Source organism: Pontivivens marinum (assembly GCF_900231835.1).
GTDB lineage: Bacteria > Pseudomonadota > Alphaproteobacteria > Rhodobacterales > Rhodobacteraceae > Pontivivens > Pontivivens marinum.
This window is the reverse complement of the sequence record NZ_OCTN01000002.1, coordinates 283,748-340,343: the sequence shown is the minus strand read 5'-3', so window position 1 is coordinate 340,343 and position 56,596 is coordinate 283,748. Positions and strand designations below refer to the sequence as shown.

Sequence of the window (56,596 nt, the reverse complement as noted above, 5' to 3'; positions counted from 1 at the left end):
CGCCTTACGGTGCAGACCACGGGTTTTGACAACCTTTTCCAGCGCACGACGGATCTGGTTGATCCGCTCATCCAAAGCCCGCCGATCTGCCTCGATCTGCGTTTCACCGGGGCCACCAACGAAGCCCAATCCGCCACGTTGCCGCTCCAGGTGTGTCCACGATCGCACCAGCCGCGTACGCTGATAACCCAGCGCAGCCAGATCGACCTGCAACACGCCCTCACGGGTTTGCGCGCGATCGGCAAATATCTCCAGGATCAGACCGGTTCGATCCAACAGCTTGCATTTAAGCGCTTTTTCAAGGTTCCGCTGCTGAACAGGAGTAACCGGCCCGTCGATGACGACGAGCTCGATTTTCTCATCCTCGATCCATTGGGCCAGTTCAGCCGTCTTACCCGAACCGAACAGATAGCCGGCGCGCGGCTTGGGTACAGGGACAACTTTCCCCTCGATCACTTCTAGGCCGGACAGCGCATTGGCCAGCGAAATAGCTTCGGCGAGCGCGTTTTCTGGCGCACGTCTTTGATGCCCCTTGCGGAGATCAGGATGTAGTACAGCGGTGCGTGTCATTAAAATCAGTCTGTTTCAGGTTCGTATAGATTAACCGGTTGTGACGGCATAATCGTCGAAATCGCGTGCTTATACACAAGTTGGCTCTGCCCATCACGGCGCAGTAATACGCAGAAGTTGTCGAACCAAGTGATGACGCCCTGCAATTTCACACCGTTTACGAGAAATATTGTTACGGGAATTTTCGCCTTACGTACGTTATTTAGAAAGGCATCCTGCAGGTTTTGCTTATCATTCGCCATGGTCACACACTCCAAGTTGGCCGAGGCGATTCATCCCCGGCAATACGTTTTTTGTTTCGCTCGATTGATATTGGTCGGTACTGAGCATTATTTCCAGTACCCGTCGCAAAGAATTATCGACAGATGCTCATCTGCGCCAAAATTCAGGGTTTAGCAATGCAATCAATGCAAGAGTTTCCAGCCGCCCCACAACCATCGCAGCGGTCAGCGTCATGTGAACAACGGGGCTGAAATCGGCGTAGCGGCGTGGGGCCTCATGCAGGACCAGATAACCGGGTCCGGTATTGGTCAGCGCTGCGGTGCCAGCCCGCAACGCTTCCTCAAATGGTAGTCCGAATGCGGTTAGGACCAGCAGGACCAATGCCAGCGCCAGGAGGAACAGCATCAGGAAAATCCACGCGATAAACGCACCCTGTGTCCGAATGCGCCGTGCAGCTTGACCATCACCACCGATGGAATGCGGCATGGTCAGCCGCCGCAATTCACGTGTACCGTGCTTGTAGAGCGCATATATCCGCAGCAACTTTACCCCGCCGGCGGTCGTTGCGACACCACCACCCAACATAGCCAAACCCATTAGTAACAATCCCGGCGTCGCCAGCCCGGACCATCCCTGCGCATCATCCCATGACGCACTCTCCAAGCCGAATGTGGTCAGGAACGAGAGGACAGTGAACACCGCGCCCCACAGGGCATGTAACGCGAGTACAAAGCCGCCCTGCCCGCCATCCAGCTCCAACGCGCCTAGCCAGTGCCGCAGGAACAGCGCGCCGGGCAGCCCGATGCACAGTGCAGCCAGCATTCGCAGTTCGGGATCACCGCCAACCTCACGCATATTACGACGACGTTGCGGGTCGTAGATCAGCGCGGTTGCTCCGATCACCAGAAACACGGCGATAATCACCTCGGACGCAACGCCGCCGCCCGCAGCCGCCAAATCGCGCACAGGCAAAATGCCGGAGGTCGAAACCGTCGCCATCGCTGTCATAATCGCGACGAGTCCAGATTGCCCAGTTCCAGCCAGCAGCAGGGCCAGAACGGCGGTCAGTCCAAAATAGATGGGGAAGATCATTCCAGCAAACCGGACGAGGCGGTCCGATGCCTCGGCAATAGCAATCTGCGCACCTCCACTACGTCCACCCAACACAACAGAACGAATTTCAAAGCCGCCAATGTTCAGTGGAGACATGATCGCTATTGCGGCGAGCAGGATCAAAAAACCACCGCTCCACGCGACTAATGCCCGATATAGATGCACCGTGATTGGAAAATTAGTGGGCAAATCGAACACAGTAGCGCCCGTTGTTGTCAGTGCGGAGACCATCTCGAAATAGCCAACGACTGGCGTCAGGGTCGGAACAACGGCAATCAGTGGCATAGATAGCCAGATCGGTAGCAGGATATAAGTGCCCATCAAGGTCAGCAGATGCGATCGCGCCGTGACCCGTGGTGTCCGGTTAATCAGCGTCAGCGTGAACATCACAACCATCACCATGGTCGTGATAAATCCGTAGAAAAATGGCCGTGCGACGTCGTGATTTCCCTGCGCATAGGCATACAGGCTGGGCACCAGCATGATCACACCAGCGGCAATCAGGAAGAACACGAATAGAGGAATGCGCCGCCACAGCACCATCAGAAGAAATCGACTGCGACGCGGAATAACCGTTCGACCTGCGGGACCTGCTCGGCCATGGCGAAGATCGTGACGCTGTCGCCCTCAGCAATGACGGTGTCGGCGCGGGGGATGACCAGTTTATGGCCCTTTTGGATTGCCCCGATAATCGCGCCCTCAGGCAAGTGTGTATCGCGGACGCGCTTGCCCGCAATGGCCGAGGTGCCCAAAACCTGTGCTTCGATCACCTCCGCCTCCGCATCGCCAACGGAATAAACGGCGCGGATACGGCCATGACGCACATGGCGCAGGATCGAGCTGACCGTGGTGCCGCGCGGGTTGATATAGGCGTCAATGCCCAGCGGTCGCATCAGCGGTGCCAGCGATGGATCGTTGATCAGGCAAACCGTCAGCTTCGCACCCAGCGATTTTGCTCGCGCGCAGGATAGCAGGTTCGTTTTGTCATCATCTGTCACGGCAAGGAAACTATCGACGGAGTTGATGCCGGCTTCCTCAAGGATGTCCTTATTCAAGCCGTCACCGTTCAGAACAATGGTACGCTCCAGACTATCCGCGGCCACCTCGGCGCGAGCGCGATCCCGCTCGATCAGCTTGAGGCGGTTACGCTTGCCTTGCCCCTCCAGCACCTTCGCCACGGCCAGGCCGACATTGCCCGCGCCAAGGATCAGGGAGCGGTTGCCGGCGGAGGCCTGCTTGCCGAAAATCTCAAGCGTGCGGTCCAGATCCTCCTTGGCCGCGAACAGATAAATCTGATCACCGGCAAACAATTGATCGTCGCTATCGGCAACACGCAATTGCCGGTTTTCGGACCGGATCGCCACAACATAGGCCCGTAGCGTCGAGAAAAGTTCGGTCAATTGTCGCAACGGCGTGTTCAGAACAGGGCAATCCGCGCTGAGCGTCAGGCCTACCAATTGTGCGCTGTCGTCCAGAAATCCGTGAATCTCGAACGCAGCAGGTGCGGATAGGCGGCGCAAAGCGGCCTCCGCAACTTCCTTCTCAGGTGAGATGATCACGTCGATCGGCATGTGATCCTGCTGGTAAATATCGGACCAGATCGGATCGAGATAGCTTTGCGCCCGCACGCGCGCAATCTTGCGCGGTACGGTGAAAACGGAGTGTGCGACCTGACAGGCGATCATGTTCACCTCGTCGGAAAATGTCGCCGCGATGATCATATCCGCATCGCGTGCGCCGGCACGTTGCAGAACATCGGGATGCGACGCAAAACCAGAAACGCCGCCAACGTCGAGCGAATCCGTGATGCGTCGCACCAGCGATGGATTGTTATCCACTACAGTAACGTCGTTGTTTTCCGAGGCCAGATGGCGGGCAATTTGCCAACCGACTTGACCTGCGCCACAGACGATGACCTTCATATCGCGGATCCTTGCATCGGGTGAGCCGTTCTATCCTTGATAGGCCAGACCATGTTTCCCGCCGCAAGTGGGGGCGCGATGATCCGTGCCGCAGTGCAGCAACAGCGCAACAGATCAAGGATGCTATTCGTCATCCTCAACCTCATCAATCGAGGCCATGCGTGTGCCGCCGCGCGACATCGTAACAATGTTCAGTGACTTCAGCTTACGGTGCAGGGCGGACCGCTCCATCCCGACAAAGCTGGCCGTACGAGAGATATTGCCCGAGAAACGGTTGATCTGCGCGATCAGGTATTCACGCTCAAACACCTCACGTGCCTCGCGCAGGGGCAATCCGGCCAGGGCTGCGCTTAGCGCATCGCGGCCATCCGTTTCCGCACCGTCCTTGTCCTGCGGCAATTCGCAGGCCTGAATTTCACCGCTATCAGGGCCGAGGATCAGGATACGTTCGATCAGGTTGCGCAACTGGCGGACATGACCCGGCCACGGCAGGGTTTGTAGGACGGCGGCGGCATCCTCGGACAAGGTGCGAACGGGCAGCCCCTGCTCACCATTTAGCTGAGTAACGAAATGCTCAACCAATGTCGGGATATCCTCGCGGCGGCTGTCCAGACCGGGCACATCCAGCGGGACAACATTCAGGCGGTGGAACAAATCCTGCCGGAAACGACCCTGCTCAATCTCAAGCGTCAGGTTCTTATTGGTCGCTGAAATCACCCGCACATCGACGCGTACCGTTTCAGAGCCGTTGATCCGCGTGAACGCCTGATCGACAAGCACGCGCAGGATTTTTGACTGGGTGCCCAGCGGCATATCGGCCACTTCGTCAAAGAACAGGGTGCCGCCATGGGCTTGCTCGAACAGGCCGGGGACATGGGCCCTGGCCTCGTGCTGCACGCCGAACAGAACTTCCTCCATCCGGTCGGGGGCGATGGAGGCCGAGGAAACCGTGACGAATGGACGGTCGGCGCGTTCGGATTGACGGTGCAGGTAATGCGCCGCCACATCCTTGCCCGAACCCGGAGGGCCGGATAGCAGGACGCGACCATTCGAGCGGGCAACCCGATCCAACTGCTGGCGCAGGGTGCGTATCGCCGCACCGCCACCGATTAGGTCAGAGACCTGAACGCTTTTGCCCCGCAGGCTGGTATTCTCTCTCCGCAGGCGCGATGCCTCCAGCGCGCGGTTCACCGTCATCAGCAGCTTATCGATGTTGAAGGGCTTTTCGATGAAATCATAGGCGCCCTGCTTGACCGCTGCGACCGCGATTTCAACGTTGCCGTGGCCAGAGATGATGATGACCGGCACATCAGGGTTATCACGTTTGACGGTTTTGAGGATTTCAATCCCGTCCATCCGGCTGTCCTTTAGCCAGATATCAAGGATCATCAACGCTGGTGCGCTGGTGTTCATATGCGCCATGGCGCTGTCCGCATCATGGGCGGTTCGGGTACTGTGCCCCTCATCCTGTAAAATATCGGCGATCAGCTCGCGGATATCCGCCTCATCGTCCACGATCAGGATGTCAGACTTTGCGCTCTCAGGCATGTTCACTCTCATTGGCTGGTCTTGGCGATGATGGGGCTGTGCCCTCATCGTGCAGTGGCAGAACCATAACGGCGCGGGCACCCTGATTGGGCTCCGGCGCGGTTTCGCCTGCACGGTGCAGGGTCAACATTCCGCCATGTTCCTCGATGATCTTTTTCACGATCGGCAGGCCTAGACCGGTTCCTTTATCTCTGTGGGTCACATAGGGCTCAAACAAGCGGTCGGTTTTACCCTCGGGCAAACCGTTGCCGTTATCCTCAATCGTTAGGGTGGCTGTCCGCTCCAACTTGTCAAGGGTGACGCGAAGGATACCAATACCATCAAATTCGGTACTTTCCTTACGGGTATCAATGGCTTCGACAGCGTTCTTAAGCAGGTTATTCAGCGCCTGATCTATCAGGGTTTCATCCGCGAACACAATTACGGGCGTTTCCGGGGCATTAACCTCGATCTGCACAGCGGATGCTCCGTTTTCACGCAGCAATACGGCATCGCGCACCAGCTTGCCAAAATCACAATTTGCACGACGTGGTTCTGGCATGCGCGCGAACTGGCTAAACTCATCAACAATGCGGCGCAGATCACCAGTTTGGCGTACAATGACATCAGAATATTGCGACAGACCGTCAGCGTCCTCTGGTGCCAATAGCTTGGCGTATTTCCGTTTCATCCGCTCCGCTGCCAGTTGGATTGGCGTCAGGGGGTTCTTGATCTCATGCGCGATGCGGCGGGCGACGTCACCCCATGCGGCCATGCGTTGCGCGCTGACAAGATCGGTGATCGCGTCAAATGTCACGACATAGCCGTGATGTTCGTCGTCCAGCCGGTGACGGGCGATACGAATCAGAAGCTCCTCCTCACGCTTGGGCGTTTGCAGGTGCAGTTGGGTCTGAACGCTCTCACGCCGTTCCCGCAATAACCGCTCATAGGGCGCGGAGAATTCGGGAACCAGATCGGCCAGCAAGCTGCCCTTGACCCCTTCAACCGGTAGGCTGAGGATTTCGCGGGCGGCGGCGTTCAGCACCTCGACCCGTCCAATCGGGTCTAGACCGATTACGCCCGCGCTGACGCCGGACAGGACGGTTTCGAACAGGCGGCGAGCCTGCTCGCTTTCCTCACCGGCCTCCAGCAGTGCATCGCGCTGGCGTTTCACCTGTGCGGTCATACGGTTAAAGGCACGGCCCAGCATGGCAATCTCATCATCGCCAGGTTCCTCGCGCACGCGCATGTCAAAGTTACCGGACCCAACCTGTGCCGCCGCACCGGCCAGCCGCGCAACGGGGCGTGACAGGCGATCCGCGAACCAAAAGGCCATCCAGATCGCGGCGAGGATCACGATCAGCGCAAAGCCCAGATAGATCAGTGCAAATTCAAACAGCAATTCACCGCGATCCGCCTCGAGCTGCCGATACAGCATCACGGTGGATTGGGTTTCGTCCAGCAGCTCCAGAATCTGACCGTCAACATTGCGCGTTACATAGACATAGCGGTCGGCAAAGGTCGGCAGGTGCACCAGAGCGCGAAACTCGGAATATTCCCAATCCTCGATAATGACTGGATCGCCGGTCGTGCGCGCCCGATCGATCAGCGCGGGGGATGGCGGCTCGTACCCGAACAGATAGGACAGATTGCCCCGCGCCTGTAACGTGCCACTGCCGTCAATGACATAGGCTTCACTGAGCTCTCGCTGCATTTGCGCCTGCCCTGCGGCCAGCAACTCACGCAACTCAGATGGTGTAATCAGCGGGTATAGCGCCTTGTTCCGGTTCAGATAATCGGCCAGCAGCTCGGCATCGGCGGCCAGGTTTCCGCGATGCTCCGTCTCATAGGCTTGCGCGGCGGCGAAGCTATTGCCAACAACCCGCTGCACACGCTCGGAGAACCAGCCCTCTAGCCCGAAATTCACCGTAATCGCGGCAAAAATCGCGACGAGGATGGTCGGGCCAAGCGCAACAATAGAGAACACAGTGGTCAGGCGGGAATGCAATTGCGAACCGGCCGATTTGGCCCTGCGCGCCGCGATCATCCCTGCGATCCGTTGTGCAACCAGCCCGACAACGACAATCACGTAGACCAGATCCAGCATCAGGACGGTGCGCAACAGGTCCGAAGTGCTGGACCCGATCCCGTCAAATGCCGCCCATGTCGCAAAGGCCAGAATGGGGCCGAGAATTACGATCACAGCCGTCATGCCGCCCCGCCACGCACGGCTCTGCGATATCGCATACAGGCGAGCGAATTTCTTGATCCAGAAACGGCGGTTAACTGTGAACAAAGCGTCGGTGCCTGATGGCTCCCTGTTGCAAAACTACACCAATTTCTTTCCGCGTGTGACCGGAATGTCAAGCTCTCGGATTTTTTTGCGCAATGTATTGCGGTTAATGCCCAGCAATTCAGCCGTGCGCACCTGATTTCCGCGGGTGGCGGATAGGGCCAGCGCGATCAGAGGCATCTCAACCTCTCGCAGGATACGATCATACAGGCCTGGGGGCGGCAGATCATCGCCGTGGAGGGCGAAGTAGCGCTCCAGATGGGTCTCGATCGCCTGCCCGATCCGCTCTGATTCACCAGCGGATGGTGTCATGGCGGAGCTGGGCCGCGCGGCCAGTTCCTCATGCACCGCACCCTCGGAGATCACCTCATCAGGGCATAGCACTGCCAGCCTGCGCATGAGGTTTTCCAACTCACGCACGTTGCCGGTCCAGTTTTGCTGCTTCAACGCCTCCAGCGCGGTAGAGGAAATCGACTTGCGCGGCAGGCCCTCACTCTCCGCCCGCTTCAGGAAGGCTCGGGCAAGATCGGGGATGTCCTCCAACCGCTCACGCAATGGCGGCAGGCGCACAGGCACGACGTTCAGGCGGTAGAAAAGATCCTCGCGGAAACGTCCCTCATTTATCAGCGCGCGCAGGTCCTGATGGGTGGCGGCAATGATGCGGACATTGGCGGGGATAACCTCACGACCGCCAATGCGGGTGAACTCCCCCTCCTGCAACACGCGCAGCAGGCGGGTTTGGGCGTCAGCCGGCATGTCCCCGATTTCATCAAGGAACAACGTACCGCCGGCGGCGGCCTCGAACCGGCCCTTGTGACGGTCGGCAGCGCCGGTAAACGCGCCCTTTTCATGGCCGAACAGTTCGCTCTCGATCAGCTCACGCGGGATTGCGGCCATGTTCAGCGCAACAAATGGGCCGTTTTTGCGAGCACCAAAATTGTGCAGCGCGCGCGCGACCAGCTCCTTGCCCGTGCCGCTCTCACCATTAATCATCACGCTGAGATTGGTATTCATCAGGCGCGCCATGATGCGATACACTTCCTGCATCGCGGGGCTGCGGCCAATCAGGGGTAGGTTTTCATGGGCCGGATCGCCAATTGCGGGGCGTTCCTCGGACCGGTCGCGTTGGCCTAGTCCCTTGCGAACCTGCTCCAACACTTCCTTTAGATCGAATGGCTTGGGCAGGTATTCATAGGCGCCGGCCTCCGCCGCGCGAATGGCGGTCATGACGGTGTTTTGCGCGCTCATCACAATGACAGGCAGGTCGGGGCGTTTGCGGCGAATGGCTGGCAGCAGGTCCAAACCGTCGCCGTCGGGCATCATCACATCGGTGACGACAACATCGCCCTCGCCCTCCTCGATCCAGCGCCACAACGTGTTGACGGAACCGGTGGCGCGCACGCGGCATCCTGCACGGGTCAACGCTTGGCTAAGGACTGTTCGGATTGCGCGGTCATCATCCGCAAGCAGGATTGTACCATCCATTAGCGGGGCTCCTTCCATACCGGCAGCAGCAGACGAAATGCTGTCCAGCCGGGTTCACTCTCACACTCAACAACACCGCCATGCTGGTCCACAATCTTGGACACCAGCGCGAGGCCGAGGCCGGAGCCCGCTGCCTTAGTGCTTACAAACGGTTCAAATAGATCGGTTTTAATATCTGGCGGAACGCCGCTGCCATTATCGATCACGCTGATTTCCAGCGGCAAGCTTTCGCGCCCACCACCGGGCAGCGACAGCATGACACCGGCGCGATAGGCTGTGCGCAGGGTAATCATGCCACCAATCTTGGGCACGGCCTCTGCTGCATTTTTGATCAGGTTCAACGCGACCTGCATCAATTGATCCGCATCACCGGGCGTTGGGGGCAGCGAGGGATCGTAATCCTCAACAAAGCGGACCTTGGCAGCGAAACCGGATTGCGCAGATAGCTTTGCGCGGTTCAGCACGTCATGCACATTTACCGGATCGCGGGATACGGGGCGTAGATCACCGAATTGTTCGACACGGCCCAACAGCTTACCGATCCGCTCCGCTTCCTCACGGATCAGACTGGTCAGCTCCTGATCGTCATCGGACAGGTTCATGGCCAGCAATTGCGCCGCGCCGGAAATGCCGGCCAGCGGGTTCTTGATCTCATGTGCCAACATTGCCGCCATACCTGTCACGGACCGCGCGGCGGAGCGTGAGGATAGCGAGCGGTCCATCTTCTCCGCAATACTGCGAGGTTGCAGTTGTAGCAGCACCAGACTGCCATCAATCGGGGCAACCTGAATATTCGCGAGGCGTGGTTTATGGTCAGCCCACGATAGCTCGATATCATGCTGTGAGTAGGACACGCCGTAAGCTCGCACCTGCCCCAGCATCGAGATAACCAGCGCGCCCTCACCGGTAAAGCTGGTCAGGTCACGGCCCACCATCTGACGCTCGGACAGGCCCAGATAAACCTCGGCGGAGGCATTGGCCCGCGCGATCTTATCCTGCGCATCGATCATCAGGGATGGATAGGGCTGCGCATTCCACGCAGCTTCAAACGGACAATTCTCGGTCATGCGGCAACTCGTTCGGAGGAAGACAGCGCGTCACGGATCAGGTCATGTACCTGTGCCGGATCACGGGCGGTCAGCACGGCGCGGCGCATCTCGCGGGGGGTATCGATATCGTCCATGTACCAACCCAAATGTTTGCGCGCGCATTTCAGTCCCATTTCGGGACCGTAAAAATCCAGCATCTCGGCATGATGCGCGATGATCATGTCGGCGCGATTCTGCCCCTGTGGTATTTCCGGTGGGGGCAACCCGTTAAGTCCGGCATGGATCACAGCCAACTGCCATGGGCGCCCCTGTGCGCCACGCCCGACCATCACGCCGGCAGCGCCGGATTGGTCTAGCGCCTGACGCGCGGCATCGGTGTCTACAATGTCGCCATTGGCGATGACGGGCACGGTTACGGCATCAACCACCTGCGCGATTGCACGCCAATCTGCCTGTCCCTTATAGAACTGACAGCGGGTGCGACCGTGGATGGTGATCATCTGCACGCCGACATCCTGTGCCGCCCGCGCAATTGTTGCAGCGTTATGACTGTCATCATCCCAGCCCAGTCGCATCTTTAGCGTTACGGGAACATTAACGGCCTGCACCACAGCCTCGATCAAGGTGAGCGCATGATCGGGTGTTCGCATCAAGGCAGAGCCGGAATAGCCGTTCGTCACCTTCTTGGCCGGACAGCCCATGTTGATATCAACGATCTGCGCGCCGCGATCCACGACCATACGCGCGCCCTCGGCCATCCAATAGGCTTCACGACCGGCAAGTTGTACGGATGCGATACCCAGATCACCATGGACCTCAGCCTTGGAATGCGCCGAGGGTCGGGCCTGCACCATCTCCTGCGAGGCGACCATTTCGGACACAACAAGACCCGCGCCAAAACTGCGCACCAGCCGCCGGTAAGGCAGGTCAGTGATCCCCGCAAGCGGTGCGAGCAGTACACTGCTGTTGAGTACGTGCGGGCCAATCCGAAGCGTCATTGCAAATTCCTTAGGCAAGCTTAGCCGATAGCGCAAAAATCAGGCAGGATCAATCTGCGGATGCGCCTTCGGGCCGACTTGCCGTGACTTGTTTTTTGCCACATGTTCGCGCCGAACCCAACAGGAGGCCCCATGACAACCGCCGCACTGATCGTCGCAGCCGGACGCGGAACACGAATGGGCGGTGAATTGCCAAAGCAATACGCCACCTTAGCCGGTGCGCCGATCCTGACCCACACCATCCGTGCCATGCTGCCCCATGTGGATATGCTGCACGTTGTTATCCATCCGGATGATGTCACGTTATATCAGGCCGCGACGGTCGATTTTGACCTGCCGCCGCCTGTTTTCGGTGGCGAAACCCGTGCCGTCAGCGTGCGTGCGGGCCTGATGGCCTTGGCTGACGCCGCGCCGGATCACGTTCTGATTCACGACGCTGCGCGCCCCTTTGTCGATGCCGATATCATCGCCGGTGTCCGTGCCGCATTACAGGACGCACAGGGTGCTTGCCCCTGTTTGAGTGTTGTGGACGCCCTATGGGTCGGCGCTGATACGCTGGATCAGGCGCGTCCCCGTGACGGGTTGCTGCGCGCCCAAACGCCGCAGGGCTTTGCTTTTGACGCGATCCTTGCTGCGCATAGCGATAACACTGCGGACCTGCCTGATGATGTGGCAGTTGCCCGCGCCGTTGGCTTGGACGTTGTTGCCACCACTGGAAGCGAGCGTAATTTCAAAATCACAACACCCGCCGATATGGTGCGTGCTGAGAGGGAGTTTCAGATGGACCCACGTAATGGCACAGGCTTTGATGTCCACCGATTGGTGCAGGGCGATCACGTAACGCTGTGCGGGATCGAGATCCCCTTTGATAAGGCACTGTCGGGCCATTCTGACGCGGATGTCGCGATGCACGCAATTACCGATGCAATCTTTGGTGCCTTGGCCGAGGGGGATATCGGCCAGTGGTTCCCGCCGACCGATCCGCAGTGGAAGGGCGCGGCCAGCCATATTTTTCTTGAAAAGGCGGTTGAACGTGTCTCCGCACGCGGGGGGCGCATGACCCACCTGGACTGCACAATCATTTGCGAAATGCCCAAGATCGGGCCACACGCACAGGCCATGCGCGCACGGATTGCGGAAATTTGCGGCCTCGATATTGATCGGGTCAGTGTTAAGGCCACCACGTCCGAGCGTTTAGGCTTTCCGGGCCGTGGTGAGGGGATCGCCGCGATGGCATCTGCCACGGTGATGTTGCCATGATCGCGCGTATGATTGCATCGGTCGGCGGCGTTGGTTTTCTGCCAAAGGCTCCGGGCACATGGGGCAGCCTGATCGCCCTACCCGCATTCTGGCTGTTACACGGGATAGGAGAATTCCCGCTGGTTCTGGCCGCCACAGTGGTAGTGTTTTTCCTGGGCTGGTGGGCCACCGCGCAGGTTACTCGTGCCCAAGTCGACCATGATCCCGGTTGGATCGTCGTGGATGAGGTGGTGGGTCAGTGGTTGGCCCTGTTCTCCATGTCATTCGGCCTGTGGTGGATGGGATTTGACAGCTGGGGATTCCCGTGGCCCGGATATGTATTCGGCTTCGCGCTGTTCCGGCTGTTCGATATTCGCAAGCCGTGGCTGGTGGGCTGGGCCGACCGGCGTGGTGATGCGCTGGGCGTGATGTTGGATGATGTCATTGCAGGCGTGATGGCGGGGCTTTGCGTCGCAGCTTTGGGCGCCTTGGCGCATATGGTGTTTGTATGAGCAATCTAGCTATCGAAGTTATCGACGCGGCCAAGGCACGCGGATGGATGATCGCCACGGCGGAAAGCTGCACTGGCGGAATGGTGTCTGCGGCACTGACCGATATTGCCGGTTCATCGGCCGTGGTGGATCGCGGGTTCGTCACATATTCAAACGCCGCCAAGGTTAAAATGCTGGATGTCAGTCTCACCAGTCTGCACCTGCATGGTGCGGTATCAGAAACTGTTGCGCGGGAAATGGCGATTGGTGCATTGGCGGTATCTGATGCTGATGTGACCGTTGCCATTACTGGTGTCGCGGGGCCTGGTGGCTCGGATGAGAAACCAGAGGGGCTTGTGCATTTCGCAGTCGCCGCTGGTGATTATGTCCTGTCCAACCATTGTGAATTCGGCGCGATCGGGCGGGATAATGTGCGCAAGGCCAGCGTTGAGCACGCACTCAAAATGCTTTTGACTGCCATTCAGGACACATAGGAGGCTGACCATGCTGCATCTCTACACTGCCAAGGGCACCTGCGGCCGCGCCACGCTGATCGCATTGGAGGAAGCCGGAGCTGATTTTGACCTGACGATTGTGAGATTCGCTGAGGAGCAACAGAAAACCGAAGCCTTTCTGGCAATGAACCCTCATGGCCGCGTTCCTGTGTTGGTGACGGATCAGGGTGTGCTGACGGAAAGCCCTGCTCTGTTGGCCTATGTTGCGGAACTGTACCCTGATGCGGGCCTGATGCCGACCGATCCGTTTGGTCGTGCGCAGGTGAACAGCATCATGGCCTATCTCTGCGCCACGGTTCACCCCGCCCACGCCCATATCCGCCGCGGCTCGCGCTGGGCCGATGACCCCGCTGCCATTGCCGAACTGACGCGCAAGGGACCAGAGGTGGTTGAGGCAACCATCCGCACCATCGAAGATAAACTGACCGGCGACTGGTTGGTTGGCGACAGAATGACCATCGCGGATATCTACCTGTTCACTGTTGCAAACTGGATGGAGGGCGACGGGATCGACATCGACACCCTGCCCCGTATTCGTGACCACCGCGCACGGATTGCGGCACGGCCAGCGACGCAGCGCGCCTTGGCCAAGGAAATGCCTCAGTAACGCGCGCACCAAAATCAGTACTGTAAAACGAAAAAGGCCGGAGCAAACACTCCGGCCTTTCTATAATTCGGTGATCCGGATGGGATCAGCCAACCAGCTCAAGGCCGGAGAAGAAGTAAGCGATTTCAACCGCAGCCGTCTCAGGAGCGTCGGAACCATGTGCCGAGTTCTCACCGATGGACAGTGCGAACTCCTTGCGGATCGTACCCTCAGCAGCTTCGGCCGGGTTGGTTGCGCCCATAACTTCGCGGTTCTTCAGAACGGCGTCTTCGCCTTCCAGAACCTGAACAACGATAGGTGCGGAGGACATGAATTCACACAGTTCGTCGTAGAATGGACGCTCGGCGTGTACGCCGTAGAAAACACCAGCCTGTGCTTTGGTCAGGTGGATACGCTTTTGTGCGACGATGCGCAGGCCAGCAGCCTCCAGCTTTGCGTTGATCGCGCCGGTCAGATTCCGGTTTGTTGCGTCTGGTTTGATGATCGAGAAAGTGCGTTGTACGGCCATGGGAGCCTCCTAGGCGTTAAAGATTGCGCCGCCACTAACATGCCATTTCGCCAGAAGAAAGAGGTTGCGTGGGCCCCACACCCCGCTTTATCGCCCGCGCGTCCGGGCAACACCGCAGCGGCATTATGTGCAATGCAACGTAAAGACCATCGGACGCATTGACATAAGGGGGGCACTGGTCCATCGCTCCGCTTATGCTGACGATTAAAGATATAACCTTCACGCTGGAAGGCCGCCGTCTGTTCGACGGGGCTACAGCAACGATTCCCGCTGGTCACAAGGTGGGCGTCGTCGGGCGCAATGGCACAGGCAAGACGACGCTGTTCCGGTTGATCCGGGGCGAGTGGGCGCTGGATGGTGGGGAAATCGAAATCCCCCGACAGGCGCGCATCGGCGGTGTTGCGCAGGAGGCACCGGCCTCTGACGCCACCTTGCTGGAAACCGTGCTTGCCGCGGATACCGAGCGTGCCGCGCTGTTGCTGGAGGCCGAGACAGCCAAGGATGCCACCCGCATCGCTGACATCCACACGCGGCTGGCCGATATCGAATCCCATTCCGCCGAGGCACGCGCCGCGTCCATCCTGACGGGTCTGGGTTTTGACGCAGAGGCACAGCAACGCCCGTGCAAGGATTTCTCGGGCGGTTGGCGCATGCGCGTCGCACTGGCCGCCGTTCTGTTCAGCCAGCCCGATGTGCTACTGCTGGATGAGCCGACAAACTACCTCGATCTGGAGGGAACCGTTTGGCTTGAGACATTCCTAGCCCGTTATCCGCACACAGCACTGGTTATCTCGCACGATCGCGGCCTGCTGAACCGGTCGGTTGGCGGCATCCTGCATTTGGATTCGCAAAACCTGACTTTCTATCAGGGCAATTACGATCAGTTCGACCGGATGCGCCGCGCCAATCTGGAACAGCAGATGTCCGCGAAGAAAAAGCAGGACGCGCAACGTGCCCACCTGCAAAGCTTCGTTGACCGGTTCAAGGCAAAAGCCTCCAAGGCGAAGCAGGCACAATCCCGCGTGAAAATGCTTGAGAAGATGCAGCCCATCGCCGGTGTGGTGGAAAGCAACGTCGCCGCGTTCTCCTTCCCCGCGCCCGAGGAGCTATCGCCCCCCATCGTCAACATGCGCGACGCCAGCGTTGGTTATGGTGGCCCGCTGATCTTGCGTAAGCTGGACCTGCGGATCGATCAGGACGACCGCATCGCGCTGCTCGGCTCGAACGGTCAGGGCAAGTCCACCTTGTCCAAGCTGATCGCGGGTCGTCTGGAAACCACTGACGGCAATGTGGTTACGTCGAACAAGCTGCGCATCGGCTATTTTGCCCAGCACCAGTTGGACGAATTGTTCCCCGATGAAACCCCGTTAGAGCATATCCGCACTCTGCGCCCCGCCGAAGGTGCCGCAAAACAGCGCGCGCGCCTGGCAGCCGGCGGTATCGGAGCGGACATCGCGGATGTTGAGGTAAAGCGTCTGTCCGGTGGGCAAAAGGCCCGTCTGGCCATGTTGCTATGTACTATCGACGCACCGCATCTGCTGATCCTCGATGAGCCGACAAACCACCTCGATATCGAAAGCCGTGAGGCGCTGGTCATGGCGCTGACCGAATATGAGGGCGCGGTGATCCTCGTCAGCCACGATCCGCATTTGGTTGAGGCTGTGGCTGATCGCTTGTGGCTGGTCAAGGACGGCGCAGTTGTTCCGTTCGAGGGCGACATGGATGAGTATCGCCGCATGTTGCTAAGCGAGCGCGGCGGCAAACCGGCCAAGGACAAGGTTGAGAAAGCCGAGAAACCCAAGGCCAAATCAACGCCGCGCAGCGCCACTGCGCCACTGCGAGCGGAATTGGTCAAGGCCGAGGGCCGCATCGCCAAGCTTGAGGAAATGCGCGACAAGATCGACGAGGGTCTCGCCGATCCTCGCATCTATGAGCGCGGCGATACTGAGCGCCAAAACATGCTTCGCAAGAAACGCGCTGAGGTGATGAAGGGTCTGGAACGGGCCGAGGCGATCTGGCTCGACATCTCCACCAAGCTGGAGAAGGCCGGATGATCGAAATCGCAATCACCGCCTTTGTCACATTATTTGTGATCATCGATCCAATCGGCCTGACGCCGATTTTCGTTGCGCTGACGCCGGATATGAACCGTGCACAGCGCAGCCGGATCGCTGTACGAGCTGTGGTGATTGCATTCTTCATCCTCTGCGCCTTCGCCTTTTTTGGTGAGGCATTGCTAGGCGCTATCGGTATCAGCATGCCGGCATTCCGTATCTCGGGCGGTGTTTTGCTGTTCCTGATCGCGGTGGAAATGCTGTTTGAAAAACGGAACCCGCGCCGCTCCACACAGGCGGATGATCCAGAGCCGGAACACGACCCCTCCGTCTTCCCCCTCGCCCTGCCCCTGTTGGCCGGTCCGGGTGCGATGGCCACCATGGTTCTGCTGATGGGCCAGCTAGAGGATGACCTGACAGCGCAAATCGCCGTTGTTGGCGTGATGGGCGCTGTGCTGTTGATTACGCTGGGGCTGTTCCAAATCTCGGGCCTGATGGAACGGTTGATGGGGCGCACCGGTGTGAACGTGGTTACGCGCATTCTGGGCGTGCTGCTTGCCGCGCTGTCGGTTCAATTCATTCTGGACGGCCTGCGCGCTAGCGGCTTGGGCGGAGCCTAAGGGGTGAGCTCGGATAGTGCGTTCCAACTGCTATATCTAGGTATTTTACTGCTGGCGATCGGCGGGTCTGTGCTGACCCTATATCGTGGGCAATTTCGCCGAATGGTCGTGCAATTCCTGATCTGGGTGGCAATCTGTGCCGCGCTGGTCATCGGATATGACAACAAGCACTTGTTCGAGGGCATTCTTTATGAAGGCCCGCAAAGCACTGATAACGCCGGAAATGTCACCCTGTTGCGCAATGAAAGCGGCTATTTCGAGGTGCGCGCACTGGTCAATGAAACGCCTGTGACCTTTATCGTCGATACCGGTGCCAGCCTGATCGTGTTGAGCCGTGCGGACGCGACCCGCGTGGGCTTTGATCTGGATGGGTTGAACTTTACCGGCATCGCCAGCACCGCGAATGGTGAGGTGCGGTTCGCCAATGTCCTGCTCGACAGTTTCACAATTGGTAAGGCCGTGGATACCCGCGTACCGGCCAGCGTGAATGATGGCGATCTGGATACATCGCTGCTGGGCTTGGCCTATCTGAACCGGTTCAGCCGCATTGTGATCGACGATGACCGGATGATACTGGAGCGGTGATTAACCGCTGCGGGCCTTTTCAACCCAGCGGCCATCATCCTCGGACCAGAAAACGGCTGTATGGGATGTTTGCGTGACCAAGCGCCAATCCGCCCGCGCATCCTGCGTTGCCGCATCATCATTACCGTCAAAGATCAGCGCAACGCGGTCAAAGCTGTCCAGCTCCGCCACCTTCAGACGGGCACCATCGACCAATAGCAATGTCTTGGCTCCGTTCGGAATGTCCGTCGCTGTTGTCAGTAAAATAGGCTGGATCGCCTCGTGATCGTCGCCCGCCTGCCCATGGGGCAGAAAGGCGTCGTCACGATAGGTCCACAGATGGGCGTCGAGCGCATTCAGGCGGGCGTCGGCGGTGCCGCGTATTGCGACCCGCCCACCCCGACCAACAGTGCGCTCGGCGAAAGTGGTGACGGTCGCCTCTAGCGTGGCGCCGTCCAACCTGTAGAACAGGATATCCACTTACTTAACTGGTGCCGCGGCTGCGGGCTTTGGCTCATATTCATTGCGCACCAACCGGTCCAGCGACCGCACACCCCAACCTGTTGCACCGGCTGGTGCAAATGTCGTGCTGGTCTTGGTCGAGGCCGTACCCGCAATATCGAGGTGAATCCACGGCACGTCGTCCTTAACAAACCGCTTGAGGAACTGCGCCGCTGTGATCGAGCCGCCATCACGCCCACCGCCAACATTGCGAATATCCGCAACGCGCGATTTCAGCTTTTTGTCATAGGCCGCGCCCATTGGCATCTGCCATGCGCCCTCATCCTCATCCCGTGCAGCCTTGAGGAAGCGGCTTGCAAACTCATCATCATTCGTGAAAACACCAGCGTTTTCATGGCCCAATGCGATGATGATGGCGCCGGTTAACGTGGCAAGGTCGATCATCGCGGATGGCTTGAACCGCTCCTGCGCGTACCACAGCACGTCGGCCAGAACCAAACGGCCCTCGGCGTCGGTGTTGATAACCTCAACCGTGTCACCCTTCATGGATTTCACAACGTCACCGGGGCGCTGCGCGCGGGCGGAGGGCATGTTCTCAACCAAGCCGACAATGCCCACGACGTTCGCCTTAGCGCCACGCAGGGCCAAGGCACGCATGGTGCCCGCGACGGTGCCGGCACCGCCCATATCCATGGTCATATCCTCCATGCCGCCCGCAGGCTTCAGGCTGATACCACCGGTGTCAAAGGTCACGCCCTTACCGATCAGCGCCAGAGGCTGCTCATCACCGCCCCCGCGCCAATTCATCACAACCACCTTGGATGGCATATCGGACCCCATGCCAACGGCCAGCAAGGTGCGCATGCCGAGCTTTTCCAGCTCTTCCTCCTCAAGGATCTCAACCTCCATACCCAGCTCACCCATGGCAGCCAGACGGGCGGCGAAATCATCGGTGGTCAGCACATTTGCAGGCTCGTTCACCAGATCGCGGGTGAAAAAGACGCCCTCAACGACGGCGGCCATGTCCTTTGCCTCGGCCGAGATTTCCTCCGGCTTGGTCACGACAAAGGAGACGACGATCGGCTCCGGCTGATCTGCGGTTTTATGCGGGGTGAAGGAATATGCGCTGAGTGCGAGGCCGTAGCTGATCTCGGCCGATTTGGAATGTGAAGCCAACAGGACGTGCAATTCGCCCAAGCCACGTTGCGCATTCAGTGCAGCACCGGCCTGACGGGCCAGTGTGGGTGTGCTGCGGCGGTCAAATTTCAGCACAATCACAGCCTCAGCCGCCATACCCGATGGCATTTGCAGGCTGATTGCCGCACCAACCGCCATTTTTTCCCAGCGCTCGCTCTCAGCCAACCGAACCAAGGCGCCGCGTGTCAGGCGATTGACGCGACGTGCCAGCTTATCCATCTGCCCGTCCGGTCCCAGGATCACGGCAACCCGCCCCTGCAACGTTGCGATTGCTTCGATGTCAGGCTCGGTAAAGCGAATGTTGAGCGGCGCAGTCATGGCAATTCCTTCGTTAAATCCAATGTACCAGCCGTAGCAGGACGGTCCGGCAAAGGGCAAGGTCGTGACCCCAATCCGTGGTAATGGCATGGCACCTATGCTTGACCCGCACGGCTTGCTTGCCTAGTCAGACGGAACGCAGACGTAAACGGCCGGATGGGATCACATCGCAGATGCGCCAGATCGACAGATATGTTCTGGGCCAACTGCTCGGACCGATGGGTTTTTTCGCCCTGATCTTTACCGGTGTGATCTGGCTAACGCAAAGCCTGCGCATTGTGGATACGGTCGTTAATAACAATCAATCCGCCACGGTTTTTCTGGAGCTGTCCGCCCTGCTGCTGCCCGGCGTGATGATGCTGGTTGTGCCGATTGCCGCCCTATCCGCGACGCTGTTTACCATCAACCGGCTATATAGCGAATCCGAGCTGACAGTACTGATGGCCGCAGGGCAAAGTCGGGTTTCACTGCTGCGGCCTGCGGTTTTCCTGGGCGTGATTGCGGCGGTTCTAACAACTGTGCTGACGATCTATCTGGCGCCACGCGCCGCGACCGAGCTAAGCGATCGCACAACGGAGCTGCGGGCAGAGTTTGCTAATTCGCTGCTGCGCGAGGGGCGCTTTAACCACCCAATCCCCGGCGTGACCGTCTATCTGCGCCAAGCAAATGCGGAGGGTGAGATGCTGGGTATCTTCATCCACGATGCCCGCAGCGGTTCCCAATCCGTGACCTATACGGCAACGCAGGCGCAATTGGTTAAATCGGACGGTCGCCTGCAAATGGTGATGTTTGATGGCGCTGCCCAACAATTCGAAGATGCCGGTAACGCGCTGAGCATTCTGGATTTTGACCGCCTCGCCTATGATCTGGGCCCGCTGGTGGCCGAGGATGTGACCCGTACCCGCAAACCCGCTGAATACGGAATTGGTGAGCTGCTGAACCCGCCGGATGCGCTGTGGAACGGTGATGTGGATGTGCGCAACCGCTTGGTGGCCGAGGGGCATGATAAGCTGTCCTCGCCGCTATACGCCTTGGCCTTTCCGATGCTGGCGCTTGCTGCCATCGTTGGCGGCAGCTTCCGGCGCGGTGGTGTGGGTATACGTGTTGCTGTGGCTGTAGGCATCGCGGTTCTGGTGCGGTCAATCGGGATCGCGACCCAATCTGCGGTGCAGGATAATATCACGCTGTGGCCCGCGCTATATGTCGTGCCCATTCTGGTAATGCTGGGCTCCTATGTTTATCTGGCGCGGCGCAATAGGCCGCAACGCAACAGGCAGGTGGCAGGATGATCGGCGCACTGAACCTCTATATCCTGCGCAGGCATCTGGCAGGGCTGATAATGGCGCTCGGTGCGGCGTTGATCCTCGTGCTTGTCGGGGATTTGGTGGAGCTATCGGGTGAGCGTCTGGCCGTTGGTGCAGACCCTGCCCCGATCCTGACCATGGCGATGCTGCATGCGCCCTCTATTCTATCGGAAACGCTGCCCTTTATCGTGCTGCTGGGTTCGTTGGCTGCATTCCTGCGCTTGGCCCGCTCATCGGAGCTGGTGGTGATCCGCGCTGCGGGACTGTCGGTTTGGCGTATCCTGAGGATGCCGGTTCTATGCGCTATCGTGCTGGGCGCGCTAACCTTTTCCGTCTGGAACCCTATCGCGGCGACTTCTCTTGCACGGTATGAGGTTCTGGACAGTCGCCATTTTGATGGGCGTGAAAGCCTGCTTTCCCTGTCGGCTGAGGGGCTGTGGCTGCGCCAATCCAGTCCTGAGGGGCAGACGGTTATCAACGCCACCCGCGCCTCGGCTAATGGTGAGGAGCTGATCGGCGTCTCGATCTTTGAGTTCGACGTTGATGGTGTGCTGGATCGGCGGATGTCTGCGCGCAGTGCGACCCTGTCCCCCGGTGCATGGCAGGTTCAACGCGCCCGCATCTGGGATATCGACGGTGAGGGCGCCTTTGCCATGGTCCGTGGCCGTGATGTTGATGCGATTGAGGTGCCGACGGACCTGACCTCCAGCCGTATTCTGGAAAGCTTCGCCGACCCGCAAGCGTTGAGCTTTTGGGACCTTAGCGATTTCATCGATACCCTTGATGCATCAGGATTTTCATCGGTACGCCACCGGCTGTACATGCAGACCGAACTGGCGCGACCGCTGATGTTTGCCGCGATGGTACTGATTGCCGCCGGATTCTCAATGCGCCATGTGCGCTTTGGCTCGGTTGGTGTGCGGGTTTTGCTGTGCGTCATCGTCGGATTTGGCATTTTCTTCCTGTCAGACTTTACCCAAGCCCTTGGCGCGGCCGGTACTATTCCGGTATTCGTTGCTGCATGGGTGCCGCCTGTTGCTGCACTGTTGCTCGCGACGAGCCTTCTGCTACACCTTGAGGATGGATAGACTGCCCCGACTCTTTTGTACCCTCGCGGTCGCTATGGCGATCGCCGTGCCGTCCTTTGCGCAGCAGAACGATCGAGTCGCATTGGTGGCAGATCGCATTAGCGTGGACGCGGAAACTGGAGCCCTGATTGCGGAGGGGAACGTTACGATTATTCGTGGCGAAACCACTCTGCAAACCGACCGCCTGATCTATAACGAGACTGACGGAACGGTCAGTGTACCCGCCGCGATGACGATCCAGCAGGGTGACGCGCTGGTCCTATACGCCGATTTCGCTGAGCTAGATTCCGGTTTGCAGGCAGGTGTGATCGCCGGTGCCCGCGCTTTGATCGACAATCAGCTACAGGTCGCAGCGACCACTGCGCAGCAGGTCGATGGGCGCTTCACGGTTATGAACCAGATTGTCGCGTCTAGCTGCACCATTTGCGAGGAAAACCCCGTCCCGATCTGGTCCATTCGGGCCGAACGTGTGGTGCGCGATTCGACGGAGCTGGAATTCCACTATGAAAACGCGGTGTTCGAACTGTTCGGCGTACCGGTTCTATACCTTCCCTATTTCCGGCACCCTGATCCCTCGGTTGATCGGGCCAGCGGTTTTCTAAGCCCTGAATTCAACAGCTCGGATATTTACGGGTTCGGGTTCAAACTGCCCTATCATATCGTCATTGATGATAGCAGCGACGCAACGCTTACCCCCTTCACTACTGCTGAGGAAGGCGTGCTGCTTGAGGCTGAATACCGCCGCGTCTTTGATCGGGGTGAGCTGGAGCTGAGCGGCGTCAGCAAACTGCAATCCGACGATGTTGGCGACATGCGCGGATATCTCAGCGCGGTTGGGCATTACGAGCTGGGCTTCGATGTGGTTGGCCGCATTGATATGACGCTGCTTTCAGACGATGCGTTTTTGACGGCCTTTGGCTATTCTGATGATGACCGGATTACATCCGAATTATCACTCGAGAAATTCGAGCAGAACAGCTTCTGGACCGTATCGACCGTTTATTTCGACAGCCTGCGCACCACGGAATCGCAGGATACCGTGCCTATGATTTTGCCCGAGGCGGAATATCGCCAATCCTTTGATCTGGGCACTGCGCGGGCCGAGGTAAACGCCGATATCCTGTCCTATACACGCACGAGAGGCCGCGACCTGTCCCGCGCAACCGTTGGTGCGGGCTTGGATCAAAGCTATGTGACGGAACCGGGTCTGGTGCTGCGCGGTTTTGCCGATGTGTCGGGTGACATCTATTCGGTGCGCAATGACGCGACATTGGGCGACGTGGATGAAACGCGCCTACGCTCAACTGTTGGTATGGAATTTCGCATGCCCTTTGTTCGTCGAACAGCCGAGTTGACGCAGATTGTCGAGCCGATTTTGCAGCTGGTTCATGGTGAGCAAAGCGGCAACATCAACGACATTCCAAACGAGGATAGCGTTCTGGTCGAGTTTGACGAGACCAGCCTGTTCTCCACAAACCGCTTCCCCGGCACCGATCGGTACGAGACGGGAACCTATGCCAATGTCGGCTTGCGGTATGAGAGCATTACCCCCAGCGGTAGAAACCTGACCGGTACTGTCGGTCGTGTGTTTCGTGATAAGCCACTGGCCAGTTTTGCCAACAGTACAGGTCTGGACGGTCTGAACTCTGATTACGTGGTCGCGTTTGGCTATGACGCGACGGACACTATTTCATTTTCGGGCAGCGCGCTGGCGGATGATGATTTTGAGCTTAGTCGGACCGAGCTTCAATTCGACTATACCGGTGCGGATGTTTCGTTCAGCTCCACCTATGTCTATCTGCGGGCGGATGCGACATCCGTGGTTGATCGGGCAGAGCTGGTGATGGATATGGAATACCAGATCGACGACAATTGGTCGGGCGAACTAGGCTTTCGCCGTGATCTAGAAAATGACGCCTTTATTTCTGCCGATGCAGGATTAACCTGGGGTAATGAATGCGCAACATTCGAGTTTTCAGTGTCGCGCCGCTTTACCACTTCCAATAACGTGGAACCATCGACCGAGTTTGGCCTGACCATGCGTCTTGCCGGCCTTGGCACGCAGGGCGACGCGGCTGAACGCCGCCGCCGGTCCTGCGGAATCTGAGTTGGAGACTTAACGTGACCCGATTTCTGAGCCTTTTGGCCGCAGTCATTGTGACCGCCGCCCCCGTTAACGCGCAAAGCACGCCATTCGCACCTGCGATCATCGTGAACGAGGATATGATCACCTATTATGATCTGGCACAGCGCCGTGCGCTATACCGTGCCTATGGCCTGGATGGGGATCTGCTGGATGATCGCGTTGTCGAGGATCTGACCGAGGAAGCCCTGATGCGTCAGGAGGCAGACCGGTTGGGTATTGATATCGGCAATGCACAAATCAGCGCCGCGTTTGAGAGCTATACCGCAGCCCGCGATGCAAGCCCTGAGGGTTTTACCGCCGCATTGCGCCGCGGCGGCATCGATGTTGATACTGTGATGCAGCAAATCGACGCGCAACTTGGCTGGCAGCAGGCAATGCAGGCTCGCTTCCGCAGCCGCGCAATTCCCGATCAAACCGATCTGGAGGAGGCTGTTCTGCTGAACGCCACCGGCACAACGCGTGAGGTTCTGCTCGCAGAGATCGCAATTCCATTTGCCGAGCGCGGCGAGGCTCGCACCAGAGAGCTAATCGTTGAACTGGCCGCCGAACTGCAAGCTGGTGGTGACTTCGCCGCCGCCGCCCGCCAGTACAGCCGCACCCCAACCCGCAGTAACGGAGGGGAAATTGGCTGGATTGCAGTGACCGATCTGCCGCCAGCAATGCGCGCGGAGGTTGATCTGATTGATATTGGTGGTGTCAGTCGCCCCATCCCGATCACACGCGGCGTATCACTGCTCGCCGTAAATGGTGAGCGCCAGATCGCTGCGCAGGATAATGATACCGTTACACTTACATATGCCCGCGCGACCTTCCCTCTATCACTGGGTGAGGAGGCTGCACGGACTGCCGCACTGGCCGCTCGCCGTGAAATTCAGACTTGCAGTGATGTCGAGGCTGGCTCCTTTGGCGAGGGTAGTGGCACAGTTGGTCCCGTTACATTGGCGGGTATTTCGCCGGCGCTGTTTTCCGTGATCGCGACAGCCCAAACTGGATCGGTCAGTCAGCCTATTCGGACCGGCGATAGCCTCTCGATCATTGTGATCTGTTCGCGGAATGTCGAGCTTGACGAGGAGACGCGTCGCGTTGTTCAAGATCAGATTTTCGCAAACCGGATTGGTGCCTATGCCGATGGTTACATGCAGGAATTGCTGCGCGACGCCATTGTTGAGACTCGCTAATGTTGGCCCTGACACTCGGCGATCCTGCGGGGGTCGGGCCTGAACTTGCCGCCGCAGCGTGGAGGCGTAAGACACATCGCTTCCTCGCAATTGGCAGCGCGGATATTTTGCGGCGCTTCGATGTTCCAGCTGTGGCCGTGGCATCCGTGCGGGATGCGCAGGGAAACATTGATGCCCTGCCCGTCCTCAACATACCGACATCTGCTGAGGTGAATTTCGGAACGCCCGATCCACGAAACGCATCGGGCGTTATCGAGGCTATCACACAGGGCGCCCGCCTCGCCCAAAGCGGTCAAGTCAGCGCGCTGGTCACCGCGCCAATTAGCAAGAAAATCCTGAAGGATGGTGGTGGCTTCGCACATCCTGGGCATACTGAATTCCTCGCCCATCTATCTGGCGCGCCACGTCCCGTTATGATGTTGGCGGGACCGGATCTGCGCGTTGTTCCGGTCACAATCCACATCCCGCTTGCCGATGTGCCGCAGGCGCTAACCGCTGAATTGCTTGAGGAAACTATCCGCGTCACCGATGCAGGATTACGGCGTGACCTTGGAATTACCTCACCTCGCATCGCAATTGCGGGCTTAAACCCCCATGCGGGTGAGGGTGGCGTGATGGGACGGCAAGAGATTGAATTGCTGATGCCCGTTCTGACAAAATTGCGGGCGCAAGGGTTCAACCTGACTGATCCAATGCCAGCGGACACGATGTTTCATGCGGCTGCCCGTCAGAACTATGATGTTGCTATTTGCATGTATCACGATCAAGCGCTGATCCCGTTGAAAACACTCAGTTTTGACGACGGCGTCAACGTCACTCTCGGCTTGCCCTTCATTCGCACGTCGCCCGATCACGGCACTGCATTCGATATTGCGGGCAAGAACATTGCCCGTCCAGACAGCCTGTTCGCCGCGATGGACATGGCCACCCTTATGGCGGAGCGCCGCAAATGAACTTAGACACCCTGCCCCCGCTGCGTGATGTAATTCACAATCACGACCTGCATGCGAAAAAAGCACTCGGCCAGAACTTCCTTCTGGATTTGAACCTAACGGGAAAAATTGCGCGCCAGGCTGGCGATTTGAGCCAATGCGACGTGTTGGAAATTGGACCTGGTCCGGGCGGCCTAACTCGTGCGTTACTGGTTGAGGGTGCGCGCAAAGTTGTAGCGATCGAGCGCGACCCACGCTGTCTGCCCGCACTAGCAGAAATATCAGCCGCCGCGCCCGGTCGATTAACAGTAATTGACGGCGATGCACTGGCCATCAATCCGGCGGAGCATTTAACCGCACCGATCCGTATTGTTGCAAACCTGCCCTATAATGTCGGCACGGAATTGCTGGTAAGATGGTTAACACCGCAACAGTGGCCGCCGTTCTGGCAGAGCCTGACCTTGATGTTTCAAAAGGAAGTGGCGGAGCGGATTACAGCGAAACCCGGCTCAAAGGCCTATGGCCGTCTCGCCATTCTGGCGCAGTGGCGTTGTGATACGCGAATTGTGATGCATCTGCCGCCACAGGCATTTACGCCGGCCCCAAAAGTCAGCTCGGCAGTTGTTCACCTGACCCGCTTGGATGAACCGCGCTATCCCGCGGATGGTCGTGTGTTGAATGACATCGTTGCGCGTGCATTTAATCAGCGACGCAAAATGTTGCGCGCCAGTCTGCGTAGCCTACGGCCCGATATCGAAGATTTGCTGAACTCTGTCGGCATTTCCCCCACCCAACGGGCGGAGGAAATTAGTCTTGAACAGTTTTGCGCCTTGGCACGTGCGGTGAAGCCTTAAGCTTCTGCCGCTGGTGCGGGGGCTTCTGCCTGCTGTGCGTCATCACCACCATTGCTGCGGTTTGATCGGCGCGAACGTGTCCGGCGCGGCTTTGGTGTTTCCTGCTCAGGTGTCTCAACCAAATTTGGTTGTTCATCAGCAGGTTGCGCAGGCTCTGGCTGTGCGGCAGCTGCTTCAGCCTCGCTCGCCTCGGCGGCGGCACGTTCTGCTGCGGCGCGCTCGGCTTGTTCAGCCTCACGTTGCGCGCGTTCTGCCTGTTCGGCTTCACGCTTGGCATTTTGTGCATCGATTTGGCGCTGCGCATCGGCCATCAGGCGCGCATAATGCTCCGAGTGTTGCAGGAAATTTTCCGCATTCACCCGGTCACCAGATAGCTGTGCATCACGTGCAAGCGCCTGATATTTCTCAACTATCTGCGAGGGCGTACCGCGCACTTTCCCCTCGGGGCCTGAGCTGTCGAACACACGGTTCGTCACGTTGCCCATATTTTTGTTATTATTGTTGTTATTTCTGTTGTTCTTACGCGAACGGTTTTTATTCGGTTGTCTCATCTTGTCCGATTTCTGCCGCATGAGGCCAAGCCTATCGCGGTCTTTCTGATGCCTCAGTCCAGGCAACTTGCCTGTCTTGCATAAGCGGATAACGCTGATCGAAGCTCCGTTCCACACATCGCAGGAAATACACTCACCGCGATGGAACTCCTCTTATTATCGAAACTTTCTTGGGTAATACAAGTGCAAAGCCGTCAATTGCGTTGATATTCTAGATTTAATTGCCGGCAGTTAGGTGACGGAAAGAACGCGAGGCTTTCCATTCAGGTCGTTCAAAACCTCGACCCTGTTTGGGGTGAACAATCCAGCAGCGCTATCACCTTGATCATACCCGATCTCAAACAGCGCGCGCCCGTGTGGGGCCAAAAACTGCCGAAAATCGCGGGCCAGAATACGATAGGCATCCAAGCCATCCCCGCCCGGGGATAACGCTAAATGTGGTTCATACTCAGTTACTTCCGGCTCAAGTCCCTTCATCGCCTCCGCTGTAATATAGGGCGGGTTAGACACGATTAGATCGAAAGTTCCGGTAACATCTGTGAACCAGTCAGACCGGATAGCCTGCCAACGATTTGGCGCATGTGACGCCAGATTTTCACGCGCTACGGAAAGCGCTGCATCTGAAATATCCGTTGCCACCCCCGTTGCCTGTGGCCACTCGGCCAACAGAGTAGCCAATATTGCGCCGCTACCTGTGCCTAAATCTAAAATTCGCGTTGGGATTGACCCGCAGAGCGCAGCCTCGATCAATGTCTCAGTGTCTGGCCGCGGATCCAATACATCCTGAGTGACAACAAAACGTCTCCCCCAAAATTCACGCCAGCCTAAGATATGTGAGACAGGCCGCCGCTTCTCACGCTGCGCAATATCGGCCTCGAACAGCTCCGCCACAACTGGCGCAATCTCATCTCGCATCATCGCGGCCAGAGTTCCGGTGACATGTCGCGACAGTAATCGGCGTGCGTCACCTGCTGGATCAGGCACACCAGCCGCATTCAAACGTGCGGCACCAGCACGTAAAATCGTTGCAATATCAGGCACGTTCGGCCATCGCGGCCAGGCGCTCCGCCTCATCCGCTGCGGTTAGCGCATCAATAACTTCTGTCAGATCGCCCTGCATAATTTGATCCAACTTATACAGCGTCAGGTTAATGCGGTGATCCGTCAGGCGACCCTGCGGGAAATTATACGTCCGAATCCGTTCCGAACGATCACCCGATCCCACCTGCCCGCGCCGATCAGCCGCGCGTTCAGCATCCGCGGCGGCGCGCTGCATGTCATATAGGCGCGTCCGCAACACCTGCATCGCCTTTGCGCGGTTGGCATGTTGAGATTTTTCTGAACTCGTCACCACAATCCCGCTGGGAATATGCGTGATCCGAACGGCACTATCCGTGGTGTTAACGTGCTGCCCACCGGCACCACTCGCACGCATCGTATCAATACGTATATCCTCGTTCCGGATTTCAACATCAACCTCTTCCGCCTCTGGCAGAACGGCAACTGTCGCAGCCGAGGTATGAATACGTCCGCCGCTTTCGGTGCTTGGTACACGTTGAACACGATGCACGCCGCTTTCGAATTTCAAACGAGCAAAGACGTTGGCGCCGTTAATATTTGCGACAATCTCCTTAAAGCCACCCAACTCGGTTGATGCTTCCTCAACGACCTCAACGCGCCAGCCGTTTTCCTCGCAAAACCGTTGGTACATGCGAAACAGGTCGGCTGCGAACAGCGCCGCCTCGTCGCCACCAGTACCGGCCCGAATTTCTAGAATCGCAGGCCGTGCATCCGCCGCGTCCTTGGGTAACAAAGCGCGTTGTAATGCGGCCTCAACCTCGGGCAGCGAACCGCGCAGTTCGTATAATTCCTCATCCGCCATTGCGCGCATTTCCGGATCGGCGCGCATTTCCTCCGCACCGGAAATATCGTTTAGCAATGTGCGATAGGACCGCGCCTGCTCAACCACTGGACGCAGCTCGGCATATTCCTGAGCGGTCGCGACCATGTCAGCGCCGCTCAAACCTGTCGCCATCTTCGCTTCGAGGTAATCAAAGCGGCCCAGAATATCGTCGATTTTATCTGAAGGTATCATTGCTTGATCTGTCCCCAGCGAGGTCCAATGGTCAAGCCCTACTCCGCCACGAACGAGCTTAATGGCTCCAACCAACGTTCCACACGCTGCCCATTCACGCCCAGATCGGACCGGCCATAGCGCGAGCGCGAGAAGATCGCGACCGTTGACTGCCCATTTCCCAGATCCAAAAACAGAACCGAGATATAGTCGGGAAAACGCATTAACTCCGTCTGTTGAACATAGGTCATCCAACCAGTTTCTGGCGTGCCTGCAATACGTTGGGTGCGGGGTTGGCGCAGCACAAACTCATCAAAAGCCTGTGAAATCAGCGCTGGATTTGCGTCGTAGATCGGTGAAGCAAGGTCGATCCGCTCCTCGGTTACAGGATCATACCCCTCGATCACAGGAACCATGCGGAAGGAATTCGGTGTGGTTGGTGTGGGTACTGTCAGCGGGTCAACGTGCCACAGCGCAGGATCATGGGACACGTTGCGGATCATATAAACCGCTGCCAAACCACCGACGATTACAGCAATTGCCAACCAGAAAAACAACTTACCGATCACTCCGCAGCCTCCTGAGCGGCCACGCGCTCGGTTTCAATTTGTTCTGCGCGCTTTTCAACCAATTCGACGATGTGGTCAATCATACCATCATTGCCTTGTTTGTGATCCTGCTTGCCCGCCATGTAGATCATGCCGGCACCATTGCCGCCGCCCGTAAAGCCAACATCGGTCATCAATGCCTCACCCGGGCCGTTCACCACACAGCCAATGATGCTCAGCGACATAGGTGTTTTGACATGCTCCAGCCGTTGCTCCAATTCGGAAACCGTGGCGATCACGTCAAAGCCCTGCCGTGCGCAGGATGGACACGAGATAATATTCACGCCGCGATGGCGCAGGCCCAGTGCCTTCAGAATTTCGAAACCGGCCTTCACCTCCTCAACCGGATCGGCGGACAGACTGACACGAATGGTGTCACCCAATCCGGCCCATAGCAGGTTGCCCATCCCGATAGCTGATTTCACGGTGCCGGCGTAATGTGATCCAGCCTCGGTTATACCCAGATGCAGCGGGGCGTCGGTTGCGTCGGCAATCGCCATATAGGCGGCAGAGGCGAGGAAGACATCCGATGCCTTCACACTGATCTTAAACTCGTGAAAATCGTTATCTTGCAATAGTTTGATGTGGTCCAAACCACTCTCAACCATCGCGTCGGGGCACGGCTCACCGTATTTTTCTAGCAGATGTCGTTCCAGGCTACCCGCGTTCACGCCGATCCGCATGGAACATCCGTGGTCCTTGGCGGCCTTGACCACCTCACGAACACGTTCCGCTGAACCGATATTGCCCGGATTGATCCGTAGGCAGGCCGCGCCAGCCTCCGCCGCCTCAATCGCGCGTTTATAGTGAAAATGAATGTCAGCCACGATTGGGACCGGGCTTTCCCGAACAATTTCAGCCAATGCTGCTGTGCTCGGCTCATCCGGACATGACACGCGCACGATATCAGCACCGGCCTCCGCACAGGCCAGAACCTGCTCGATTGTCGCCTTGGCATCGTGGGTCAGCGTATTTGTCATGGTTTGAACAGAGATCGGCGCATCACCACCAACCGGAACAGACCCAACATGAATTTTACGGCTAACGCGACGGTCGATATTGCGCCATGGGCGGATATGATTGTGCATCTGGATGGCCCTGTTAACTGTCGTTTCCCAGAACATAGGTGCCCCAGCGACATATGTCACCCAGAGCAATACGTCAGTTTTTTAACTACTCGGTTGCGTGGGCTGTCCGCTCGGCGGTGGCGATCATCGCCCCTTGCAATGCGGCGCTTTGCTCTGGCGTTGGTTCCGCAAGCGTCCACTGCATCGGAATATCCTCAGCCAAGAGCGAAACCTGCTTTGCAACACGCGGGCCATTGCCCAACGGACCATAAACCTGATCGCCAACCATTAGGAAAACCGAACCGGAATTACCCGCGCGCAGCTCTGGAGCATCAACACCGGCGGGTACCGAGTAACTCTCACCAGCGGCAAGGATCGTTTCGAACAAAGTCGCACCGTCACGCTGACTGACGCGAATCCACGCGGCCTGTGAGGCAACAATTGCCACAGTCGGAGGTAGCGGCGGCAATTCGACAGAGGCCAAAAGGTCCGCCGCGCTTGTCGGCAGCGGGTCCATGTTTTCTGCAACGACCTGTATCGCGGTACGAGCCTCGTCGCTGGTACTACGCACAAAACTGCCAACCAATTCCGGATCGATGGACGCAATAGGGCCATCGCGCGGCGCCATTACCGGAACCAACGGGTCCGGACTGTAAAGGCGTGTCAGCGCGGCATCACGTTGCGCACGGGAATTATCGGCAACGACAGCAACTTCCCGCTGTTCAATGGAAAGCTCGGAAAGAACCACGATGTCAGAGGCAACAGTCGGTGTTTGGGCGATTGGAGCCAGTTCAACACGTTGCACCTCCTGCAAAACGCGCCAACCACCGTATCCGACACCACCCAGCAAACCGGCCATAACCAGCAGCGACATCGCGCCGCCAAGCATTGCCCGCACATCAATATTCAACCCGCTCGGTTGCCCTGATAGTTTACCACGGGACAATGGGTCGTTTTTGAAGTCGATCTTCAGCGGAACTGTGCCAGCCTTTGCACCACGGTTCTGACGGCCCTGTATGTCGGCATTAACGCCGCCAAAGCCGGAATGCAGGCAAAACCGCTGATAAATTTCCTCGGGGTTTAGGCTAAGATAACGTGCGTAGCTGCGCACATAGCCGGCAACAAAACCGGGATTCGGAAACACTTGCAAATCGCAGTTTTCGATGGCCGCGATATACGCCGCCTTAATCCGCAATTCGCGCTGCACGTCGAGCAGTGATTTCCCCTTGGTCGCCCGCTCACCCCGCAGCTGATCGCCGAGAGTGACCTCATAGGAATCAAAACCCGAAAGTGTGCCGTCAGTGTCCCACGCCACGTTTATGCCCAATCTACCCTGGCTCGCAGACCTTCCGCAAACCTGTCCCATAGTCCAACGCTTTGCGCGCTTTGCTTATACAATCACGTTAGCAGAACCTAATCCGCGCAAGAACAGCAATTATGCAATTTCCACGCGTATATCTGAGCAAAAGGGTCGCAAGTGCATTTTTCTGGGTCATATGAACGCCAGTTGAGCGATAAATCGCCTATATCTTGGCGAAATCTAGGCAAGGGCACCGATCATCTTGAAACCTGATTCAGTAGATGTAACGAATCTGCTCGGTCCAATATGCCTCAACCCCACGTAGATCCGCGTTAATCTCCGTAATCCGGCCCTCGGGCAAAACACCACGGCGCAGAATGCCATGGGCGTGACGCTCAAATAGAGCGGAGACCAGATCGCGTACCTCAATCCCGCGCTCGGTCAACCGAACACGCACGGCACGGCGATCCGCGATGCAACGCTCGTGATGCATATATTCGGATTCAACCAGCTTCTTGAGGTTATAGGAGACGTTTGAGCCCTGATAGTAACCGCGGCTCTTAAGCTCACCCGCTGTCAGTACATTATCGCCGACATTGAACAATAGCAGCGCCTGCACGGGGTTGATATCGATCACCTGTAGGCGCTCGAACTCATCCTTAATAACATCCAGCAGTAGACGGTGTAGTCGCTCAACCATAGAGAGCGTTTCCAGATACGAACCCAGAAACTCACCGATATCCGCCGCATCTGGCGCTGGGGGCATTTCCGAAAGGTCGTTCATGGGCATCACCTGAATATCGCGTTAAGCATCTCCGGTTCACCTAATCAGTCATTCGTTACAAAGTCCTTAACGAAGACTGCGCCCCTGCATAACAGTGGCAATCATAGGCAAATGGCGTTCGGGAGCATTTTCACGCCCTGAGAACCAAGAATACAGGTCTTGGTCGTTCTCGTCGAGTAAAGCTTCATAATCTTCGATCTGCTCAGCCGCCAAGCTGGTCAAATGGCTGTCTGCATAGGGGCCGAGGATCAGGTCCATCTCTTTGATCCCGCGCCGCCATGACCGCATCCGCAGACGCTTCAGCCGGTTCTCATGTGTCTCTTGCATCTCAAACCTCCCCATCAGCAATGCGGGCCGCGCCGCGCACGCCAGAGCTATCACCGTATACTGCCCGTCGTACAGTCACCGCGCTGTGGGTGGAATAGATATAGGGACGCATCAATTCCGGCAGCTCCTCGGCCAAGCCGGGTAAATTCGAAACACCGCCGCCCAAGACGATCACATCTGGGTCCAGCACGTTAACCACACTGGCCAGCGCACGGGCCAAACGGCGGCGATGGCGTTGCAAAGCGGCCTCAGCCTGCGCCTCACCCTGCTGGGCGCGAGCGACGATTTCCTGAACGCGGGGGCCGGTTCCACTGGGGATTGCGCAGTCGCGCGCGTAATCCGCCTCCAAGCCCGGCCCTGCCAGCCATTGCTCAACACAGCCATGTTGCCCGCAAAAGCACTGCGGTCCGGGAAACTCGCCGATATCACCGATGGGCATTGGCGAATGGCCCCATTCACCTGCCATGCCGGATGCACCCTCAACCATCGTGCCGTTGATCACCAAGCCGCCGCCAACACCGGTGCCAAGGATTGCGCCAAACACGATCTTTGCACCACGGCCCGCACCGTCGATTGCCTCGGACAACACAAAGCAGTTCGCGTCATTTGCGACCCGAACCACACATCCCATGCGTTCCTGCAAATCAGCGGCCAGCGGCTGTCCGACCAACCAAGTGGAGTTGCCGTTAAACACCCGTCCATCTGCATCGACCGCGCCGGGAATGCCAATACCGACGGGTTCGTCATGCAAACCGGACAGTTCGCGAACCTCGGCCACGATGCGCGCGATTGCGTCCAGCGAGCCCGAATAGTCATGCCGCGGCGTTGCGACACGCCGACGGCACAGCTCCCGCCCGTCCGGCGCAATGGCGATCGCCTCAATCTTCGTACCGCCGTAATCCACACCGATGGGCATGCCATATTCCCGTAATTGTAAGCGCTTTGAAAAGCTTTATTACGAAGCTGAGGCCCGCTGGCAAGTCTGATGCTTAACTCAGGGCCGCGCGCAGGCGCTTTTCAACAATACCCAACCGCTCTGTCAGGCGGGCCTGTTCCGTACGAATGCGGCGCATTTCAGCCAGCAGCGCCATGGTATCGGCGCTGACATCATCCTCTGCAACTGCGGTCGGGCCATCACCCTGCCCGCTTAGCAGCCATGTGATCGAAACCCCTAGAACACCAGCCAGCATTTGCAGGCGGTTTGCGCGGGGCTCGGCGCGGTCATCCTCCCAACCGGCAATCGTGCTGCCCTTTACGCCCAAACGGCGCGCAAGTTGGTTTTGTTCCAGTCCCAAGCTGTCGCGTGCGGCGGCCATTCGATCCCCGAAGGTCGCCATATCCTCGTGGAAATACGCTTCGTCGGTGCTTGTCTGCTCATCCGTCATATCGTCTCTCCCTTTCGGTTACGCTGCAACATAGGTGCTGGGTGCAAATTGTCCTCCCCCAAATGCGACATGATCCCATAACCATCCGACGCGGCGCTTGAACTATTGCGCACGCTAGGTCAGGTGATGGAGTGTTGATTAAACGATCAGGAGCATTCGATGTCATTCCTCGCCAGCAGCCTCGCCCGTGTTAAACCCTCACCAACCATCGCGGTGACAACGCGCGCGGCCGAGCTAAAGGCGCAAGGCCGCAATATTATCGGCCTCAGCGCCGGTGAACCCGACTTTGACACTCCTGAAAACATCCGCGACGCGGCCAAGGCAGCGATGGATGCAGGCAAAACCCGCTACACCGCCCCCGACGGCATTGCGGAGCTGAAGCAGGCGATCTGTGAGAAGTTCGCGCGCGAAAACGGTCTGACCTATACACCATCGCAAATCAGCGTCGGCACTGGTGGTAAGCAGACGCTATATAACGCGCTGGTCGCCACCATGAACGAGGGCGACGAGGTGCTGATCCCCGCGCCCTATTGGGTCAGCTATCCCGATATGGTTCTGCTAGCTGGCGGCACGCCCGTTACCGTTGCGGGAACCGCCGATCAGGGCTATCGCATCACGCCTGAGCAGCTAGAGGCCGCGATCACGCCCAAAACCAAGTGGTTCATCTTCAACTCGCCGTCCAACCCGTCGGGCGCTGGGTATAGCCGCGAGCAGCTCAAGGCGCTGACAGACGTTCTGCTGCGCCACCCCCATGTCTGGATCATGTCCGACGATATGTACGAGCACATCGCCTTTGACGGGTTTGAGTTCAGTACCCCCGCACAGGTCGAGCCCAAACTATACGACCGCACCCTGACCTGTAACGGCGTGTCCAAGGCATATGCCATGACCGGCTGGCGTATCGGTTATGCGGCCGGTCCGGTTGAGCTGATCTCCGCCATGCGCAAGATCCAGAGCCAATCCACCTCCAACCCCTCCTCGATCAGCCAGTGGGCCGCGCTGGAGGCCCTGAACGGCCCGCAGGACTATGTCGCCATGAGCCGTGAGGCATTCCAGCGCCGTCGCGATCTGGTGGTCAAAATGCTGAACGATTGCGACGGCATAGATTGCCCGACGCCCGACGGTGCGTTCTACGTGTACCCGTCCATCACGGGCTGTATTGGCAAGACGGCCCCCTCGGGCAAGGTCATTGAAACGGACGAGGATTTCGCAACCGAGCTGTTGGATACCGAGGGCGTCGCCATCGTCTTTGGCGGCGCATTCGGCCTGTCCCCCGCATTCCGGGTCAGCTACGCCGCTGCTGATGAAACGCTGGTTGAGGCATGCACCCGTATCAAAAGGTTCTGCGAGGCCCTGAAATGAGCGGTACGGACCTGCATTTCCGCACCCGCGATAACGGCGCTGTTGTTTTTCGGATCGAAACCGAAAACCGGCAGCGTCGGCTGGACCTGCGTCAGCTTGCCGTCATCAACATCCGCTCGGGTGAGATAAAGCCACACGGCCAACAAACCCTGACGGCGGATGAAATCGCACAGATGCAAAGCTGGGTTGAGGCCCGCCGCACCGAATTACAGACCCGCGAACGGGATGATATTGAACGGCTGATTGATCAGATCAACTCCGCCGCGCAATGGTTTCAATCCCGCGCTGAACCGTCGGATATCGAGGCAGTTTCAAATCGACTGCTACTATCCATGCATGACCTACGATCCACCTTGGTCAAAAAGCAGGTGGACGAGGCGGACAAGGATTAACCCCGCCCCGCCCAATCATCCCCGCCGCATTTGTCGGCGGGGATTGAACTTACAAACCGCCAGCCGTCTCAATAAACCGAACGATCTCGGCCACGCCGTCGCCAGCCTTCACATTGGTGAACACCGTTGGCCGCGCCCCGCGTTGCACCTTCGCATCCCGATCCATGACATCCAGCGAGGCACCAACATGCGGTGCCAAATCAATCTTGTTGATGACCAGCAGATCAGCGCGCGTAATGCCCGGCCCGCCCTTGCGCGGAATTTTATCGCCGGCACAAACGTCGATCACATAAATGGTGATGTCCGCCAGCTCGGGTGAGAATGTAGCCGACAGATTGTCACCACCACTTTCGATCAGCACCAGTTCCAGATCGGGAAATTTCTCGACCATCGTATCAATGGCATTCAGATTGATCGAGCAATCCTCTCGGATCGCCGTATGCGGACAGCCACCGGTTTCCACACCCAGAATGCGTTCCAGCGGCAGCGCCTGCGCGCGCATCAGAAACTCCGCATCCTCACGCGTGTAGATATCATTGGTGATTGCAGCGACGGAATATTTGCCTGTCATCGCCTTGCAAAGCTGTTCCATCAGCGCGGTTTTTCCCGCACCAACCGGCCCGCCCAGGCCAACCCGCAGCGGTCCATTTTGCGATTTGCTCATTCGTCCCTCACTCCGTACGCAATCCTTCGATCACGCCTCATCTTCCTCCGCGAACACTTCAAGTGCCGCGTTCAGTCCATTGATCGCAGACGGTAATCCGCCATACAGGCTCATCTGCCAAATCGTCTCGGCGATTTCTTCACGGCTCAAACCAGCCTTGCGCCCACCTGCGACATTTACCTTTAGCTGCGGGCGGGTCTGACCACCCAGCGCGGTTAGTGCAGCAATGGTCGCAATATAGCGATCACGCAGTGGCAAGCCCGGCCGTCCGTATTGCCGGCCATAGGCAAAGTCTACAATCCCCTCGGCCATTCCGGGCAGCAGATGGCCATATCGCGCATCCAGCGCAGCCTCCATTCCGGGGTTCAATTCCTCGGATAGCGCGCGCCCGCGCTCGGTTGTATCGCTCATGATCGGAACATCCTCGAATACTGGGTTTCATGATGCAGCGACGCCATATCGGCGCGGATGGCGGCACCGCCAACCTGTGTCAAATCAGTATCCCGCGCCGCCTGCGCAACGGTGATACATGTTCCAGATAACGCCGTGATGACCCGCTGGCCGTCCGTTTGACCCAACGGTACGGCGCGCACTGCCGCACTGACCAGATTCGCGACGAAGGCCTGTAGGTACAGCGTCAGCGTCAAATCCAACCCGACCCCCTCACGCGCCGCCGCAACGGCCAGCGCAACCGGATAGGCACGCGGCGTTTCCGACCCGCCAGCAACCGCCGATGTCACCCGTGCAAAGCCGGTCCCCTGATCCAGGGTTTCCGCAAACCGCTCACGCGATGGGGCCAGCGCGGCGGCCAGTTCGGCAACTTCATCCGCACGCTCAGGAGCGCGATAGGCATTGGCCAGCAAGACTGCATCGGTCCAGCCGGACCCATATCCCAGCACGCCGCGCAGCCAACACTCCAGCCCCGCCGCATCCGCAATCTCCCCATCATCAATCAACCGATCCAGGCCATGCGACCATGCAAATGCGCCTGTGGGATAACCGGGGGATAACCATTGATGCAGCAATTGCGCGTGGCGCAGATCCTCAGTGTTCATGCGAATGCGTGCGCCCCTGCCCGTAAGCCCCGCCCTCAGGCGTGAACGGCCCATCGCGGAACGTCACTGTGCAGCCCAAATGCTCCAGCATATGCCCGATCACCTTATCCGCGCGCAGCACCAACCGATCGCCGAGGATTTGGCACGTCAGATGCCGGTTCCCCACATGCCACGCCACGCGGGGTAAGTTGGCGATATCCGCAGGCACCGCTTCCATCAACGGTTCATCCGCCGCGACGATACGGATCAAGCGCCCATCCTCCAGAACAAGGCTATCGCCCGCCCGCATGTCCTGCGCCTCGGGCAAATCCAGCAGGAACGACAGCCCGTTATCGGATTGCATCGCCATCCGCCGCCGATACCGGTCATCATAGGTCAGGGTCAGCGTATCGGCTGGGACCTCGTGGGAATGGGCTAGGTGTGTGGCGCGCATATTAATCAGCCTTAGAAGCAATGAGGTAATTTGCAAACGCACTACAGCTTACAAGCATGTAGCGCGCATCATCTTGCGAAAGATCTGTATCTCCATCCATCAAGGCATGTCTGATACCCGATTTATCACTGGTCCAGCCATAAAGGTTTTTAAAGCCTTTAGCTAAAGCCGTGTGGAGTTCCCTATTTTTTTCTAGCTGCCCTAATGCCTGCCCAAGCGTAGCTTTACTATCCCCCGTCGCGAACTTCGCTGCGGCCTCGACACCGCTGATGGATTCTTTAATACTGTTTTTATAATCAGGTGATTTACGGTCTGATAGAAACGCTAACGCCTGCTTGAAATGCTCGGCGATAGGGGCATGGGGCGAACTTGTTGCTGTCTCGATCTCTACGATTTCCTGCTCATCCGAGATGGTGGTTAGCTTAAGATTAACGAAGCGAACCAGCGCCATTTCCCTTGCAAGAACGTCGTTACACGTTGCCGCAAATTTACTAACGTTGTCTATTGGGTAGAAGAGGCCACCCTGAAATTTTTCATTAGTTAGAAACTCGATAAAGTCGTAAACTTCGTACCATTTAAACTCGAAGAAACGAGATCGAATTTCAAAAGTAAGCCGGTTGACTCTATCCGGGTAACTATCAGTCGGCTCCTTGAAGTGATCACCCCAAATAGAGTCTGCGAGGGCAGACAGACGCGGATCAAGGTAATTATATTCCTCAAAGTCAGAGATTAAAAACGTGGCACGCACGGCATTCCATAAACCAGCGCGCAACTGATCTGGCATTGCCTCCATTGATAGTTTTTGTGGTGGCGATGTGATGCCGTATCGTTGCGAAAACTTCATCACTCACCCTCAAAACATAAAATACCGCTGCGCCATCGGCAGAACCTCGGCCGGTTCGCAGGTCAGCAGTTCACCATCGGCGCGCACCTCGTAGGTTTCTGGATTCACATCAATATCGGGGCAGTAATCGTTGTGGATCATTGAGGCTTTGCCGATGCCACCCCGCGTATTCTCAACCGCGACGGTTCCCTTGCGCAGGCCCAGATGACCGACCTCCGCCGCGGCACTGACGAAATGGACCGAGGCAACCTCCTGCGCACGGCCTAGCGCGCCGAACATCGGGCGGGAATAGACGGGTTGCGGCGTCGGGATGCTCGCATTCGGATCGCCCATCTGAGCCATTGCGATGGTGCCACCGATCAGGACCATCTCGGGCTTCACGCCAAAGAATGCAGGCGACCACAGCACCAGATCGGCGCGCTTGCCCTCCTCAATCGAGCCGATTTCGCGGCTGATCCCGTGGGCAATTGCCGGATTGATGGTGTATTTCGCGATGTAACGGCGCACACGCATGTTATCGTTATCACCAGTTTCCTCGGGCAAACGTCCACGCTGTTTGCGCATCTTATCAGCGGTTTGCCACGTGCGAATGGCAACCTCACCCACACGGCCCATCGCCTGACTATCAGACGCGATGATCGAGAACGCGCCCATATCGTGCAGGATATCCTCTGCCGCAATGGTTTCGCGCCGGATGCGGCTCTCGGCAAAGGCGACATCCTCGGGGATCGATTTGTCGAGGTGGTGGCATACCATCAACATATCCAAATGCTCCTCCAACGTGTTCACCGTGTAGGGGCGCGTCGGGTTGGTCGAGGACGGGATGACGTTGGAGTAACCACAGACCTTGATGATATCAGGCGCGTGACCACCGCCCGCCCCCTCGGTGTGGAAGGCATGGATGGTGCGCCCCTTGATCGCGCCCACGGTATTCTCGACAAAGCCGCTCTCGTTCAACGTATCGGTGTGGATCATCACCTGAACATCCATGTCATCCGCCACGCTGAGGCAAGTATCGATGGCGGCGGGTGTGGTCCCCCAATCCTCGTGCAGCTTCATGGCGCAGGCACCTGCCTTGACCATCTCGACCAGGGCATCAGGACGCGAGGCATTACCCTTCGCCGACAGCCCGAAATTCATTGGCAATCCGTCCAGCGCCTGCAACATCCGCCCGATATGCCACGGACCGGGGGTGCAGGTGGTTGCCAGCGTTCCATGCGCCGGTCCCGTACCGCCGCCCAGCATAGTAGTGATGCCGGAATGCAGCGCATCTTCCACCTGTTGCGGGCAGATGAAGTGGATGTGGCTGTCAAAACCACCTGCGGTCAGGATACGGCCCTCGCCCGCGATGATCTCCGTCCCTGGTCCGATGATGATATCAACGCCGCTTTGTGTGTCGGGATTTCCAGCCTTGCCAATCTTGGAAATTCGCCCGTCACGCAGGGCTACATCCGCCTTGTAGATGCCGCTATGATCCACGATCAGCGCGTTGGTAATAACCGTATCAGCGGACCCTTCGGCGCGTGTTGCCTGCGATTGGCCCATTCCGTCGCGGATGACCTTACCACCGCCGAATTTCACTTCTTCCCCGTAGGTTGTCAGATCTTTCTCAACCTCGATAATCAAATCTGTATCCGCCAGCCGAACACGATCGCCAGTGGTCGGGCCATACATATCGGCATAGGAGGCGCGGGAAATATGGGTTGGCATTGTCGTATCCTCGTTCAGATGTCGCGGGGCAAACCTGCACAGCCCGCCGAATAAGTTTTAGTCCAACGCGCCCATAACAGCGCCGTTAAAGCCGTAGACCTTGCGCGCGCCGCCGTAGGGCACCAAGGCAACATCACGCGATTGCCCCGGCTCAAACCGCACCGCCGTTCCCGCCGCGATGTCCAGCCGCAGGCCACGCGCCGCATCACGGTCAAAATCCAGCGCCGGATTTGTCTCGGCAAAATGATAGTGGCTACCGACCTGCACGGGGCGGTCGCCTGTATTGGCCACGGTCAGCACGATGACAGGCGCGCCGGAATTCAACTCAATCTCACCCGCCATTGGCAGGATTTCACCGGGTATCATCATCATGCTCCTCAAATTCGCTACGCACCAACGCAGCAGAAATTAACGCCGTCGGGAGCGCGATCACCGCAAGCCCAACAACCAGCACCAAAGCTGTAAAAATGCGCCCACCCGCAGTTATCGGATAGGCATCGCCATAACCAACGGTGGACATCGTCACGATCGCCCACCACAAGCAGTCAAAGATGGAGCCGAATAGCTCCGGCTGTGCAGACCTCTCGAAAATCCAGATGCCACTGGCCGCGACGTATAGCACCAAGCCAGCAAGAAACAGGCCAAGGGTCAGCTCGCTGCGCACCTCGTTCAACGCCCGCGCCAATCGCAGCAAAGCCCGACTGTAACGCCCGACTTTGGCAATGCGGACCAGTTGCAGCAGCCGCAATGCGCGTACGCCCTGTGACTGCGTCGACGCGATCAGCATCGTCGGTAGAAAGGACAGCAGATCAATAATGCCCCACAGACTGAACATGTATCCCAAACGCGACAGCGCCGCCCAAAGCCGTCGCAGGTATTCTGATGCAAAGATCACCAGAACAAACATGTTGACCACGTCCAGCATATTATCCAGCCATTCAGGCAGGTCCGGCATCGTCGAAATCGTAAACGCTACAATCGCCAGTAGGATCACACTTTGCTGTGCGACAAGCATCATGTGCCCCCATTCAGGATCACTGCCATCCAGCAATGACTGCACACGCACACGTGCCTCCTTTGATCGGGCAACGACTCTCATCCGATGCGCAATCCCTTTGTTCGTAAAGTCACCGGCGCAACCACGCCGCGCCAGCCGCCAGTGCGATCAGGGCCAAACCGCCGATTAACCCCTCGGCACCGTGGGGGTGCGCGTGAATTGCTGTGCTGCCATGTGCCATTGCGACGCTCGGCATCAGGCTGAGTGCCAAAACTGAAATTCTCATATTCCGTACCTTAGTTTTCTTAAACAATCTGCTGCTACCGGATCGGCTGATGCACGGTGACCAGCTTGGTCCCGTCAGGGAATGTCGCCTCGACCTGTACGTCGTGGATCATCTCGGCGATGCCATCCATGCACATCTCACGGGTGATGACCTCCGCCCCTGCCTCCATCAAATCGGCGACGGAGCGACCGGCCCGCGCGCCCTCAACCACGAAATCGGTGATCAGAGCGATTGCCTCGGGGTGGTTCAGCTTTACGCCCCGCTCCAACCGACCACGGGCGACCATGGCGGCGAGGCTGATCAGCAGCTTGTCTTTTTCTCGGGGGGTCAGGTTCATTTGGTCCTCACATATTCCAGACACGCGGCAGGGATGCGCCCCGCAGCCAGGTCAGTATCTCAATCAATGCCACCTTTAGCGGCCTGTGATCCGGCGCATGTAGCCGCACCACCAATTGTCCGTTCCACGCAGACGCACCGCAGGTCACACTGTCGGGCAAACGTGCACGCAGCGGTTCCAACCTGTCCGCAGCATCCCGCGCGCTAAGCACAATCGTCGCCAGCGCACCCACACCGCCCAGCGTTGCAGAGCCGCCCAACACATCGGCCAGATCGCCGCTCAGCCGAAATGCCTCGGCCTGAACCAAGCGTCCATTGCGCCGGATGCGCCAATTATCTGTGAAATGCGCGTTGCGCAGCACCTCACCCATGGCGGCGCGGCCTAGGATCAATGCTTCAACGCCCAGAAATTCGGCATCGCCCTCTAGCTCCACATCGATCTGACGATCAACCGAGCATTCCTGAAACAGGATTGTTTCCATGGGCAACCAGTGCAGACGCGCCCCATTACCGGCACGCAGCACAGTCTCGATCCGTCCGCGACCGCTTGAGGCCTGATAGAGCCTCTCCGCAGCCTGCGTCGTGCCGGTCACGGCGGCGCCCTGCTCCACAGACAATTCCCAGCGGAAATGATCGCCACCGGTCACGCCACCGCAGGTATTCACGAAAACAACCTCGGGCATCGTGTTGTGCACACGGGGCAGCATCGCCTTGGCCGAACCCTGCTGTCGCAAACGGGTCAAGCGGCCATGGCTACCGAAAACCACACGCGCATGACCCTGCGCCCGCTGATGCGGGGCCGTCGGTGTGCCAGAAAGGGTGCGTAATTGCTGCATCGCATAAATTAAGCAGCCTCACGCAGAACTGGCAACGCCTTATGCAATTTTTCGACTGCTGTGCAGAAATCAGGCGATAGCTTGCGCCAGCGCGGCGGCCCGATACTCGGTCGGGCTTAGCCCTACGCGTTCCTTGAAAGCACGATTAAACGGAGCGAGCGAGTTATAGCCGAGCGCAAAGGCATGGCTGAGGATCTGCTCACGCGCCTGCCCCGGATCAGCCAGCCGCCGCTTGGCCTCCTCAATGCGGTGATCGTTGAGGAAGGCAGCAAAGTTGCGATAGCCTAGCCCCTGATTAATCAGGCGCCGCAGTCGATGCTCCGGAATATCTATGCGCGCAGCAAAGGCGCCGATGGTCAGGCCGGTTTCAAAACACGCACCGCCCTCAACCTCGCGCCGGATGCGGTCCAGCTCCAACTGATCCGCAACGACAACAGGGCGCGGGTCACTCACCTGCGTGGGCGTGTGCCCCTCAAGCAAGCTAGCATCCAGTCGCGTCAGCCATATCGCAAATAACAGGGCTAAACCGCTAAACTTAAGGGCATTTATAGCCGCCATCATGTGGCTATCCACGGGCACGAACATATTGCTGATGGTCGTTGTAACCACCATGAAGGGCACCAAAATCGCCAAAGCCAGACGCAACCGGCGGCGCGATGGCACCAGATCAGATTGGTAACCGTGCAGTCCGATCACCACGACATGTACCATCAACCCGATAATCAGCATATCCCGCATCAGCCACCCATATGGCAGGAACCACGTGGCCGTAATCGCGGCGGCAGGCAGGGCGTGCAGGGGCCGCATACGGAACTTATCGTCGAACAGACTTTGTGCGAACACCCAGAATACCGCCCGATCCAGAACACCCAGCATCAGCGCCATCTGACCAAACAGCGATTGATCAGCCATAGCTGTGTGGTGGTCGGTCAGCATGTGAATGGCGGTGAGGATGCAAAACAGAAATCCGGTCACCTCGATACAGGATTGATCCCGCATCGCGTAGAACCGAACCGCTAGCAAGATCATCAATGCCGCGCCACCACCGCTGAGCATATATCCGATCACCTCTAGGTCGTGCATCACGTTTGTTCCCGTCATTATCGCTGTGCAGATCGATGTGGGGAAGAAGCGCCCCGATTGCTTGTCATTTTCAAAAAAGACCGGTCGATTTCCAACAGATCATGACGATTTTCAATTTTGCAGGGCAGCAAAGGCGGCCGTTTCCCAACTGCAATTTACCAACGAAACACCCCCACCATAAGGGATTATGATCATGACCGCTGTAAAATCGCTCGCCGCCCTATCGCTCGTCGCCCTGCTCGCTGCCTGTGCTGGCCCCGGCCACGGACCAATGCATTTTGCACCGACTGAATCCGCACCTATGAACAACCTGAACCTGACACATATCGCACCTGGTTTCTGATGCAGGATATGACGATCCGGCGCGGGACCGCTTGACGCCCGCCCGGACCTGTCGTAGCCAACCCGTATTGAAATGCGGGTGTATCTCAATGGTAGAGAAGCAGCTTCCCAAGCTGATGACGAGGGTTCGATTCCCTTCACCCGCTCCAGTATCCCCCCTCGGACGATGCTGATGGGTGATCCCGTCCGAACCCCCCATTTGTTCGAGCGTGAGGCAATTGCCACCCTGTGGCACGCCGCATGGCACGATTCACATGCCGAACTATCCCCACAAGAACTGATTGCCGAGCGCGACTTTCCGTCCTTCCTGCCGCGTGTGGATCGTGAATGGACTGACCTGCGAATTGCAGGTCCGTTTGGCGCGCCTACGGGATTGTGCATCACGGCGCAGGATCAGCTCAGCCATCTGTTTCTGGATACAGCCGCACGCGGAACTGGACTGGCAGAGCAGTTGGTCATGGATGCTAAGGCGCGGATTGCGGCAAACGGCCATCAGGTGGCATGGCTGTCCTGCGCCGTAGGTAATATCCGCGCCGCTCGGTTCTATGAAAAGCAGGGCTGGGTACGGGCGACGACACATAACGTTACGTTGAACCTGCGTCACATAACGCTAACCTTACCGGCATGGCGTTACGAAAAACAGCTATAGGCCGTGCCGCCCCTCCAAATTTCGACGTTTTTACGTGACAAATGCACTGCAACAGCCTGAATGATCGCGTTTCCACATGTTTTTGTGAACGCAAACCATCTGGCAATGATCGCCCGCGCAAGCTAGGTCGATAGGATATCCTGATCCGAGGAGCTGAGAGTTGAACACGCATATCGTCCCACCACTGCCCGCCGCCAAATTCACCGACCCTGATGTGACGGCAAAGGGTGAGGCGCGCGCCTCCGTTCCATTGATGAAGGCCGAGACGCTGTGGTTCAACACCGGCACGCTGTGCAACATCCAATGCGTGAACTGCTATATCGAAAGCTCACCCACCAATGATCGCCTGGAATATATCACTGCGGATGAGGTCAGCGACTACCTGACCCAAATCTTTGATCGCAAATGGTCCGTGCGCGAAATCGCCTTTACCGGTGGTGAGCCCTTCATGAACCCGCAAATGATCGAGATGACGCGCCGTTCGCTGGCCGCGGGGTTCGAGGTGCTGATCCTGACCAACGCCATGCGCCCGATGATGCGCCCACAGGTACAGCAGGGACTGCGCGATCTACGTGATGCCTATCCGGGTAAGCTGACGATGCGCGTCTCCCTCGATCACTTCCTGCCCGAAATGCATGATGAGGAACGGGGTAAGGGAGCATATGCCGTCACCCTCGACGGGATGCGCTGGTTGCGGGATGAGGGCTTCGCCATGGCCGTCGCCGGACGTACCCTGTGGGGCGATACCGATATTGAAAGCCGCGCAGGCTATGCCGCGCTATTCGCCGCCGAAAATTTCCCCATCGATGCCACAAATCCGGGACAGACCGTGCTGTTCCCCGAGATGGACGAAAAGGTCGATGTTCCCGAAATTACAACCGCTTGCTGGGGTATCTTAAACAAATCCCCGCGTGAAATCATGTGCGCCTCGTCGCGCATGGTGGTCAAGCGTAAGGGCGCGGAGACCCCCGCCGTTCTGGCCTGCACATTGCTGCCCTACGCGCCGGAATTCGAGATGGGCTCAACACTGGAACAGGCCGAGCGCCCTGTGAAACTGAACCACCCGCATTGCGCAAAATTCTGCGTCCTTGGCGGGGCCAGTTGTTCGGCGTAAAAGGCCACTGCGAACTCCTCGTCCAGCAGGCCCAAAATGCAAAACATCCGCACGATCCATCGCCAGCCCTGCGGGTCTGAACAATGACCATGCAGGGTCGTGAGGCTGCGCTGGCATGGGGCGCGGTTGCCGTCACCCTGACCATCTGGGCCAGCTTTCTGGTCGCAACCCGCGCGGCTGCCACTTCGCAGCTTAGTCCGGCGGATGTGGGGATTTTGCGATTTTTACCAGCCGCCCTGCTCTTCGCGCCCGTCTGGTTACGCCGGTCGCCCATCCCCCCCAGTGCGCGCTGGGTTGAGGTTATCACAATCGGCTTGGTCGGCGGCTTCGCCTTTGTTTTCCTGCTTTCATGGGGACTGCAATACGCGCCTGTGGCAGATGGCGGCGTGTTCGCCCCGTCGATGTTGCCGCTATACGTGGCGGCGCTGTCCTTTGTGTTTCTGGGGGAGCGCTTCTCAACCCTGCGGATCATCGGCTTTGCGCTGATCCTTGCTGGCGCACTAGGCGTTGGCGGGTGGGAGGCTTTGACCAACGCGCAATCGGGTGCATGGCGCGGGCATCTGCTGATCTCTGCCGGTGCAATGCTATGGGCGTGCTATACTGTGGCGTATAAGCGCAGCACGATTGGCCCCGTGGATGCGGCCGCGATGATCTGCTTCTGGTCGTCGCTGGCCTTTCTGGCGCTGCTGCCCTTCATCCCCAGCCGTATCCCCGAAACACCCCCATCGGCCCTGATCCTGCAAATCGTGATGCAGGGCGGGTTGAGCGGGTTCGTGTCCACAATGACCTATGGCTATGCCCTGTCCAAAATCGCACCCAGCAAGGTGGCGGCCTGCGCGGCCCTCGTCCCTGTAATGGCGGCAATCGGCGGGTGGATTTTTCTGGGTGAGCCGATCAGCATGGTCAAGGCGGCAGGCATCACCATTGTCGCCCTCGGCGTGTTGCTCGCATCCGGTGTCGTCCACGCACGCCAACGCTAGTTGGGGCGCGCAGCCAACTCCTCAGCCAACAGGGCGCTAACCTGCGCCATATCCACGCCATTCGCCACAAAGGCATCACCGATATCGCGGGCCAGAATGAACGTCACCTGCCCGTCCTTGACCTTCTTATCCTGCCCCATCAGCGCGATCAGACCGTCTGCATCGGGCAGCTCACCTGCAATATCGGCCAGTGTCGCCTTCATCCCCATGGCGCGCAAATGTGCGGCGACACGGCTGGGTGCCTCCTGCGAGCACAGGCCCAGTCGGGCGGATAGCTGGAACGCCAAGGTGCAACCAATCGCCACCCCCTCACCGTGCAGCAAGCGGTCGGAATAGCCGGTCGCCGCCTCCAGCGCATGGCCGAAAGTATGGCCCAGATTTAACAGGGCGCGATCCCCGCGCTCCTGCTCATCCCGCGCGACAATCTCCGCTTTCATTTCGCAGGACCGTTGCACGGCGCGGGCGCGCGCGGCCACATCACCTGTTGCCATGGATGACGCATACAGCTCCAACCACGCAAAGAAATCTGCATCGCCCAGCAGGCCGTATTTCACGACCTCACCATAACCAGCCAGAAAATCACGGGGCGGCAACGTACCCAGCAGATCCATATCCGCGACAACCAAGCGTGGCTGGTGAAATGCACCGATAAGGTTTTTACCACGGGTAGAATTGATCCCCGTCTTGCCGCCAACCGCACTATCGACCTGCGCCAGCAGGGATGTCGGCATCTGCACAAAGCCGACCCCGCGCCGGAGGATTGCCGCAGCAAAGCCCGCCAGATCACCGATCACGCCACCGCCAAAGGCCAGTACCAGATCGTCCCGCTCGACCTTCTGTTCGATCAGCCATTCGACCGTGCGTTCCAGATGCGGCCAGCTCTTGGTGCTTTCACCGGGGGGCAGGATCAATGCCTCGCTGGTGATACCGCCGGCGCTCAACGCGGATTGCAGTTTTTCCAGATGCAGCGCCGCAACGCGCTCCTCGGTAACAATGCAAACCCGCTTGCGCGGTAGCAACGCATTGATGCGCTCAACCCCCTCGCGCAGCAGATCGGGACCAATGATGATATCGTAGCTGCGCGTGCCTAAATTCACATGAACCAATTCACGCAAGGGTTTGATATCATTTATCATGGCTTCATTCCTTGTTCGAGGGCGGCAATAATTCGGTCCACCATCTTCTCATGATTTGCACCCGCAGTGGACAGAACCCGCACGTCAGCTTGCTGATAAACCGGATAGCGCGCCGCCATCAGATCTTCGAGCACTTTGCGTGCATCCTGACCGTCCAGCAACGGCCGCCCGGGCTTGTCCGCCACGCGGCCATATAGGGTGTTCAGTTTCGCATCCAGCCAAACAGAAATCGCCTGCTCACCGATTGCCGCGCGGGTATCTGCGTTCATCCATGCGCCACCACCCGTGGCAATCACCTTTGCCGGTCCGGTTAACAGTCGCCCGATGACACGACGCTCGCCATCGCGAAACGCTTCCTCACCCAGTGTGGAAAAGATGGAGGGGATGTCCTGACCAGCGGCGGCTTCAATCTCATGATCCGAATCGACAAATGGCCGGTCCAGTCGCGCAGCCAGCCGTTTGCCCACGCTGGTCTTTCCCGCGCCCATCAAACCTATCAATACGATCGAGCGCCCCGGAACTGGATCAACAATATCATTCATTGTCGTGGCCTTCTTTCGAATTGTGCCGAACTGATGCAGGGCCATGCTGGACCCTGCCGCGGCGTCGCGTTAGCATCTGACAAAAATGAGGCGTCCGGGCAAGGCACAACGCGAAATCCGGACATGATGCGCACAGGCGGGGGCTCCATGGGCAAGGTCATTTTCTACATATTCGTTCTGCTGCTACTGATTGCGGCAGGATTTGCCGTGTATTCGGTTGTTGTTCCCCCACAGGCGCCCATCGCCCCTGTTGAGGTTCAGATTGACCTGCAATCGGGGTCATGACCATGGGGGCCCGCGCCAGAGGCGTCGCCCTGATCTCGGCTGCTTTACTGTCAGGGACGGTTTCGTTTAGCGCGTTTGCGCAAACCGCACCGACGGCAAATGTACAGCAACAGGTTTTGCCGGGGATCGACGGCACCGCATTGGGCCTGTTGCCATCTCGCGCAACCGGCCTTCCTACCAATCTGTGGGCGTCCAGCACTGCACAGCGGCTGGTCAACAATATCGGCAACCTGCACGGCACCGGCACACCCAGCAGCCGCGCGTTGTTTGAGCGTTTGATGCTGGCCGAGGCGATCCCCCCACAGGGTGATACCGGTGACGTTCTGGCCGCACGGATCGAGGCATTACTGACCCTTGGCAGTCTGGATGCGGCGGAGGCGATGCTGGCCCGCGCCCCACTGGATGCCAGCGATCAGGAGATTGTCGCCCTCGCATTGGATGTCGCCGCCCTGACCAACCGCTCTGGACCAGCCTGCGCACGGCTCGCCGCGCGGCCCGGTCTGTCCCCCGGCCTTAGCCACACGATTTGGTGCAAGGCGCGGCATGGCGAATGGATGATTGCGCGCCTGACGCTGGAAACGGCCATTGCACTGGAACAATTCGATTCCGTCACCGCCGATCACCTGCGCTGGTTTCTGGATAATGAGGCATTCCCGCCTGAAACGCAGCTTCCCCTGCCCGATCCCGTTACCGCGCTGACTTTCGCCCTGCGGGAAAGCACCGGACAATTGCGCCCCTCGGGCCCGCTGCCCTTGGCATGGCTGGATGGTGACCTCAGCGGCAATCACACCCTGCGTGCGCGGATTTCTGCGGCGGAGGCCCTGTCGCGCGGCGGCGTTCTGCCAGCATCGGTGCTGTTTTCCACCTATCGCGCGGGTGCACCTGCTGCCTCTGGCGGGATATGGGGCCGGATGCACGCGGTGCAGGATCTGGACGAGGCACTGCTGACCCGCGATCCCACAACCGTTCTGGCCGCATTGCATGAGATGGACTCGCAGATCGCACCGCTAGGACTGCGCGCTGCTGCTGCACGCGAATACGGTGCCAGCCTCGGCGCAATTCCGGTGGGTGAGGCAGATGACCTGATGGCCCGCTATATGCTGCTGGATGGCCGTAGTGCCGGTGCTCGCGCATGGATGCCGGACCCCGCTCCGCTCAGCGACCGGATTGCGCTGGCCATTCAAATCCAACCCTTGGCTGAAATCCCGCAGGAGCCCATTCAGCGGGATCGGGACATTTTGGCCTATGCGATCTATGCGGCCTTTTCCGCGCCGGCAGATACTCCCTTCCCACCCGGTGCGACGGGCACGCGGTTACTGGACGCGCTGCGTATCCTAGATGCCGGAACAGGGGTGGAGCCGGATGACCTGCGCCGTGCCCTGATTTTGCTACGCCGCGCCGGACAGGACATTCTGGCCCGTGACATAGCGGTCGAGACATTGTTTCTGGGCGACCGGATATGAGCCATACCGGCACGGCTGATGGCTGGCTGCGCGCCTTTCTCGACACTATTCGGGCCGAGCAGGACGCCGCCACGAACACATTGGCCGCCTATACCCGCGATATCCGGCTGTTCATGGAATTCCAACAGGATCGCACCCCGGTGGAATCCGCCACCCGCGCGGATATCGAGGCATTCCTGAGCTCGCTGGAGGTTGAGGGCATGGCGACCGCAACCCGCGCCCGCCGTCTCAGCGCGCTGCGGCAATTCTATCGGTTTGCCTTTGTTGAAGGGTTTCGCGCCGACGATCCCGCCGCTCTGATCCGTGGACCGGCCAAGGCAAAGCGTATCCCCGGCTCGCTGGATATGGACGAGGTAGACGCCCTGCTCGCCGCCGCCCCCACTGTCGGGCGAACGGAATCGGACCGCCTGCGCAATACCTGCATGTTGCAAATGCTCTATGCGACAGGCCTGCGCGTGACGGAATTGGTCAGCCTGCCAGTCGCATCCGCTCGGGGACGGCCCCGCATGATCCTGATACGGGGCAAGGGGGGGCGCGACCGCATGGTCCCCCTCTCCGACGACGCCCACACCGCGCTAACCGCATGGCTGAACACCCGCGACGCGGCCGAGGACGACCTGCAACGTGGCGCAACCCCGTCGAAATTCCTGTTCCCGTCACGGGGCAAATCCGGTCACCTAACGCGGGTCAGCTTCTTCCTGACGCTTAAACAGATCGCGATCAAAGCAAATCTCGATCCGGCCAAGATCAGCCCCCACAAATTGCGCCATGCCTTCGCCACACACCTGCTGCAAGGCGGCGCCGACCTGCGTGCCATCCAGATGCTGCTGGGGCACGCGGATATTTCCACGACCGAAATCTATACCCATGTCCTAGATGAACGCCTGCGCGATCTGGTGCTGGAGAAACATCCGCTAGCCTGACCAAATTACAAACCCGTCCGTGCGGATATCGCGACCGCCACCCATCGCATTCCCCAAATATCCCCGCCGGAGGCACCTGCCCTCTACTCTACGGCCTCGACAAATCGAAATGTCGGCCCGCGCCCCTCGAACCGGCTGATGCTCATACCGGTTTCTGTCAGGCTGATTATCTGGCATTCATAGGGACGCGCCGCCCCGTCGAAATCCCCCTCACGACACATCATCTGGCGCTGCGCATCCCATTGCCATTGCGCATTTAGAATACGACCGCCCCAATCAGCACGCAGCCGTCCATCCGCGAAAATCTCGACCTGTCCGCCGTCGGCCAGCCATAGACGGTTCAGCGCGTAGGCGCGAAACACCTCCTCACTGGTGATACGTCCGACTTGCTGTGCCATTGCTGGGACAGTCAACGTGATGCCCACGGCCAACGCTTTCAAAAATCCGCTCAGCTTCATCTCATTCTCCCTGTTTTCGCGGGCGGCAGCACTGGTAGCCCGCCGCTGCATCTGGTCTAATGAGAAACCGCCAACACCAGACTGGGGAGCCAAAATTGGCCGACGATCTCTTCAAAGATGCCGCAGAGCAATCCTACGACGCCTCCTCTATCGAAGTGTTGGAGGGTCTGGAGCCTGTGCGCAAGCGTCCCGGCATGTATATCGGCGGCACCGACGAACGCGCCCTGCACCATCTGGTGGCCGAGGTTCTCGACAACTCGATGGATGAGGCCGTGGCCGGTCACGCCAACCGGATCGAGGTTGAGCTGAACGCCGACTACTCCGTGACGATCCGCGATAATGGCCGCGGCATTCCGATTGATCCCCATCCCCGCTTCCCCGACAAATCCGCGCTTGAGGTAATCCTGTGTACCCTGCACGCAGGCGGTAAATTCTCGGGCAAGGCATACCAGACATCGGGCGGTTTGCACGGCGTTGGTATCTCGGTTGTGAACGCCCTGTCCGACCATGTTCGGGTTGAGGTTGCGCGGAACAAGGAGCTCTTTGCCCAAGAATTCTCACGCGGCATCCCGCAGGGCAAGGTGGCCAAGGTTGGCGCAGCCCCGAACCGGCGCGGCACGACCGTCACCTTCCATCCGGACGCGGAGATTTTCGGCGCCGCCGCTCGCTTCAAACCGGCCCGCTTGCTGAAAATGGTGCGATCCAAAGCATACCTGTTCTCCGGCGTCGAAATCCGCTGGAAAACCGCGATCGAGGCACCGGATGTTCCGGCAGAGGCCACCTTCAAATTCCCCGGCGGTCTGGCAGATTACCTCAAGGAAATCCTTGAGGGCGCTGTAACCTATGCAGAAAATCCCTTCGCAGGTAAGGTCGATTTTGGCGAGCGCTTCAACCTGCCCGGCTCCGTCGAGTGGGCAATTCACTGGACGCCGGCGCGCGACGCCTTCATGTCGTCCTACTGTAACACCGTCCCCACGCCCGAGGGCGGAACCCATGTCGCCGGTTTCTGGGCTGCATTAACCAAGGGCATTCGCGCCTACGGTGAACTGGCCCACAACAAGAAAGCCGCGCAAATTACCCGCGACGACGTGATGGCCGGCGCCTCCTCGCTGATCTCCGTGTTCATCGCGGAGCCTGAATTCGTGGGGCAGACCAAGGACCGCCTCGCCACAACCGAGGCGCAGCGCCTCGTCGAAACCGCGATCCGCGACCGCTTTGATACATGGCTGGCAGCAGACCCTAAATCCGCCGGCGCGATCCTCGACTATCTGGTGCTCAAGGCCGAGGAACGCCTGCGCCGCCGTCAGGAAAAGGAAACCGCGCGCAAAACCGCGACCAAAAAACTGCGCCTACCGGGCAAGCTGGTGGACTGCTCCACCGCCACCCGCGACGGCACCGAACTGTTTCTGGTCGAGGGTGACAGCGCGGGCGGCTCGGCCAAGATGGCGCGCAACCGCAAAACGCAGGCCCTACTGCCCCTGCGCGGAAAAATCCTGAACGTACTGGGCGCGGCGTCGTCGAAACTGACCTCGAACCAGGAAATCAGCGACCTGACCCAAGCGCTCGGCACAGGCATGGGCACCAAATTCCGGATAGACGACCTGCGCTATGACAAGGTCATCATCATGACCGATGCGGACGTGGACGGCGCACATATCGCGGCGCTGCTGATGACATTCTTCTTCAGTCAAATGCGCCCACTCATCGATAGCGGCCACCTATACCTCGCCGCCCCACCGCTTTACCGACTGAAACAGGGCGCGATCAGCGTCTACGCTCGCGACGATGCCGAAAAGGACCGCTTGCTGGAAAAAGGCATCGGCGGTCGCGGCAAAATCGACATCTCCCGCTTTAAGGGTCTGGGTGAAATGGACGCAAAAGACCTCAAAGACACCACAATGAACCCGCTCAAGCGGACGCTGATTAAAGTAACAGTAGACGAAGACTCCCCCGGCGAAACCGGCGGCCTAGTCGAACGCCTGATGGGTAAGAAGCCGGAATTGCGCTTTCAGTACATTCAGGAGAACGCTAGATTTGTGGAGGATGTGGATGTTTGAGTTTCGGAATAGAATCTGATTGGGACGTTGAGCAAAATTGTTTAAAAGCACCGATGGCAAGCGGTTTGTCGCCAGAAACTCTGAAGAGGCTGTTGCTCTGCTATATGGCGCAATATTTACGTGTGTTCTAGCAAAAGTGATGAACGTCGATTGGACAAATTTTGAGTTTCTTGGCCTTCGACTGAACCCCGACGAGAGGTTATTTGAGACTCTATTAAACTCATTGTTAATGTTTTTTTACGCAAGCTTTTCCCTACACTTACACAGCGAAATCGCGAGCGACAAATTTTCAATATTGCACAACTCTGCTCGCCACCTAAACGACTTCATAGAGACGACAGCGAGGGGTGAATCCAGCGGTTTGAGCACAAATGGCAGTCTAAAGAGATTTATGTGGGAGATGCCTAATAATTTTGATGTGAAAAATGATGAAATAGTAGATATTTTTGTTGAGCGTTTTTACGAAAAAATCCCTGAATTTATGAATAGGGATCGTTTTGAAGGTACGCATTTTAATAAGAGAAGCGGTCGTAGCGTACTTATGATACAGTTTTTTATGCCGACTGCGGCATTCATCTTTGCAATCTGCGCATGATTTAAGGCACCTAGACTGGGCTAACCTATTTCTAATAACCTGCCTGTGGGGAGACCTCACCCCTCCGACAACTCCAACCACTCCTCCTCAACCTTCGCCAGCTTCTCCTGCCGCTCCACCAGACCAGCGGTCGCCTTGTCGAACTTGGCGGGGGATTTGGCGTAGAGGTCAGGGTCCGCGAGGAAGCTTTCCAGCTTTGCGATCTCCGCTTGCAGCTTTTCCATCTCGGCCTCCAGCGCAGCGACCTTCACCGGATTGGCGGCAACGGGCGCGGCCTTGGGTAATTCCTGAGTCTTTTTCTGCGCAGCCGTAGAGCTGGCACTTTGCAGCCCGATAGCAGCCTCGGCATTTTCACCGAATTTCGCGCCCTGCGCCTCCAGATCGGACCACCCGCCGGCGTAAACCTGCGTGCGCCCCTGACCCTGCATCAGGATCGTCGTTGTGGCCACGCGGTCAAGGAAGTCACGGTCGTGGCTGACCAAAATAACCGTGCCATCATAATCTGTTACGAGCTCCTGCAACAGATCCAGCGTTTCAACATCCAGATCGTTTGTAGGTTCGTCGAGGATCAACAGGTTGCTTTCCCGCGCCATCAATTTGGCCAGCAACAAACGTGCCTTCTCACCACCGGACAGCGCCTTAACAGGCGATCTAACCTGTTGATCATCAAACAGGAAATCCTTCAGATAGCCAACAACATGG

At 58.3% G+C, this 56,596-nt stretch carries 62 protein-coding genes and 1 tRNA gene (2 of these 63 cut by a window edge); 25 read left to right on the top strand and 38 right to left on the bottom strand.

What is annotated here, in order from left to right; translation table 11 throughout:
* From hflX to dusB, 9 genes are all read right to left on the bottom strand, one after another.
* Positions 1-570, bottom strand: partial view of a GTPase HflX gene (gene hflX / locus CR254_RS07610; RefSeq protein ID WP_097929247.1) — the 5' portion only. It extends 777 nt beyond the left edge of the window; only the first 570 of its 1,347 coding nucleotides appear in the window; the start codon lies at positions 568-570; its stop codon lies off the left edge, out of view.
* A 5-nt stretch (positions 571-575) separates the two neighbouring features.
* Entirely contained in the window at positions 576-812 is a 237-nt protein-coding gene (hfq, locus tag CR254_RS07605; protein WP_097929246.1) for an RNA chaperone Hfq, read from the bottom strand.
* Between the two features lie 127 nt (positions 813-939).
* A complete protein-coding gene (locus tag CR254_RS07600) occupies positions 940-2,448 on the bottom strand; it encodes a potassium transporter TrkG (RefSeq protein ID WP_097929245.1) in 1,509 nt (502 codons plus the stop codon).
* Entirely contained in the window at positions 2,448-3,827 is a 1,380-nt protein-coding gene (gene trkA / locus CR254_RS07595; RefSeq protein WP_097929244.1) for a Trk system potassium transporter TrkA, read from the bottom strand. The genes CR254_RS07600 and trkA overlap by 1 nt, the downstream gene beginning before the upstream one ends.
* A 123-nt stretch (positions 3,828-3,950) precedes the next feature.
* Positions 3,951-5,375, bottom strand: coding sequence for a nitrogen assimilation response regulator NtrX (gene ntrX / locus CR254_RS07590; protein ID WP_097929243.1), 1,425 nt, complete (start codon positions 5,373-5,375; stop codon positions 3,951-3,953).
* The gene (locus tag CR254_RS07585) at positions 5,368-7,650 is read right to left on the bottom strand and encodes a sensor histidine kinase NtrY-like (RefSeq protein ID WP_245851493.1); all 2,283 of its coding nucleotides are present in this window, start codon (positions 7,648-7,650) and stop codon (positions 5,368-5,370) included. The genes ntrX and CR254_RS07585 overlap by 8 nt, the downstream gene beginning before the upstream one ends.
* Positions 7,651-7,683: 33 nt before the next feature.
* The gene (ntrC, locus tag CR254_RS07580) at positions 7,684-9,132 is read right to left on the bottom strand and encodes a nitrogen regulation protein NR(I) (RefSeq protein ID WP_097929242.1); all 1,449 of its coding nucleotides are present in this window, start codon (positions 9,130-9,132) and stop codon (positions 7,684-7,686) included.
* Positions 9,132-10,199, bottom strand: coding sequence for a two-component system sensor histidine kinase NtrB (locus CR254_RS07575; protein ID WP_097929241.1), 1,068 nt, complete (start codon positions 10,197-10,199; stop codon positions 9,132-9,134). Before CR254_RS07575 ends, ntrC begins: the two co-directional genes overlap by 1 nt.
* Positions 10,196-11,179: a tRNA dihydrouridine synthase DusB gene (gene dusB / locus CR254_RS07570; protein WP_097929240.1), complete on the bottom strand. Its 984-nt coding sequence runs from the start codon at positions 11,177-11,179 to the stop codon at positions 10,196-10,198. Before dusB ends, CR254_RS07575 begins: the two co-directional genes overlap by 4 nt.
* A 132-nt stretch (positions 11,180-11,311) precedes the next feature.
* Between dusB and CR254_RS07565 the strand changes: the two genes are divergently transcribed.
* From CR254_RS07565 to CR254_RS07550, 4 genes are read left to right on the top strand one after another with little or no spacing between them, the layout of a single operon-like run.
* Positions 11,312-12,439 carry a bifunctional 2-C-methyl-D-erythritol 4-phosphate cytidylyltransferase/2-C-methyl-D-erythritol 2,4-cyclodiphosphate synthase gene (locus CR254_RS07565; protein WP_097929239.1) on the top strand — a complete coding sequence of 376 codons (1,128 nt, stop codon included), beginning with the start codon at positions 11,312-11,314 and terminating at the stop codon, positions 12,437-12,439.
* Positions 12,436-12,930, top strand: coding sequence for a phosphatidylglycerophosphatase A family protein (locus CR254_RS07560; protein WP_097929238.1), 495 nt, complete (start codon positions 12,436-12,438; stop codon positions 12,928-12,930). Before CR254_RS07565 ends, CR254_RS07560 begins: the two co-directional genes overlap by 4 nt.
* The gene (locus tag CR254_RS07555) at positions 12,927-13,403 is read left to right on the top strand and encodes a CinA family protein (protein WP_097929237.1); all 477 of its coding nucleotides are present in this window, start codon (positions 12,927-12,929) and stop codon (positions 13,401-13,403) included. Before CR254_RS07560 ends, CR254_RS07555 begins: the two co-directional genes overlap by 4 nt.
* A gap of 10 nt (positions 13,404-13,413) precedes the next feature.
* A complete protein-coding gene (locus CR254_RS07550; protein WP_097929236.1) occupies positions 13,414-14,031 on the top strand; it encodes a glutathione S-transferase family protein in 618 nt (205 codons plus the stop codon).
* Positions 14,032-14,116: 85 nt separating this feature from the next.
* On the opposite strand, the gene ndk is transcribed toward CR254_RS07550, so the two are convergent.
* Positions 14,117-14,539 (bottom strand): nucleoside-diphosphate kinase, encoded by a 423-nt coding sequence (gene ndk / locus CR254_RS07545; protein WP_097929235.1) that lies wholly within the window; start codon positions 14,537-14,539, stop codon positions 14,117-14,119.
* Positions 14,540-14,733: 194 nt separating this feature from the next.
* Here ndk and CR254_RS07540 point away from each other — a divergent pair, with 194 nt between their 5' ends.
* Genes CR254_RS07540 through CR254_RS07530 form a run of 3 tightly spaced genes read left to right on the top strand, consistent with a single transcriptional unit; the run spans position 14,734 to position 17,798 of the window.
* Entirely contained in the window at positions 14,734-16,593 is a 1,860-nt protein-coding gene (locus CR254_RS07540; protein WP_097929234.1) for an ABC-F family ATP-binding cassette domain-containing protein, read from the top strand.
* Positions 16,590-17,213, top strand: coding sequence for a MarC family protein (locus CR254_RS07535; protein ID WP_097929233.1), 624 nt, complete (start codon positions 16,590-16,592; stop codon positions 17,211-17,213). The genes CR254_RS07540 and CR254_RS07535 overlap by 4 nt, the downstream gene beginning before the upstream one ends.
* Before the next feature lie 3 nt (positions 17,214-17,216).
* Positions 17,217-17,798, top strand: coding sequence for a retropepsin-like aspartic protease family protein (locus tag CR254_RS07530; RefSeq protein WP_097929232.1), 582 nt, complete (start codon positions 17,217-17,219; stop codon positions 17,796-17,798).
* Here the strand turns inward: CR254_RS07530 and CR254_RS07525 are convergent, their stop codons facing one another.
* The gene (locus CR254_RS07525) at positions 17,799-18,257 is read right to left on the bottom strand and encodes a DNA polymerase III subunit chi (protein ID WP_097929231.1); all 459 of its coding nucleotides are present in this window, start codon (positions 18,255-18,257) and stop codon (positions 17,799-17,801) included. It abuts the gene before it with no gap.
* Entirely contained in the window at positions 18,258-19,754 is a 1,497-nt protein-coding gene (locus CR254_RS07520) for a leucyl aminopeptidase (protein WP_097929230.1), read from the bottom strand.
* A gap of 173 nt (positions 19,755-19,927) precedes the next feature.
* On the opposite strand from CR254_RS07520, the gene lptF reads away from it, so the two are divergent.
* From lptF to rsmA, 6 genes are read left to right on the top strand one after another with little or no spacing between them, the layout of a single operon-like run.
* Entirely contained in the window at positions 19,928-21,043 is a 1,116-nt protein-coding gene (gene lptF / locus CR254_RS07515; protein ID WP_180955930.1) for an LPS export ABC transporter permease LptF, read from the top strand.
* Positions 21,040-22,146, top strand: coding sequence for an LPS export ABC transporter permease LptG (gene lptG, locus CR254_RS07510; protein WP_097929228.1), 1,107 nt, complete (start codon positions 21,040-21,042; stop codon positions 22,144-22,146). The genes lptF and lptG overlap by 4 nt, the downstream gene beginning before the upstream one ends.
* Positions 22,147-22,180: 34 nt before the next feature.
* Positions 22,181-24,253 carry an LPS-assembly protein LptD gene (locus tag CR254_RS07505; protein WP_180955929.1) on the top strand — a complete coding sequence of 691 codons (2,073 nt, stop codon included), beginning with the start codon at positions 22,181-22,183 and terminating at the stop codon, positions 24,251-24,253.
* A 14-nt stretch (positions 24,254-24,267) separates the two neighbouring features.
* Positions 24,268-25,470 carry a peptidylprolyl isomerase gene (locus tag CR254_RS07500; protein ID WP_097929226.1) on the top strand — a complete coding sequence of 401 codons (1,203 nt, stop codon included), beginning with the start codon at positions 24,268-24,270 and terminating at the stop codon, positions 25,468-25,470.
* A complete protein-coding gene (pdxA, locus tag CR254_RS07495) occupies positions 25,470-26,423 on the top strand; it encodes a 4-hydroxythreonine-4-phosphate dehydrogenase PdxA (RefSeq protein ID WP_097929225.1) in 954 nt (317 codons plus the stop codon). Before CR254_RS07500 ends, pdxA begins: the two co-directional genes overlap by 1 nt.
* Positions 26,420-27,256 carry a 16S rRNA (adenine(1518)-N(6)/adenine(1519)-N(6))-dimethyltransferase RsmA gene (gene rsmA, locus CR254_RS07490; protein ID WP_097929224.1) on the top strand — a complete coding sequence of 279 codons (837 nt, stop codon included), beginning with the start codon at positions 26,420-26,422 and terminating at the stop codon, positions 27,254-27,256. Before pdxA ends, rsmA begins: the two co-directional genes overlap by 4 nt.
* Here the strand turns inward: rsmA and CR254_RS07485 are convergent.
* From CR254_RS07485 to CR254_RS07440, 10 genes are all read right to left on the bottom strand, one after another.
* Positions 27,253-27,807 carry a DUF4167 domain-containing protein gene (locus CR254_RS07485; protein WP_281252979.1) on the bottom strand — a complete coding sequence of 185 codons (555 nt, stop codon included), beginning with the start codon at positions 27,805-27,807 and terminating at the stop codon, positions 27,253-27,255. The two genes, rsmA and CR254_RS07485, sit on opposite strands and share 4 nt — an antisense overlap.
* Before the next feature lie 231 nt (positions 27,808-28,038).
* Positions 28,039-28,881 (bottom strand): peptide chain release factor N(5)-glutamine methyltransferase, encoded by an 843-nt coding sequence (gene prmC / locus CR254_RS07480; RefSeq protein ID WP_097929222.1) that lies wholly within the window; start codon positions 28,879-28,881, stop codon positions 28,039-28,041.
* The gene (gene prfA / locus CR254_RS07475; protein WP_097929221.1) at positions 28,841-29,902 is read right to left on the bottom strand and encodes a peptide chain release factor 1; all 1,062 of its coding nucleotides are present in this window, start codon (positions 29,900-29,902) and stop codon (positions 28,841-28,843) included. The genes prmC and prfA overlap by 41 nt, the downstream gene beginning before the upstream one ends.
* Before the next feature lie 38 nt (positions 29,903-29,940).
* Positions 29,941-30,450 (bottom strand): DUF1499 domain-containing protein, encoded by a 510-nt coding sequence (locus CR254_RS07470; RefSeq protein WP_097929220.1) that lies wholly within the window; start codon positions 30,448-30,450, stop codon positions 29,941-29,943.
* Positions 30,447-31,577: a flavodoxin-dependent (E)-4-hydroxy-3-methylbut-2-enyl-diphosphate synthase gene (gene ispG, locus CR254_RS07465; protein ID WP_097929529.1), complete on the bottom strand. Its 1,131-nt coding sequence runs from the start codon at positions 31,575-31,577 to the stop codon at positions 30,447-30,449. The genes CR254_RS07470 and ispG overlap by 4 nt, the downstream gene beginning before the upstream one ends.
* A gap of 85 nt (positions 31,578-31,662) precedes the next feature.
* Positions 31,663-32,871 carry a helix-turn-helix domain-containing protein gene (locus CR254_RS07460; protein ID WP_180955928.1) on the bottom strand — a complete coding sequence of 403 codons (1,209 nt, stop codon included), beginning with the start codon at positions 32,869-32,871 and terminating at the stop codon, positions 31,663-31,665.
* A gap of 259 nt (positions 32,872-33,130) precedes the next feature.
* Entirely contained in the window at positions 33,131-33,640 is a 510-nt protein-coding gene (locus tag CR254_RS07455) for a MarR family winged helix-turn-helix transcriptional regulator (protein ID WP_425440253.1), read from the bottom strand.
* A gap of 66 nt (positions 33,641-33,706) precedes the next feature.
* Positions 33,707-33,967: a succinate dehydrogenase assembly factor 2 gene (locus CR254_RS07450; protein ID WP_097929218.1), complete on the bottom strand. Its 261-nt coding sequence runs from the start codon at positions 33,965-33,967 to the stop codon at positions 33,707-33,709.
* 1 nt (position 33,968) lies between these two features.
* Complete coding sequence (locus tag CR254_RS07445; protein WP_097929217.1) at positions 33,969-34,883, bottom strand: ROK family protein; 915 nt, start codon at positions 34,881-34,883, stop codon at positions 33,969-33,971.
* A gap of 73 nt (positions 34,884-34,956) precedes the next feature.
* Entirely contained in the window at positions 34,957-35,352 is a 396-nt protein-coding gene (locus CR254_RS07440) for a helix-turn-helix domain-containing protein (protein ID WP_097929216.1), read from the bottom strand.
* Between the two features lie 159 nt (positions 35,353-35,511).
* Between CR254_RS07440 and CR254_RS07435 the strand changes: the two genes are divergently transcribed.
* Positions 35,512-36,714: a pyridoxal phosphate-dependent aminotransferase gene (locus CR254_RS07435; protein ID WP_097929215.1), complete on the top strand. Its 1,203-nt coding sequence runs from the start codon at positions 35,512-35,514 to the stop codon at positions 36,712-36,714.
* Complete coding sequence (locus CR254_RS07430) at positions 36,711-37,106, top strand: type 2 periplasmic-binding domain-containing protein (protein WP_097929214.1); 396 nt, start codon at positions 36,711-36,713, stop codon at positions 37,104-37,106. The genes CR254_RS07435 and CR254_RS07430 overlap by 4 nt, the downstream gene beginning before the upstream one ends.
* Positions 37,107-37,155: 49 nt before the next feature.
* Here CR254_RS07430 and ureG read toward each other — a convergent pair whose 3' ends face one another.
* From ureG to CR254_RS07375, 12 genes are all read right to left on the bottom strand, one after another.
* Positions 37,156-37,770, bottom strand: coding sequence for an urease accessory protein UreG (ureG, locus tag CR254_RS07425; protein ID WP_097929213.1), 615 nt, complete (start codon positions 37,768-37,770; stop codon positions 37,156-37,158).
* Positions 37,771-37,800: 30 nt separating this feature from the next.
* Positions 37,801-38,181 (bottom strand): carboxymuconolactone decarboxylase family protein, encoded by a 381-nt coding sequence (locus tag CR254_RS07420; RefSeq protein WP_097929212.1) that lies wholly within the window; start codon positions 38,179-38,181, stop codon positions 37,801-37,803.
* Positions 38,178-38,825: an urease accessory protein UreF gene (locus CR254_RS07415; protein WP_097929211.1), complete on the bottom strand. Its 648-nt coding sequence runs from the start codon at positions 38,823-38,825 to the stop codon at positions 38,178-38,180. The genes CR254_RS07420 and CR254_RS07415 overlap by 4 nt, the downstream gene beginning before the upstream one ends.
* A complete protein-coding gene (locus CR254_RS07410) occupies positions 38,815-39,258 on the bottom strand; it encodes an urease accessory protein UreE (RefSeq protein ID WP_097929210.1) in 444 nt (147 codons plus the stop codon). The genes CR254_RS07415 and CR254_RS07410 overlap by 11 nt, the downstream gene beginning before the upstream one ends.
* A 1-nt stretch (position 39,259) precedes the next feature.
* A complete protein-coding gene (locus CR254_RS07405; protein ID WP_145996715.1) occupies positions 39,260-40,102 on the bottom strand; it encodes an AbiJ-NTD4 domain-containing protein in 843 nt (280 codons plus the stop codon).
* A gap of 9 nt (positions 40,103-40,111) precedes the next feature.
* Positions 40,112-41,812 carry an urease subunit alpha gene (gene ureC / locus CR254_RS07400; RefSeq protein ID WP_097929208.1) on the bottom strand — a complete coding sequence of 567 codons (1,701 nt, stop codon included), beginning with the start codon at positions 41,810-41,812 and terminating at the stop codon, positions 40,112-40,114.
* Between the two features lie 57 nt (positions 41,813-41,869).
* Complete coding sequence (locus CR254_RS07395) at positions 41,870-42,178, bottom strand: urease subunit beta (protein ID WP_097929207.1); 309 nt, start codon at positions 42,176-42,178, stop codon at positions 41,870-41,872.
* Positions 42,165-42,911: an ion transporter gene (locus CR254_RS07390; RefSeq protein WP_097929206.1), complete on the bottom strand. Its 747-nt coding sequence runs from the start codon at positions 42,909-42,911 to the stop codon at positions 42,165-42,167. Before CR254_RS07390 ends, CR254_RS07395 begins: the two co-directional genes overlap by 14 nt.
* Positions 42,912-42,939: 28 nt before the next feature.
* The gene (locus CR254_RS18035; protein WP_180955927.1) at positions 42,940-43,095 is read right to left on the bottom strand and encodes a hypothetical protein; all 156 of its coding nucleotides are present in this window, start codon (positions 43,093-43,095) and stop codon (positions 42,940-42,942) included.
* Between the two features lie 34 nt (positions 43,096-43,129).
* Positions 43,130-43,432 carry an urease subunit gamma gene (locus tag CR254_RS07385; RefSeq protein WP_097929205.1) on the bottom strand — a complete coding sequence of 101 codons (303 nt, stop codon included), beginning with the start codon at positions 43,430-43,432 and terminating at the stop codon, positions 43,130-43,132.
* A 7-nt stretch (positions 43,433-43,439) separates the two neighbouring features.
* A complete protein-coding gene (locus CR254_RS07380) occupies positions 43,440-44,267 on the bottom strand; it encodes an urease accessory protein UreD (protein ID WP_097929204.1) in 828 nt (275 codons plus the stop codon).
* A gap of 69 nt (positions 44,268-44,336) precedes the next feature.
* Positions 44,337-45,350: an AraC family transcriptional regulator gene (locus CR254_RS07375; protein ID WP_180955926.1), complete on the bottom strand. Its 1,014-nt coding sequence runs from the start codon at positions 45,348-45,350 to the stop codon at positions 44,337-44,339.
* Positions 45,351-45,543: 193 nt separating this feature from the next.
* Between CR254_RS07375 and CR254_RS18030 the strand changes: the two genes are divergently transcribed.
* The 5 genes from CR254_RS18030 to CR254_RS07355 all read left to right on the top strand — a co-directional run bounded on the left by CR254_RS18030 (position 45,544) and on the right by CR254_RS07355 (position 48,435).
* Positions 45,544-45,693, top strand: a complete 150-nt coding sequence (locus tag CR254_RS18030) for a hypothetical protein (RefSeq protein WP_180955925.1) — start codon at positions 45,544-45,546, stop codon at positions 45,691-45,693.
* Positions 45,694-45,767: 74 nt separating this feature from the next.
* Positions 45,768-45,841: transfer RNA gene (locus tag CR254_RS07370), tRNA-Gly, on the top strand.
* Positions 45,842-45,864: 23 nt separating this feature from the next.
* A complete protein-coding gene (locus CR254_RS07365) occupies positions 45,865-46,341 on the top strand; it encodes a GNAT family N-acetyltransferase (RefSeq protein WP_180955924.1) in 477 nt (158 codons plus the stop codon).
* Between the two features lie 160 nt (positions 46,342-46,501).
* Complete coding sequence (locus tag CR254_RS07360; RefSeq protein WP_245851487.1) at positions 46,502-47,455, top strand: radical SAM protein; 954 nt, start codon at positions 46,502-46,504, stop codon at positions 47,453-47,455.
* 83 nt (positions 47,456-47,538) lie between these two features.
* Entirely contained in the window at positions 47,539-48,435 is an 897-nt protein-coding gene (locus CR254_RS07355) for a DMT family transporter (protein WP_097929201.1), read from the top strand.
* Here the strand turns inward: CR254_RS07355 and aroB are convergent.
* Together aroB and CR254_RS07345 are read right to left on the bottom strand one after the other, a co-directional pair.
* The gene (gene aroB / locus CR254_RS07350; RefSeq protein ID WP_245851486.1) at positions 48,432-49,571 is read right to left on the bottom strand and encodes a 3-dehydroquinate synthase; all 1,140 of its coding nucleotides are present in this window, start codon (positions 49,569-49,571) and stop codon (positions 48,432-48,434) included. The two genes, CR254_RS07355 and aroB, sit on opposite strands and share 4 nt — an antisense overlap.
* Positions 49,568-50,113 carry a shikimate kinase gene (locus CR254_RS07345; protein ID WP_097929525.1) on the bottom strand — a complete coding sequence of 182 codons (546 nt, stop codon included), beginning with the start codon at positions 50,111-50,113 and terminating at the stop codon, positions 49,568-49,570. The genes aroB and CR254_RS07345 overlap by 4 nt, the downstream gene beginning before the upstream one ends.
* A gap of 147 nt (positions 50,114-50,260) precedes the next feature.
* On the opposite strand from CR254_RS07345, the gene CR254_RS18025 reads away from it, so the two are divergent.
* From CR254_RS18025 to CR254_RS07335, 3 genes are read left to right on the top strand one after another with little or no spacing between them, the layout of a single operon-like run.
* Entirely contained in the window at positions 50,261-50,398 is a 138-nt protein-coding gene (locus CR254_RS18025) for a hypothetical protein (RefSeq protein ID WP_180955923.1), read from the top strand.
* Positions 50,395-51,861: a hypothetical protein gene (locus CR254_RS07340; RefSeq protein ID WP_145996714.1), complete on the top strand. Its 1,467-nt coding sequence runs from the start codon at positions 50,395-50,397 to the stop codon at positions 51,859-51,861. Before CR254_RS18025 ends, CR254_RS07340 begins: the two co-directional genes overlap by 4 nt.
* Positions 51,858-52,784 (top strand): tyrosine recombinase, encoded by a 927-nt coding sequence (locus CR254_RS07335; RefSeq protein ID WP_097929199.1) that lies wholly within the window; start codon positions 51,858-51,860, stop codon positions 52,782-52,784. Before CR254_RS07340 ends, CR254_RS07335 begins: the two co-directional genes overlap by 4 nt.
* Positions 52,785-52,867: 83 nt before the next feature.
* Here the strand turns inward: CR254_RS07335 and CR254_RS07330 are convergent, their stop codons facing one another.
* Positions 52,868-53,242, bottom strand: coding sequence for a hypothetical protein (locus CR254_RS07330; RefSeq protein WP_097929198.1), 375 nt, complete (start codon positions 53,240-53,242; stop codon positions 52,868-52,870).
* 95 nt (positions 53,243-53,337) lie between these two features.
* Here CR254_RS07330 and parE point away from each other — a divergent pair, with 95 nt between their 5' ends.
* Positions 53,338-55,299, top strand: coding sequence for a DNA topoisomerase IV subunit B (parE, locus tag CR254_RS07325; RefSeq protein WP_245851485.1), 1,962 nt, complete (start codon positions 53,338-53,340; stop codon positions 55,297-55,299).
* 37 nt (positions 55,300-55,336) lie between these two features.
* On the top strand, positions 55,337-55,894 hold the full coding sequence (locus tag CR254_RS07320; protein ID WP_145996713.1) for a hypothetical protein: 558 nt from the start codon (positions 55,337-55,339) through the stop codon (positions 55,892-55,894).
* Between the two features lie 56 nt (positions 55,895-55,950).
* Here the strand turns inward: CR254_RS07320 and CR254_RS07315 are convergent, their stop codons facing one another.
* Positions 55,951-56,596, bottom strand: the 3' end of a protein-coding gene (locus tag CR254_RS07315; protein ID WP_097929195.1) for an ABC-F family ATP-binding cassette domain-containing protein. The gene runs 1,166 nt beyond the window's last position; only the last 646 of its 1,812 coding nucleotides appear in the window; its start codon lies off the right edge, out of view — the gene reads right to left on this strand; its stop codon occupies positions 55,951-55,953.

Coding starts and splice junctions, on each gene's coding strand:
- hfq (WP_097929246.1), bottom strand. CDS start 812: ATGGCGAATGATAAGCAAAACCTGCAGGATGCCTTTCTAAATAACGTA.
- CR254_RS07600 (WP_097929245.1), bottom strand. CDS start 2,448: ATGGTGCTGTGGCGGCGCATTCCTCTATTCGTGTTCTTCCTGATTGCC.
- trkA (WP_097929244.1), bottom strand. CDS start 3,827: ATGAAGGTCATCGTCTGTGGCGCAGGTCAAGTCGGTTGGCAAATTGCC.
- ntrX (WP_097929243.1), bottom strand. CDS start 5,375: ATGCCTGAGAGCGCAAAGTCTGACATCCTGATCGTGGACGATGAGGCG.
- ntrC (WP_097929242.1), bottom strand. CDS start 9,132: ATGGATGGTACAATCCTGCTTGCGGATGATGACCGCGCAATCCGAACA.
- CR254_RS07575 (WP_097929241.1), bottom strand. CDS start 10,199: ATGACCGAGAATTGTCCGTTTGAAGCTGCGTGGAATGCGCAGCCCTAT.
- dusB (WP_097929240.1), bottom strand. CDS start 11,179: ATGACGCTTCGGATTGGCCCGCACGTACTCAACAGCAGTGTACTGCTC.
- CR254_RS07565 (WP_097929239.1), top strand. CDS start 11,312: ATGACAACCGCCGCACTGATCGTCGCAGCCGGACGCGGAACACGAATG.
- CR254_RS07560 (WP_097929238.1), top strand. CDS start 12,436: ATGATCGCGCGTATGATTGCATCGGTCGGCGGCGTTGGTTTTCTGCCA.
- CR254_RS07555 (WP_097929237.1), top strand. CDS start 12,927: ATGAGCAATCTAGCTATCGAAGTTATCGACGCGGCCAAGGCACGCGGA.
- CR254_RS07550 (WP_097929236.1), top strand. CDS start 13,414: ATGCTGCATCTCTACACTGCCAAGGGCACCTGCGGCCGCGCCACGCTG.
- ndk (WP_097929235.1), bottom strand. CDS start 14,539: ATGGCCGTACAACGCACTTTCTCGATCATCAAACCAGACGCAACAAAC.
- CR254_RS07540 (WP_097929234.1), top strand. CDS start 14,734: ATGCTGACGATTAAAGATATAACCTTCACGCTGGAAGGCCGCCGTCTG.
- CR254_RS07535 (WP_097929233.1), top strand. CDS start 16,590: ATGATCGAAATCGCAATCACCGCCTTTGTCACATTATTTGTGATCATC.
- CR254_RS07520 (WP_097929230.1), bottom strand. CDS start 19,754: ATGACTGCGCCGCTCAACATTCGCTTTACCGAGCCTGACATCGAAGCA.
- lptF (WP_180955930.1), top strand. CDS start 19,928: ATGCGCCAGATCGACAGATATGTTCTGGGCCAACTGCTCGGACCGATG.
- lptG (WP_097929228.1), top strand. CDS start 21,040: ATGATCGGCGCACTGAACCTCTATATCCTGCGCAGGCATCTGGCAGGG.
- CR254_RS07505 (WP_180955929.1), top strand. CDS start 22,181: ATGGCGATCGCCGTGCCGTCCTTTGCGCAGCAGAACGATCGAGTCGCA.
- pdxA (WP_097929225.1), top strand. CDS start 25,470: ATGTTGGCCCTGACACTCGGCGATCCTGCGGGGGTCGGGCCTGAACTT.
- rsmA (WP_097929224.1), top strand. CDS start 26,420: ATGAACTTAGACACCCTGCCCCCGCTGCGTGATGTAATTCACAATCAC.
- CR254_RS07485 (WP_281252979.1), bottom strand. CDS start 27,807: ATGAGACAACCGAATAAAAACCGTTCGCGTAAGAACAACAGAAATAAC.
- prmC (WP_097929222.1), bottom strand. CDS start 28,881: ATGAGGCGGAGCGCCTGGCCGCGATGGCCGAACGTGCCTGATATTGCA.
- prfA (WP_097929221.1), bottom strand. CDS start 29,902: ATGATACCTTCAGATAAAATCGACGATATTCTGGGCCGCTTTGATTAC.
- ispG (WP_097929529.1), bottom strand. CDS start 31,577: ATGCACAATCATATCCGCCCATGGCGCAATATCGACCGTCGCGTTAGC.
- CR254_RS07455 (WP_425440253.1), bottom strand. CDS start 33,640: ATGAACGACCTTTCGGAAATGCCCCCAGCGCCAGATGCGGCGGATATC.
- CR254_RS07450 (WP_097929218.1), bottom strand. CDS start 33,967: ATGCAAGAGACACATGAGAACCGGCTGAAGCGTCTGCGGATGCGGTCA.
- CR254_RS07445 (WP_097929217.1), bottom strand. CDS start 34,883: ATGCCCATCGGTGTGGATTACGGCGGTACGAAGATTGAGGCGATCGCC.
- CR254_RS07440 (WP_097929216.1), bottom strand. CDS start 35,352: ATGACGGATGAGCAGACAAGCACCGACGAAGCGTATTTCCACGAGGAT.
- CR254_RS07435 (WP_097929215.1), top strand. CDS start 35,512: ATGTCATTCCTCGCCAGCAGCCTCGCCCGTGTTAAACCCTCACCAACC.
- CR254_RS07430 (WP_097929214.1), top strand. CDS start 36,711: ATGAGCGGTACGGACCTGCATTTCCGCACCCGCGATAACGGCGCTGTT.
- ureG (WP_097929213.1), bottom strand. CDS start 37,770: ATGAGCAAATCGCAAAATGGACCGCTGCGGGTTGGCCTGGGCGGGCCG.
- CR254_RS07420 (WP_097929212.1), bottom strand. CDS start 38,181: ATGAGCGATACAACCGAGCGCGGGCGCGCGCTATCCGAGGAATTGAAC.
- CR254_RS07415 (WP_097929211.1), bottom strand. CDS start 38,825: ATGAACACTGAGGATCTGCGCCACGCGCAATTGCTGCATCAATGGTTA.
- CR254_RS07410 (WP_097929210.1), bottom strand. CDS start 39,258: ATGCGCGCCACACACCTAGCCCATTCCCACGAGGTCCCAGCCGATACG.
- CR254_RS07405 (WP_145996715.1), bottom strand. CDS start 40,102: ATGAAGTTTTCGCAACGATACGGCATCACATCGCCACCACAAAAACTA.
- ureC (WP_097929208.1), bottom strand. CDS start 41,812: ATGCCAACCCATATTTCCCGCGCCTCCTATGCCGATATGTATGGCCCG.
- CR254_RS07395 (WP_097929207.1), bottom strand. CDS start 42,178: ATGATACCCGGTGAAATCCTGCCAATGGCGGGTGAGATTGAGTTGAAT.
- CR254_RS07390 (WP_097929206.1), bottom strand. CDS start 42,911: ATGAGAGTCGTTGCCCGATCAAAGGAGGCACGTGTGCGTGTGCAGTCA.
- CR254_RS18035 (WP_180955927.1), bottom strand. CDS start 43,095: ATGAGAATTTCAGTTTTGGCACTCAGCCTGATGCCGAGCGTCGCAATG.
- CR254_RS07385 (WP_097929205.1), bottom strand. CDS start 43,432: ATGAACCTGACCCCCCGAGAAAAAGACAAGCTGCTGATCAGCCTCGCC.
- CR254_RS07380 (WP_097929204.1), bottom strand. CDS start 44,267: ATGCAGCAATTACGCACCCTTTCTGGCACACCGACGGCCCCGCATCAG.
- CR254_RS07375 (WP_180955926.1), bottom strand. CDS start 45,350: ATGCACGACCTAGAGGTGATCGGATATATGCTCAGCGGTGGTGGCGCG.
- CR254_RS18030 (WP_180955925.1), top strand. CDS start 45,544: ATGACCGCTGTAAAATCGCTCGCCGCCCTATCGCTCGTCGCCCTGCTC.
- CR254_RS07365 (WP_180955924.1), top strand. CDS start 45,865: ATGGGTGATCCCGTCCGAACCCCCCATTTGTTCGAGCGTGAGGCAATT.
- CR254_RS07355 (WP_097929201.1), top strand. CDS start 47,539: ATGACCATGCAGGGTCGTGAGGCTGCGCTGGCATGGGGCGCGGTTGCC.
- aroB (WP_245851486.1), bottom strand. CDS start 49,571: ATGATAAATGATATCAAACCCTTGCGTGAATTGGTTCATGTGAATTTA.
- CR254_RS07345 (WP_097929525.1), bottom strand. CDS start 50,113: ATGAATGATATTGTTGATCCAGTTCCGGGGCGCTCGATCGTATTGATA.
- CR254_RS18025 (WP_180955923.1), top strand. CDS start 50,261: ATGGGCAAGGTCATTTTCTACATATTCGTTCTGCTGCTACTGATTGCG.
- CR254_RS07340 (WP_145996714.1), top strand. CDS start 50,395: ATGACCATGGGGGCCCGCGCCAGAGGCGTCGCCCTGATCTCGGCTGCT.
- CR254_RS07335 (WP_097929199.1), top strand. CDS start 51,858: ATGAGCCATACCGGCACGGCTGATGGCTGGCTGCGCGCCTTTCTCGAC.
- CR254_RS07330 (WP_097929198.1), bottom strand. CDS start 53,242: ATGAAGCTGAGCGGATTTTTGAAAGCGTTGGCCGTGGGCATCACGTTG.